This is a genomic window from Microvirga yunnanensis, from assembly GCF_025460875.1.
In genome coordinates this window covers 59,888-116,399 of sequence record NZ_JAMXFI010000007.1, presented here as the reverse complement: position 1 = coordinate 116,399, position 56,512 = coordinate 59,888, and the positions used below count along the sequence as shown (strand labels likewise).

52 protein-coding genes and 2 tRNA genes (2 of these 54 cut by a window edge) are annotated in these 56,512 nt (G+C 65.1%); 33 read left to right on the top strand and 21 right to left on the bottom strand.

What is annotated here, in order from left to right; translation table 11 throughout:
- The 4 genes from NF876_RS05835 to NF876_RS05820 form a co-directional block, all read left to right on the top strand.
- Positions 1–857: the 3' portion of an amino acid ABC transporter substrate-binding protein gene (locus NF876_RS05835; protein WP_262267902.1), read on the top strand. 163 nt of this gene lie to the left of the window's left edge; 857 of the gene's 1,020 nt are visible here — the last part of the coding sequence; its start codon lies beyond the left edge, outside the window; the stop codon is at positions 855–857.
- 135 nt (positions 858–992) lie between these two features.
- A complete protein-coding gene (locus tag NF876_RS05830) occupies positions 993–2,204 on the top strand; it encodes an amino acid ABC transporter permease (protein WP_373696621.1) in 1,212 nt (403 codons plus the stop codon).
- Positions 2,205–2,212: 8 nt separating this feature from the next.
- The gene (locus tag NF876_RS05825; protein ID WP_262267900.1) at positions 2,213–3,532 is read left to right on the top strand and encodes an amino acid ABC transporter permease; all 1,320 of its coding nucleotides are present in this window, start codon (positions 2,213–2,215) and stop codon (positions 3,530–3,532) included.
- A gap of 78 nt (positions 3,533–3,610) precedes the next feature.
- Positions 3,611–4,327 (top strand): amino acid ABC transporter ATP-binding protein, encoded by a 717-nt coding sequence (locus NF876_RS05820; protein WP_262267924.1) that lies wholly within the window; start codon positions 3,611–3,613, stop codon positions 4,325–4,327.
- A 62-nt stretch (positions 4,328–4,389) separates the two neighbouring features.
- Here the strand turns inward: NF876_RS05820 and sseA are convergent, their stop codons facing one another.
- The 4 genes from sseA to NF876_RS05800 all read right to left on the bottom strand — a co-directional run bounded on the left by sseA (position 4,390) and on the right by NF876_RS05800 (position 7,779).
- A complete protein-coding gene (gene sseA, locus NF876_RS05815) occupies positions 4,390–5,244 on the bottom strand; it encodes a 3-mercaptopyruvate sulfurtransferase (RefSeq protein ID WP_262267899.1) in 855 nt (284 codons plus the stop codon).
- 24 nt (positions 5,245–5,268) lie between these two features.
- Entirely contained in the window at positions 5,269–5,991 is a 723-nt protein-coding gene (locus NF876_RS05810; RefSeq protein WP_262267898.1) for an alanyl-tRNA editing protein, read from the bottom strand.
- A gap of 144 nt (positions 5,992–6,135) precedes the next feature.
- Positions 6,136–7,614: a cryptochrome/photolyase family protein gene (locus NF876_RS05805; protein ID WP_262267897.1), complete on the bottom strand. Its 1,479-nt coding sequence runs from the start codon at positions 7,612–7,614 to the stop codon at positions 6,136–6,138.
- A gap of 90 nt (positions 7,615–7,704) precedes the next feature.
- Positions 7,705–7,779 (bottom strand) — tRNA-Asn (locus NF876_RS05800).
- Between the two features lie 212 nt (positions 7,780–7,991).
- Between NF876_RS05800 and NF876_RS05795 the strand changes: the two genes are divergently transcribed.
- The 5 genes from NF876_RS05795 (at position 7,992) to NF876_RS05775 (ending at position 13,920) form a co-directional block, all read left to right on the top strand.
- Positions 7,992–8,065, top strand: a tRNA-Cys gene (locus NF876_RS05795).
- A gap of 22 nt (positions 8,066–8,087) precedes the next feature.
- Complete coding sequence (locus tag NF876_RS05790; RefSeq protein ID WP_262267896.1) at positions 8,088–8,750, top strand: protein-L-isoaspartate O-methyltransferase family protein; 663 nt, start codon at positions 8,088–8,090, stop codon at positions 8,748–8,750.
- A gap of 193 nt (positions 8,751–8,943) precedes the next feature.
- The gene (locus tag NF876_RS05785; protein WP_373696620.1) at positions 8,944–10,353 is read left to right on the top strand and encodes a TolC family outer membrane protein; all 1,410 of its coding nucleotides are present in this window, start codon (positions 8,944–8,946) and stop codon (positions 10,351–10,353) included.
- 156 nt (positions 10,354–10,509) lie between these two features.
- Positions 10,510–11,070: a PopZ family protein gene (locus tag NF876_RS05780; RefSeq protein WP_262267895.1), complete on the top strand. Its 561-nt coding sequence runs from the start codon at positions 10,510–10,512 to the stop codon at positions 11,068–11,070.
- A gap of 141 nt (positions 11,071–11,211) precedes the next feature.
- Positions 11,212–13,920 (top strand): valine--tRNA ligase, encoded by a 2,709-nt coding sequence (locus NF876_RS05775; RefSeq protein ID WP_262267894.1) that lies wholly within the window; start codon positions 11,212–11,214, stop codon positions 13,918–13,920.
- Positions 13,921–14,236: 316 nt separating this feature from the next.
- Here NF876_RS05775 and NF876_RS05770 read toward each other — a convergent pair whose 3' ends face one another.
- On the bottom strand, positions 14,237–15,583 hold the full coding sequence (locus NF876_RS05770; protein ID WP_262267893.1) for an Nramp family divalent metal transporter: 1,347 nt from the start codon (positions 15,581–15,583) through the stop codon (positions 14,237–14,239).
- A gap of 331 nt (positions 15,584–15,914) precedes the next feature.
- On the opposite strand from NF876_RS05770, the gene NF876_RS05765 reads away from it, so the two are divergent.
- From NF876_RS05765 to NF876_RS43110, 6 genes are all read left to right on the top strand, one after another.
- A complete protein-coding gene (locus tag NF876_RS05765) occupies positions 15,915–17,948 on the top strand; it encodes an acetyl-CoA carboxylase biotin carboxylase subunit (protein ID WP_262267892.1) in 2,034 nt (677 codons plus the stop codon).
- A gap of 360 nt (positions 17,949–18,308) precedes the next feature.
- A complete protein-coding gene (locus tag NF876_RS05760; RefSeq protein WP_262267891.1) occupies positions 18,309–18,746 on the top strand; it encodes a DUF1489 family protein in 438 nt (145 codons plus the stop codon).
- A 27-nt stretch (positions 18,747–18,773) separates the two neighbouring features.
- The gene (locus NF876_RS05755) at positions 18,774–19,034 is read left to right on the top strand and encodes a hypothetical protein (protein WP_262267890.1); all 261 of its coding nucleotides are present in this window, start codon (positions 18,774–18,776) and stop codon (positions 19,032–19,034) included.
- An 80-nt stretch (positions 19,035–19,114) separates the two neighbouring features.
- Positions 19,115–19,471, top strand: a complete 357-nt coding sequence (locus tag NF876_RS05750; RefSeq protein ID WP_262267889.1) for a hypothetical protein — start codon at positions 19,115–19,117, stop codon at positions 19,469–19,471.
- 200 nt (positions 19,472–19,671) lie between these two features.
- Positions 19,672–20,379, top strand: coding sequence for a glutathione S-transferase N-terminal domain-containing protein (locus NF876_RS05745; protein WP_262267888.1), 708 nt, complete (start codon positions 19,672–19,674; stop codon positions 20,377–20,379).
- 82 nt (positions 20,380–20,461) lie between these two features.
- Positions 20,462–21,172, top strand: coding sequence for a DnaJ domain-containing protein (locus NF876_RS43110; RefSeq protein WP_315975007.1), 711 nt, complete (start codon positions 20,462–20,464; stop codon positions 21,170–21,172).
- A 79-nt stretch (positions 21,173–21,251) separates the two neighbouring features.
- Here the strand turns inward: NF876_RS43110 and NF876_RS05735 are convergent, their stop codons facing one another.
- On the bottom strand, positions 21,252–22,850 hold the full coding sequence (locus NF876_RS05735; protein ID WP_262267887.1) for an SPOR domain-containing protein: 1,599 nt from the start codon (positions 22,848–22,850) through the stop codon (positions 21,252–21,254).
- A 254-nt stretch (positions 22,851–23,104) separates the two neighbouring features.
- On the opposite strand from NF876_RS05735, the gene NF876_RS05730 reads away from it, so the two are divergent.
- From NF876_RS05730 to NF876_RS05715, 4 genes are all read left to right on the top strand, one after another.
- Positions 23,105–23,440 (top strand): phasin family protein, encoded by a 336-nt coding sequence (locus NF876_RS05730; RefSeq protein WP_262267886.1) that lies wholly within the window; start codon positions 23,105–23,107, stop codon positions 23,438–23,440.
- A gap of 290 nt (positions 23,441–23,730) precedes the next feature.
- A complete protein-coding gene (gene clpS / locus NF876_RS05725; protein WP_262267922.1) occupies positions 23,731–24,123 on the top strand; it encodes an ATP-dependent Clp protease adapter ClpS in 393 nt (130 codons plus the stop codon).
- 29 nt (positions 24,124–24,152) lie between these two features.
- Complete coding sequence (gene clpA, locus NF876_RS05720; protein WP_262267885.1) at positions 24,153–26,618, top strand: ATP-dependent Clp protease ATP-binding subunit ClpA; 2,466 nt, start codon at positions 24,153–24,155, stop codon at positions 26,616–26,618.
- Positions 26,615–26,866 (top strand): hypothetical protein, encoded by a 252-nt coding sequence (locus NF876_RS05715; protein WP_262267884.1) that lies wholly within the window; start codon positions 26,615–26,617, stop codon positions 26,864–26,866. Before clpA ends, NF876_RS05715 begins: the two co-directional genes overlap by 4 nt.
- Before the next feature lie 72 nt (positions 26,867–26,938).
- On the opposite strand, the gene NF876_RS05710 is transcribed toward NF876_RS05715, so the two are convergent.
- Positions 26,939–28,888, bottom strand: a complete 1,950-nt coding sequence (locus NF876_RS05710; RefSeq protein ID WP_262267883.1) for an HWE histidine kinase domain-containing protein — start codon at positions 28,886–28,888, stop codon at positions 26,939–26,941.
- A gap of 580 nt (positions 28,889–29,468) precedes the next feature.
- Here NF876_RS05710 and NF876_RS05705 point away from each other — a divergent pair.
- Positions 29,469–30,056 (top strand): NADPH-dependent FMN reductase, encoded by a 588-nt coding sequence (locus NF876_RS05705; protein WP_262267882.1) that lies wholly within the window; start codon positions 29,469–29,471, stop codon positions 30,054–30,056.
- Positions 30,057–30,302: 246 nt separating this feature from the next.
- Here NF876_RS05705 and NF876_RS05700 read toward each other — a convergent pair whose 3' ends face one another.
- The 3 genes from NF876_RS05700 to NF876_RS05690 form a co-directional block, all read right to left on the bottom strand.
- Positions 30,303–31,478 (bottom strand): GNAT family N-acetyltransferase, encoded by a 1,176-nt coding sequence (locus NF876_RS05700; protein WP_262267881.1) that lies wholly within the window; start codon positions 31,476–31,478, stop codon positions 30,303–30,305.
- Between the two features lie 76 nt (positions 31,479–31,554).
- Positions 31,555–32,307 (bottom strand): glycerophosphodiester phosphodiesterase family protein, encoded by a 753-nt coding sequence (locus NF876_RS05695; protein WP_262267880.1) that lies wholly within the window; start codon positions 32,305–32,307, stop codon positions 31,555–31,557.
- Positions 32,304–32,774, bottom strand: coding sequence for a RidA family protein (locus NF876_RS05690; RefSeq protein WP_262267879.1), 471 nt, complete (start codon positions 32,772–32,774; stop codon positions 32,304–32,306). The genes NF876_RS05695 and NF876_RS05690 overlap by 4 nt, the downstream gene beginning before the upstream one ends.
- 125 nt (positions 32,775–32,899) lie before the next feature.
- On the opposite strand from NF876_RS05690, the gene NF876_RS05685 reads away from it, so the two are divergent.
- Positions 32,900–33,739: a cell envelope integrity EipB family protein gene (locus NF876_RS05685; RefSeq protein ID WP_262267878.1), complete on the top strand. Its 840-nt coding sequence runs from the start codon at positions 32,900–32,902 to the stop codon at positions 33,737–33,739.
- A 683-nt stretch (positions 33,740–34,422) separates the two neighbouring features.
- On the opposite strand, the gene NF876_RS05680 is transcribed toward NF876_RS05685, so the two are convergent.
- A complete protein-coding gene (locus tag NF876_RS05680; protein ID WP_262267877.1) occupies positions 34,423–35,691 on the bottom strand; it encodes a DNA polymerase IV in 1,269 nt (422 codons plus the stop codon).
- Positions 35,692–35,704: 13 nt separating this feature from the next.
- Complete coding sequence (locus NF876_RS05675; RefSeq protein ID WP_262267876.1) at positions 35,705–35,995, bottom strand: DUF3572 domain-containing protein; 291 nt, start codon at positions 35,993–35,995, stop codon at positions 35,705–35,707.
- A 100-nt stretch (positions 35,996–36,095) separates the two neighbouring features.
- On the opposite strand from NF876_RS05675, the gene NF876_RS05670 reads away from it, so the two are divergent.
- Together NF876_RS05670 and NF876_RS05665 are read left to right on the top strand one after the other, a co-directional pair.
- Positions 36,096–36,479 carry a response regulator gene (locus tag NF876_RS05670; protein WP_262267875.1) on the top strand — a complete coding sequence of 128 codons (384 nt, stop codon included), beginning with the start codon at positions 36,096–36,098 and terminating at the stop codon, positions 36,477–36,479.
- A gap of 602 nt (positions 36,480–37,081) precedes the next feature.
- Positions 37,082–38,923 (top strand): adenine deaminase, encoded by a 1,842-nt coding sequence (locus NF876_RS05665; protein ID WP_262267874.1) that lies wholly within the window; start codon positions 37,082–37,084, stop codon positions 38,921–38,923.
- 193 nt (positions 38,924–39,116) lie between these two features.
- Here NF876_RS05665 and NF876_RS05660 read toward each other — a convergent pair whose 3' ends face one another.
- From NF876_RS05660 to NF876_RS05650, 3 genes are all read right to left on the bottom strand, one after another.
- The gene (locus NF876_RS05660) at positions 39,117–40,238 is read right to left on the bottom strand and encodes an FUSC family protein (protein WP_262267873.1); all 1,122 of its coding nucleotides are present in this window, start codon (positions 40,236–40,238) and stop codon (positions 39,117–39,119) included.
- A gap of 67 nt (positions 40,239–40,305) precedes the next feature.
- Complete coding sequence (locus NF876_RS05655) at positions 40,306–40,488, bottom strand: hypothetical protein (RefSeq protein ID WP_262267872.1); 183 nt, start codon at positions 40,486–40,488, stop codon at positions 40,306–40,308.
- A 68-nt stretch (positions 40,489–40,556) separates the two neighbouring features.
- Positions 40,557–40,931, bottom strand: a complete 375-nt coding sequence (locus NF876_RS05650; protein ID WP_262267871.1) for an SPW repeat domain-containing protein — start codon at positions 40,929–40,931, stop codon at positions 40,557–40,559.
- A gap of 139 nt (positions 40,932–41,070) precedes the next feature.
- On the opposite strand from NF876_RS05650, the gene NF876_RS05645 reads away from it, so the two are divergent.
- The 9 genes from NF876_RS05645 (at position 41,071) to NF876_RS05605 (ending at position 48,283) form a co-directional block, all read left to right on the top strand.
- Entirely contained in the window at positions 41,071–41,334 is a 264-nt protein-coding gene (locus NF876_RS05645) for a hypothetical protein (RefSeq protein WP_262267870.1), read from the top strand.
- A gap of 126 nt (positions 41,335–41,460) precedes the next feature.
- Entirely contained in the window at positions 41,461–42,096 is a 636-nt protein-coding gene (locus NF876_RS05640; protein WP_262267869.1) for an SGNH/GDSL hydrolase family protein, read from the top strand.
- A gap of 117 nt (positions 42,097–42,213) precedes the next feature.
- On the top strand, positions 42,214–42,375 hold the full coding sequence (locus tag NF876_RS05635; RefSeq protein WP_262267868.1) for a hypothetical protein: 162 nt from the start codon (positions 42,214–42,216) through the stop codon (positions 42,373–42,375).
- A 175-nt stretch (positions 42,376–42,550) separates the two neighbouring features.
- A complete protein-coding gene (locus tag NF876_RS43105) occupies positions 42,551–43,165 on the top strand; it encodes a hypothetical protein (RefSeq protein ID WP_315975006.1) in 615 nt (204 codons plus the stop codon).
- A gap of 240 nt (positions 43,166–43,405) precedes the next feature.
- The gene (locus tag NF876_RS05625; RefSeq protein ID WP_262267867.1) at positions 43,406–44,497 is read left to right on the top strand and encodes an ABC transporter ATP-binding protein; all 1,092 of its coding nucleotides are present in this window, start codon (positions 43,406–43,408) and stop codon (positions 44,495–44,497) included.
- The gene (locus tag NF876_RS05620) at positions 44,490–45,623 is read left to right on the top strand and encodes an ABC transporter substrate-binding protein (protein WP_262267866.1); all 1,134 of its coding nucleotides are present in this window, start codon (positions 44,490–44,492) and stop codon (positions 45,621–45,623) included. The genes NF876_RS05625 and NF876_RS05620 overlap by 8 nt, the downstream gene beginning before the upstream one ends.
- 92 nt (positions 45,624–45,715) lie before the next feature.
- A complete protein-coding gene (locus NF876_RS05615) occupies positions 45,716–46,549 on the top strand; it encodes an ABC transporter permease (protein WP_262267865.1) in 834 nt (277 codons plus the stop codon).
- Positions 46,546–47,427 carry an ABC transporter permease gene (locus tag NF876_RS05610; RefSeq protein WP_262267864.1) on the top strand — a complete coding sequence of 294 codons (882 nt, stop codon included), beginning with the start codon at positions 46,546–46,548 and terminating at the stop codon, positions 47,425–47,427. The genes NF876_RS05615 and NF876_RS05610 overlap by 4 nt, the downstream gene beginning before the upstream one ends.
- 13 nt (positions 47,428–47,440) lie before the next feature.
- Positions 47,441–48,283 carry an endonuclease/exonuclease/phosphatase family protein gene (locus NF876_RS05605; protein WP_262267863.1) on the top strand — a complete coding sequence of 281 codons (843 nt, stop codon included), beginning with the start codon at positions 47,441–47,443 and terminating at the stop codon, positions 48,281–48,283.
- A gap of 476 nt (positions 48,284–48,759) precedes the next feature.
- On the opposite strand, the gene rpmG is transcribed toward NF876_RS05605, so the two are convergent.
- The 5 genes from rpmG to parE form a co-directional block, all read right to left on the bottom strand.
- The gene (gene rpmG, locus NF876_RS05600) at positions 48,760–48,927 is read right to left on the bottom strand and encodes a 50S ribosomal protein L33 (RefSeq protein ID WP_173950390.1); all 168 of its coding nucleotides are present in this window, start codon (positions 48,925–48,927) and stop codon (positions 48,760–48,762) included.
- A gap of 203 nt (positions 48,928–49,130) precedes the next feature.
- On the bottom strand, positions 49,131–49,856 hold the full coding sequence (locus NF876_RS05595) for an NUDIX hydrolase (protein WP_262267921.1): 726 nt from the start codon (positions 49,854–49,856) through the stop codon (positions 49,131–49,133).
- The gene (locus tag NF876_RS05590; RefSeq protein WP_262267862.1) at positions 49,834–50,316 is read right to left on the bottom strand and encodes a DUF983 domain-containing protein; all 483 of its coding nucleotides are present in this window, start codon (positions 50,314–50,316) and stop codon (positions 49,834–49,836) included. Before NF876_RS05590 ends, NF876_RS05595 begins: the two co-directional genes overlap by 23 nt.
- 15 nt (positions 50,317–50,331) lie before the next feature.
- Positions 50,332–52,611 carry a ribonuclease R gene (gene rnr, locus NF876_RS05585; RefSeq protein ID WP_373696622.1) on the bottom strand — a complete coding sequence of 760 codons (2,280 nt, stop codon included), beginning with the start codon at positions 52,609–52,611 and terminating at the stop codon, positions 50,332–50,334.
- Between the two features lie 866 nt (positions 52,612–53,477).
- The gene (gene parE, locus NF876_RS05580; protein ID WP_262267860.1) at positions 53,478–55,538 is read right to left on the bottom strand and encodes a DNA topoisomerase IV subunit B; all 2,061 of its coding nucleotides are present in this window, start codon (positions 55,536–55,538) and stop codon (positions 53,478–53,480) included.
- Positions 55,539–55,782: 244 nt separating this feature from the next.
- On the opposite strand from parE, the gene NF876_RS05575 reads away from it, so the two are divergent.
- Positions 55,783–55,971 (top strand): hypothetical protein, encoded by a 189-nt coding sequence (locus tag NF876_RS05575; RefSeq protein ID WP_262267859.1) that lies wholly within the window; start codon positions 55,783–55,785, stop codon positions 55,969–55,971.
- 110 nt (positions 55,972–56,081) lie between these two features.
- Here NF876_RS05575 and NF876_RS05570 read toward each other — a convergent pair whose 3' ends face one another.
- A protein-coding gene (locus tag NF876_RS05570) for an MgtC/SapB family protein (protein ID WP_262267858.1) crosses the window boundary here: on the bottom strand, positions 56,082–56,512 show its 3' portion. It continues 67 nt past the right edge of the window; 431 of the gene's 498 nt are visible here — the last part of the coding sequence; the start codon falls outside the window, past its right edge; its stop codon occupies positions 56,082–56,084.

The window sequence follows — 56,512 nt, the reverse complement described above, 5'->3', positions numbered from 1 at the left end:
ACTGGACCGGACTCGACGTCGATTTCTGCCGCGCCATTGCGGCCGCCATCTTCGACGATCCGACCAAGGTTCGCTTCATTCCGCTCGCCGCCAAGGACCGTTTCACGGCCCTCCAGTCCGGCGAAGTGGACGTGCTGTCCCGCAACTCCACCGTGACGATGTCGCGCGACACGCAGCTCGGCCTCGACTTCCCTGCCATCAACTACTTCGACGGCCAGGGCTTCATGGTCCGCAAGAAGCTCGGCGTTTCCTCCGCCAAGGAACTGAACGGCGCCTCGATCTGCACCCAGCAGGGCACCACCACCGAGCTCAACCTCGCCGACTACTTCCGTGCCAACAACATGAAGTACGAAGTGGTGGCGTTCGCGACCTCGGACGAGACGTTCAAGGCCTATGACGCCGGCCGCTGCGACGCCTTCACGACGGATGCCTCCGGCCTTTACGCCGAGCGCCTGCGCGCCTCGGCCCCGGACGATCATATCGTTCTGCCGGAAATCATCTCGAAGGAGCCGCTCGGTCCGGCCGTCCGCCATGGCGACAACCAGTGGGGCGACATCGTCCGCTGGACCCACAACGCCATGCTGAACGCCGAAGAGCTCGGCGTGACCAAGGCCAATGTGGACCAGATGAAGACCTCCGAGAACCCGGAGATCAAGCGTCTTCTCGGTACGGAAGGCAAGTTCGGCGAGGCCGTGGGCCTGACCAACGACTGGGCCGTGCGCATCATCAAGCACGTGGGCAATTACGGCGAGGTGTTCGAGAAGAACGTCGGCGAGGGCTCGCGCCTGAAGATCAAGCGCGGTCAGAACGCCCAATGGACGAAGGGCGGCCTGCAATACGGCATCCCGATCCGCTAAGCTGTTGACAAAGGGGCGTCCGGACAATCCGGGCGCCCTTCTCAGACACGAACAACAAAAAGCCGCCCGTTCGTGGTATCCTGGATGCCGTGAACAGGGGAGGACGGCAGGATACAAATAAGAAGCCGTCAGAGGATGAACTCAGTGCAGACCGCTGTCAGTCAGACATCGCCCCCCAAAAAATCGTTTCTATACGATCCCAAAGTCCGTGGGATTTTCTATCAGGTCGTTCTCGTCCTCGCGATCGTCTACCTTTTCTACGTCGCCGCGACGAATGCCGTCGAGAACCTGCAGCGCGCCAAGATCGCCTCCGGGTTCGGCTTCCTCAACAACACCGCGGGCTTCGACATCAGCCAGACGCTGATCCAGTTCAGCGCAGCCGGCGGGACCTACGGCGATGCGTTCATCGTCGGCCTCCTGAATACCCTGCTCGTTTCCGCCATCGGCATCTTCTTCACCACGATCCTCGGCTTCCTGATCGGCATTGCGCGCCTGTCCAAGAACTGGATGGTGGCCAAGGTCGCCATGGTCTATGTGGAGGTTCTGCGCAACATCCCGCTGCTGGTGCAGTTGCTGTTCTGGTACATCGCGGTCCTCGGGACCCTGCCGCAGCCGCGCAACTCCCTCGAGATGGGCGCCGGCTTCTACCTGAACTCCCGCGGCCTGTTCATGGCCAAGCCCATCTGGGGAAGCAATATCTCGGTTGTCGTTGCGGCTCTCGTGATCGGACTTGTCGGGACCTTCGTGTATCGCCGCTGGGCCCGCAGGCAACAGGAGCAGACCGGACGGCAATACCCTGTCGGCAAGGTCACCCTGGCCTTGCTCCTCGGCCTGCCCGTCCTGACCTGGATCGTGCTTGCCATTGCGGGGGCCAACCCGATTACCTTCGAATTGCCGCGCAAGGGGACGTTCAACCTGACCGGCGGCATGCAGATCCTGCCGGAATTCGTGGCGCTTCTCCTGGGCCTCGTCACCTACACGGCCGCCTTCATCGCCGAGGTGGTCCGCGCGGGCATCCTGGCCGTGTCGAAGGGCCAGTCGGAGGCGGCAGGCTCCCTCGGCCTCACGCCGGGACAGACCCTGCGCCTGGTGGTGATCCCCCAGGCCATGCGGGTCATCGTCCCGCCGCTGACCAGTCAATACCTCAACCTGACGAAGAACTCCTCCCTGGCGGTCGCCATCGGGTATCCCGACCTGGTTCAAGTCTTCATGGGAACCGTGCTGAACCAGACCGGCCAGGCCATCGAGGTGGTCGTCATCACCATGGGCGTCTACCTGACGATCAGCCTCGTGACGTCGTTCATCATGAATATCTACAATCGCCGCGTGGCGATCGTCGAGCGGTAGGAGATCGCATGAGCACCGCCGTCGACATTCCCCGTTTCGTCCGCGCCAAGCAGGTGGAGGCGCTGCCTCCGCCCAACCTGGCCCGCGGTCCCATTGCGTGGGTTCGGGAAAACCTCTTTTCCGGCCCCTTCAACACCATCCTGACGCTGGTGGTGTTCTACCTCCTGTACGTCGCCGTCCCGCCCCTGGTGAGGTTTCTCTTCATCGATGCGGTGTGGACCGGCACCGACCGGGCCGCCTGCCGGGCGGATACGGGCGGCAGCGAAACCGGCGCCTGCTGGGCCTTCATCTGGGACAAGATCAACTACTTCATCTACGGCTCCTATACGGTGTCCGAGCGCTGGCGGGTCGACATCTTCTTCGCCCTTCTGGCCATCGGGGTCGCCTGGCTGCTGTGGCTCCGGGCGCCGCGCCGGGATCTCGGAGCGGTCTATTTCTTCTGGATCTTCCCGGTCGTGTCCTACGTGCTCCTGACGGGCGGCAATGCCGATCTCGGCCTGCGCTTCTGGATAGGGTTCGCGATCTTCGGCGCGCTGGTGATCGCCCTGTTCGCCTTCTTCGCGGCACTGCTCAAGACCGCCATGCGTCCCGCCCTCATCATGGGCGGCGGCATCGTCGCGGTGATCGGCATCACCTTGGCCGTGGTCGATGTGGATTTCGGCCTCGCCCATGTGCCCACCTCCCTGTGGGGCGGCATCCTGGTGACGCTCCTCGTCGCGACGGTGGGCATCGTGGTCTCGCTGCCCTTCGGCATTCTCCTTGCCCTGGGGCGGCGTTCCAAGCTCCCCATCGTGCGCATGGCCTCGGTGATCTTCATCGAGTTCGTCCGCGGCGTGCCGCTGATCACGGTGCTGATCATGGCCAACACCATGCTGCCGCTGTTCCTTCCCGGGGACATGACGGTGGACCGCCTGCTCCGGCCCCTCATCGGCACTGCGCTCTTCGCCTCCGCCTACATGGCCGAGGTGGTCCGCGGCGGCCTTCAGGCCATGCCGAAAGGGCAGTACGAGGGCGCGATGTCGCTGGGCCTGAACTATCCGCAGATGATGACCCTCATCATCCTGCCTCAGGCCCTGCGGATCGTGATTCCGGGCATCGTGAACACCTTCATCGGCCTGTTCAAGGACACGTCCCTGGTGGCCATCGTGGGCATCTTCGATCTGGTGAAGACCATCGAGGCCTCCCGGATCGATCCGAACTGGGCGGCTCCGACCATCGGCATCACGGGCTATGCCTTCGCGGCTCTGTTCTACTTCATCTTCTGCTTCGGCATGTCCCGGTACTCGCTGGGAGTCGAGCGGCGCCTTGCGGCTGGTCAGAAACGGTAAACACACATGGCAACGACACTTTCATCCCAAACCATCCGCTCCGTCGACGTCGACCCGAAAGCCGAGGCCGCGGTGCAGATGATCGACGTGCACAAGTGGTACGGGGAGTTCCACGTCCTGCGCGACATCAATCTCAACGTGCGGCGCGGCGAGCGTATCGTGATCTGCGGTCCCTCGGGCTCCGGCAAGTCCACGATGATCCGCTGCATCAACCGCCTGGAGGAGCACCAGAAGGGCCGCATCATCGTCGACGGCACGGAGCTTACCAACGATCTCAAGCGCATCGACGAGGTGCGCCGCGACGTGGGCATGGTGTTCCAGCACTTCAACCTGTTCCCGCACCTGACGATTCTCGAAAACTGCACGCTCGCTCCGATCTGGGTGAAGAAGATGCCCAAGAAGGAGGCGGAAGAGATCGCCATGCATTACCTGAAGCGGGTCAAGATCCCCGAGCAGGCGAACAAGTATCCCGGCCAGCTCTCCGGCGGCCAGCAGCAGCGTGTGGCGATCGCCCGCTCCCTGTGCATGAGCCCGAAGATCATGCTGTTCGACGAGCCGACATCGGCGCTCGATCCCGAGATGGTCAAGGAGGTGCTCGACACCATGGTGGGACTGGCCGACGAGGGCATGACCATGCTCTGCGTCACCCACGAGATGGGCTTCGCCCGCCAGGTGGCCGACCGGGTGATCTTCATGGATTACGGACAGATCGTCGAGATGAACACGCCCGACGAGTTCTTCAGGAATCCGCAACACGAGCGGACCAAGCTCTTCCTCTCGCAGATCCTGCATTGAGCGGATGGTGAGCAACGAAAAGGCCCCGGCAATCTCCGGGGCCTTTTTTCATGGCTGCCTGTTCAGCCTTTCGTTCCCGGCCCTGTCGCAATCGGCAGGTCGTCCCGCGCACCCCACTCGGACCACGAGCCGTCGTAGATGGCATCAGCGGGCCGCCCCAGGGTTTCGAAGGCCACCGAGAGGATTGCGGCCGAAACGCCTGAGCCGCAGCTCGCGATGATCGGACGTTGAAGATCCAGGCCGGCGTCACGGGCGGCCTGCGCGATGCTCGCGCTGTCCTTCAACCGACCATTGTCCACGATGTCGCTCCAGGGCAGGTTCGCGCTGCCCGGAATGTGTCCCGCCTTCAGACCGGGCCGAGGCTCGGGCGCCTCTCCTCTGAAGCGATCCGCCGCGCGGGCATCGACGACCTGTGCCGAGCCGGACTGAATCGCGTCCTGCACGCGCGCGACATCCGCGACGGCCGAAGCTGAGAAGGAAGGCGTGAAGGTCCTGGGCGGGCGCGGCTCCTCCGGGCCTGTCTCGATCGCTCGTCCTTCCGCTTTCCAGGCAGGGAAACCACCATCCAGAATCGCGACGTCACGGGCGCCGAACACCTGGAACATCCAGCGGACCCGCGGGGCCGAGAAGAGGCCCAGGCCGTCATAAACCACGATGGTCGTATCCTGGCTGATCCCCATGGCGCCCGCAGCCTTGGCGAAATCCTCCGCCGAGGGGAGCATGTGGGGCAGGGCCGAGGACCGATCCTTGACCGTGTCGATGTCGAAGCGCACGGCCCCCGGAACATGGCCGGCGAGGTACTCGGCCTCGGGGTCGCGGTTCTGGTTCGGGAGATACCACGAGGCGTCCACGACCACGAGGTTCGGATCATTCAGGTGCTCCTGCAGCCAGGAGGTCGAAACGAAAGGCTGGGACATGGCAAAACTCCTTGTCATAGGGGCTCAATCGACCAGCGACATGCGAACGCGGCGGTTCTGCTTGCCCTTCTTCTCGATGTCGGTGACCGCGACCGTGCCGATCTCGCCGGTGCGGCGCACATGGGTGCCGCCGCAGGGCTGGAGGTCGATCCCCTCGATCTCGACCAGCCGAACACGGCCCGACCCGCGGGGCGGCTTGACCGACATGGTCTTCACGAGCCCCGGATTCGCATCGAGCTCCTCGTCCGTGATCCACCGCTCCGTGACCGGCGCGTCCCGGGCCACGAGTGCGTTCAGCTTCTCCGTGATCTCCGCCTTGTCGAGGCCGGCATCCGGGATGTCGAAGTCGAGCCGCCCGTCGCCGTCGCCGATGGCGCCGCCCGTCACCGGGTAGGGAAGGACGACGCTCAGCAGGTGCAGGGCCGTATGGACGCGCATGCGTTTGAGGCGCCGCGGCCAGTCGAGCTGCAGCCGGACGGCGTCACCCTCGGAGAACCGGGAGGCTGCCTCTTGTCCGACCAGATGCACGACCTGCGAACGGTCCGGGCCATAGACCGTGTTCGTGATCGGGAAAGTATCGCCGTCGGCATTCACGATGGAGCCGGCGTCCCCCGGCTGTCCGCCGCCTTGAGCGTAGAACACCGTGCGATCGAGGATGACGCCGCCCTCGGGCGTCGTCCCGAGGACCCGGGCCTCGCAGGAGGTGGCATAAGCGTCGTCGCGATAGAGCAGCTTGGTCGCAGTCATGATGGTCTCGGGGTTGGGCGGGGCGGATCGTTCGGGTTGGAAAGCGACCGGGATGCTGACGTCAAGGAGCAGGGCGGGTCAAGCTCCCTTGGCGCCAGCTCCCTTGGCGCCAGCTTCTTGGGCGCAAGCCTCCCTTGGCCAAGGTCACGAATCGAGCTCGCTCCCACCGCGAAGGCTGCGGAAGGCCTGCAAGGCTCGTTCGCGCGCCGGGCCGTGCGGGATGACCGGGTTCGGGTAGGTCTCGCCTGGCCTGATCCCGGCCGCATGGAGAATGTCGGGGGGCGCGTCCCAGGGCCGGTGGATGAACCCCGCGGGCAGCTCGGCGAGCTCGGGCACGAAGGAGCGGACGTAGTCGCCGCCCGGGTCGAATTTCTCGCCCTGGGCGACCGGATTGAAAATGCGGTGGAAGGGCGCCGAATCGGGCCCCGATCCCGCAATCCACTGCCAGCTGAAGGCATTGTTGGCGGGATCGGCATCGACCAGGGTGTCCCAGAACCAGGCCTCGCCCCGGCGCCAGTCGGTCAGGAGGTGTTTCACCAGAAACGAGGCAGCGATCATGCGCACCCTGTTGTGCATCCAACCCGTCTGCCAGAGCTGGCGCATTCCGGCGTCGACGATCGGATATCCCGTCCGACCCTTCTGCCAAGCTCTCACCGCCTGCGCATCGTCGTTCCAGGGAAAGCGGTCGAACCGGCCGCTATGCGGTCGATCGGGCATGTGAGGGTGGTAGTGGAGCATCTGGTGGCTGAAGTCGCGCCAGACGATTTCGCTCAGATATTTCTCCGCGTCCCGTGCCAGGCCGGGCTCGCGCGCGGCTTCCGCCGTCACGCCATGCCAGATCTGGCGGGGGCTGATCTCACCGAAGCGCAGATGCGGGGAGAGGCGCGACGTGCCCTGAACCGACGGGCGGTCCCGGCTATCCGCATAACCTTTCAGGCTCTCACGGCAGAAGCGCTCGAAGCTTTCCCGCCCCGCCCGTTCGCCCTGGCGCCACCCGGCGCGCAGCCCCCCGGCCCAGTCGGGGGATGAAGGTTCGAGGCTCAGCGTGGCGAGAGGGACGGCGGCATCCAGGAGGGCCGAGGGCCACGTCCCCCCGGCGATCCGCTTCGGAGCCGGCAAGGGAGCGGGGACGGACCGGGCCATGACGGCCCTGAGATAGGGGGTGAAAACCTGAAACGGCTTCCCGGCCTGGTTGGCGATCGTCCAAGGTTCGTGCAGGAGCCGTCCGTTGAAGCTGTGGGCTCGCACGCCGAGATCCGTCAGGCGCTCCTTGATCGTGCGGTCGACGGCGATCTCGGCCGCGCCATAGCGCCGGTTCCAAAAGATCGCCGAGGCCCCCGTTTCGACCGCGAGCCTGCCGACGATCGACAGGGCCGACCCCTTGAACAGGAGAAGCCGGGATCCGGCCCGATGGAGAGCCTCGCCGAGGGCTGCGAGAGAGCCGTGCAGCCACCACCGCGCGGCGGCGCCGAGGGGACGCAGCCCGTCGGAGTCGTCGTCCACGACCGCGAAGCATAGAACCTGCGATCCCGTCGCGACGGCCGCCGCGAGGGCAGGGTGATCGGCCAGGCGATGGTCGTCGCGAAACCAGACCAGGACGGGAGCTTGTGAATCGGTGCTCATGGCAGCGGATCATAGCCAAGGCTCGAGCCTGGAAAAGACCGAGCCGGACGCCGTGCACGCTGAGGTCGAATGCGGGAGAGACGGGAAGGTTGGCTCCGGCGGTAGGATTCGAACCTACGACCAACGGATTAACAGTCCGCTGCGCTACCGCTGCGCCACGCCGGAATAAGCCATACCTTTCCAAGAAGCCTTATCGCTCAGCTTCTTGAGCGCCGCGGAGGTCCGTGGGACATGTCCGCCGGCGAGGTGGGAGGCATATAGCACGGGTTTCCGCGGTTGCAAGCGCATTGTTGTCCGGCGGGCATGAAAAGGGGCTGTTGCTCTTTGGGGGGATGGTTGCTATGGAGCACCCGTCGCGTTCGCGGCACGCCCCGGATGGCCTCGTGGCGGAGTGGTTACGCAGAGGACTGCAAATCCTTGCACCCCGGTTCGATTCCGGGCGAGGCCTCCAACGAATTCTGAAGGCACGATCCATGGTCGATTTCACACAAGCGCGCCGCATGATGGTTGATGGCCAGCTGCGCACTTTCGATGTGAACGACATGCCTCTCCTGGATGCCATGGACAGCGTTCCGAGAGAGCTCTTCGTGCTCCCGGGCCGCGAGAGTCTTGCCTATATCGACCAGGACATCCTCGTGAGCGACGGCGGCGAGAGCCGCTACATGCTGTCTCCGATGATCCTGGGTCGCATGATCCAAGCGCTCGAGATCGATCCGGGCGACAATGTTCTCGATGTCGCCGGGGGGCGCGGCTATGCTTCCGCGGTCTTCCGCGCGCTGGGTGCTCGGGTGACCCTCCTTGAGTCGGACGAGAGCCTTGCCGCGGCTGCCCGGCAGTGTCTCGGTGCCGCCGGATGCGACGACGTTGCCGTCGCGACCGGGGCGCTGGAGCAGGGCTATGCCGCCCACGCGCCCTTCGATGCCATTCTCGTGAACGGCTCGGTCGAGGTCCGCCCGGACGGGCTCCTCCGGCAGCTCGGCGAGGGTGGTCGTCTGGTCTGCGTGAAGGGGCGCGGACGCGCTGCCCGGGCGACCCTCTACGTCCGCAGCGGAGACGCGATCGGAGAGCGTAGCCTTTTCGAGGCCGCAGCGCCCCTGCTGGCGCCCTTCGTTCAGCCGGCCGGCTTCACGTTCTAATTCCTTCCAGATCCTTAATTTCAGCGGTTCGGCAGTGTCGCTTTTTTGCGCCACTCCCAAGCTAAAATCGAGACGGCCCCAACGCGTTGTTGCCGACTCTGTTCCCTTGGGTATTGTTGCGCTTTGAGTCGCAGTGGTTTCTGAAATCGGCGTCTCTTGCGGATATTCCGTTTGGGTCGCTAGGCAGGTGCGCGTGAAGAATAAGCATTCCAAGAAGACGTATCGCTGGCTCTGTGGGGTGATGACCTCGGTGTTCGTGCTGATGGGCCCGGCCGGGGCTTCGGCTGAGACCTTGGAAGGCGCCCTGGCCCGCGCTTACGGCAACAATCCGGACCTGAATGCTCAGCGTGCCAACGTCCGCGCGACGGATGAAACGGTCGCCCAGGCGAAGTCCGGATATCGGCCGATCGTCAACGGAACGGCCGATGTCGGCCGAACCTGGGCCTCGGTCGAGCAGCCCTCGTCCCGCTTCTCGCCGAATACGACGACCCAGAGCGCCCTCAACCCGCGCGGGTTCGGCGTCGAGGTCAACCAGACGATCTTCGATGGCTACCGGACGCAGAACCGGGTCCGCGCCGCGGAATCCTCGGTCCTCGGCTCGCGCGAAACCCTGAACAGCAGCGAGCAGAGCACCCTGCTCGATGCGGCGACGGCCTATATGGACGTGCTGCGGGATACGGCCATTCTCGACCTCCAGCGCAACAACGTCGAAGTCATCGACGAGCAGTTGCGCCAGACCCAGGACCGATTCAACGTCGGCGAAGTGACCCGGACCGACGTCGCCCAGGCGGAAGCCCGCCTGGCGGCCGCGCGGTCCGAGGCCAGTCTCGCCGAGGCCACCCTGCGCAACAGTATTGCGACGTATCGCCAGGTCGTGGGGGTCGAGCCCGCGCAACTGGCGCCCGGGCGTCCCTTGGACCGCCTGACCCCTCGGTCGGTCGACGCGGCCCTCAAGATCGGCCTGAACGAGCATCCGGCCATCAAGGCGCGCCAGCATGCGGTCGACGTGGCCGAGCTCCAGGTGAAGATCGAGGAGGGCGCCCTTGCCCCGCAGCTGGGCGTCGTGGGTGCCGTCGACCAGCGGTATGACCGGAATACGGGAGGCGATGCGTCCCTGTCGGCCTCGGTGGTCGCGCGGCTCACGGTGCCGATTTATGAAGGCGGTCAGGTTTATGCCGCGACGCGTCAGGCCAAGGAAGTGGCCGGACAGCGCCGGCTCGAGGCGGATTCGGTCCGCGATCAGGTACGCGCCGCGGTCAGCTCCTCCTGGGGGCGGCTGGAGGCAGCCCGCGCGCAGATCGTCGCCGCGCAGGCTCAGATCGACGCCGCCGAGACAGCCCTGAGCGGCGTGCGCGAGGAGGCCCGCGTAGGCCAGCGGACGACCCTGGACGTCTTGAACGCGCAGCAGGAATTGTTGAACGCCCGCGTCAATCTCATCACGGCTCAGCGCGACCGGGTGGTGGCTTCATACAGCCTGGTCAACGCCATGGGACGCCTCAACTCACGGGCGCTCGGGCTCAAGGTCAATCATTACAGCCCGAAGATCCATTACGATCAGGTCAAGGATCTTTGGGTCGGCACAAGTACGCCCGACGGTCGTTGATAAGTTTCGGGGCCAGAACCAAAAAGTTCTGGCCCCGCTTGTTTTCTTTAAGGTTGCGTAAAATACTTCATTTGCATTCTTTTGAATGTGATTCTTGCGTATTTTGATTTGGATGCGGTAATGGGTTCTGCGAGCCTGAAAGTTAACGAGCCATCGATGGAAGACATTCTGGCTTCCATCCGGCGCATCATCTCCGACGATGAGGCGCTGCAATCCCCCGAGCCGGAGGAACCGGCATCCTCGCCTTTGAAGAACGTTCTCGACATTGCCGAGATGCACATGTCGCCGCTGATCGCGCCCGGCCCCAACGAGTCGGTGCTCGGGCCCTGGAGCCGCGGCGAGGCTCTGCTGGACGAGGGGCCTATGGACGTCCGGGAGGCGGAGCATCTGCACGGCGATCATGACCCCGGGCAGCCCGCAGCGGCGCCGGTCCAGGGTGCGGTTCCGGAGGCGTCTCCCCGGCCGGCCGCTCCCATCATGCTTCCCCAGTCGGCGACCGCCGACCGTCTCCTGTCCAAGGAGGCCAGCGCGGCGGTTTCCGGCGCTTTCGACCGGCTCGGCGCTTCCGTGAGGCCAAGTCAGCCTCAGACCGTGGAGGATCTCATGAAGGAGATGCTGCGGCCCATGCTGAAAGCATGGCTCGATGACAATCTTCCTTCCGTGGTCGAGCGCCTGGTGCGAGGCGAGATCGAGCGCGTGACCCGCTCGCGAGGCTAGAACCGTGTCCCGGCCTGAAAACCGGGGCCCTTTTCCGTGCGGCGGGTCCAGATTGCCGCGCCTCTGTTGACTTCGTCCCATCCGTCCGGTTTGTAGCCGTCTTGCTCGCGCGGTATTCGCGCCCAGAGGCCGGTACTCATCATGATGGACAAGACGTTCGATCCCACCTCCGTCGAAGCACGCATTTCCTCCCTTTGGGAGGAGGCTGACGCCTTCAAGGCCGGCCGCGCGGATCGCCGGGACGCGGAACCCTACACGATCGTCATCCCGCCGCCCAACGTGACCGGCTCGCTCCACATGGGGCATGCCCTCAACAATACGATCCAGGACATTCTCTGCCGTTTCGAACGCATGCGGGGCAAGGACGTGCTCTGGCAGCCCGGCATGGATCATGCGGGTATCGCCACGCAGATGGTGGTCGAGCGCAGGCTGGCCGAGCGCCAGATCCAGCGCCGCGACCTTGGCCGTGAGGAGTTCGTCAAGCGCGTCTGGGAGTGGAAGGAGGAATCCGGTGGCACCATCGTGCGCCAGCTCAAGCGCCTCGGCGCCTCCTGCGACTGGTCGCGCGAGCGCTTCACCATGGACGAGGGCCTGTCCCGCGCCGTCCTGAAGGTCTTCGTCGACCTCTACAGGCAGGGCCTGATCTACAAGGACAAGCGCCTCGTCAACTGGGATCCCAAGTTCCAGACCGCGATCTCGGACCTGGAGGTTCAGCAGGTCGAGGTGAAGGGCCATCTCTGGCACATCCGCTACGCCATCGAGGGAATGCCGGATCGCTCCATCACGGTCGCGACCACGCGCCCGGAGACCATGCTCGGCGACGTGGCCGTTGCCGTTCATCCCGATGATGAACGCTACAAGGATCTCGTGGGCAAGTTCGCCATCCTGCCGCTGGTCGGCCGACGCATCCCGATCGTGGCTGACGACTATTCCGACCCCGAGAAGGGCACCGGCGCGGTGAAGATTACGCCCGCCCACGACTTCAACGATTTCGAAGTGGGCAGGCGCCACAAGCTGCCGCTCATCAACATCTTCGGGACCGAGGCGCAGCTCGAGCTCGCCGGCAACGACGCTTTCCTGGAGGGCCTCGAGCAAACCGGTGACCTGAACGCCGTGCTGGCTCTCGACGGTCTCGACCGCTTCGAGGCGCGCAAGCGGATCGTCATCATGCTGGAGGAGCGCGAGCTTCTGGTCCTGATCGAGCCGCACGCTCATACCGTGCCGCATGGCGACCGCTCCAACGTGGTGATCGAGCCCTACCTCACCGATCAATGGTACGTGAACGTGAAGCCTCTGGCCGACAGGGCGCTCGATGCGGTGCGCAAGGGCCAGACCAAGTTCGTGCCTGAAAGCTGGGAGAAGACCTATTTCCAGTGGCTCGAGAACATCGAGCCCTGGTGCGTCTCGCGCCAGCTCTGGTGGGGTCACCAGATCCCGGCCTGGTATGACGATCAGGGCCATGTCTACGTCACCATGAGCGAGGAGGAGGCGAGGGCCGAGGCACGCGCGAAGAATGGGCGGGATGTGCCGCTCAGGCGCGACGAGGACGTGCTCGACACCTGGTTCTCGTCCGCATTGTGGCCGTTCTCGACCCTGGGATGGCCGGACGATACGCCGGAGCTGACGCGCTATTACCCGACGAACACGCTCGTCACCGGCTTCGACATCATTTTCTTCTGGGTCGCCCGGATGATGATGATGGGCCTGCACTTCATGGAAGAGGTGCCCTTCGACACGGTCTATATCCATGCCCTCGTCCGCGACGAGAAGGGGGCGAAGATGTCGAAGTCGAAAGGCAACGTCATCGATCCGCTCGACGTGGTGGAGCAGTACGGGGCCGATGCGCTGCGCATGACGCTCACGTCGATGGCCGCGCAGGGGCGCGACATCAAGCTGTCGGTTCAGCGGGTCGAGAACTACCGCAACTTCGCGACCAAGATCTGGAACGCCGCTCGATTCGCCGAGATGAACGAGTGCAGACGCGTTGCCGGCTTCGATCCGAAATCCGTCAAGGAGACGCTCAACCAATGGGCGCTCAGCGAGTGCGCCAAGGCCATCAACGAGGTTGCGGCGGGGATCCAGAGCTACAAGTTCAACGAAGCGGCCGGTGCCGCCTACCGCTTCGTCTGGAACGTGTTCTGCGACTGGACGCTCGAACTGTCCAAGCCCGTCCTGCAGGGCGCGGATTCGCCGGCCAAGGACGAGACGCGCGCCACGATCGCGTTCATCCTGGACGAGATCTGCAAGCTTCTCCACCCCATCATGCCGTTCCTCACGGAAGAGCTGTGGGAGGTGAAGGGGCAGGAAGGGCCGAAGCGCGAGACGATTCTGGCTCTCGCTCCCTGGTCGAACCTCGATGATCTGATCGATCCCCGGGCCGAGGCCGAGATCGGCTGGGTGGTGGACCTCGTGACCGAGATCCGCTCCGCCCGTTCGGAAACGAACGTGCCGGCCGGCGCGCAGATTCCCCTGGTCCTCGTGGCGTCGTCGGGCGACGTGAGGGCGCGCGCGGGACGCTGGGGCGACATCGTCAAGCGCCTGGCCCGGATCTCCGAGATCTCGTTCGCCGATGCGGCCCCGAAGAGCTCGATCCAGCTCCTCATCCGGGGCGAGGCCGCGGCCCTGCCGCTCGAGGGCGTGATCGATCTCGATGCGGAGCGGGCGCGCCTCGCCAAGGAAATCCAGAAGCTCGACGTGGAGGTCGGCAAGATCGACGCAAAGCTCGGGAATGCGGATTTCATCAAACGCGCCCCCGAGGAGGTCGTGGAGGAACAGCGCGAGCGCCGCGACGAGGCGCTGACGCGCAAGGCGAAGATGGAAGAAGCTCTGGGACGCCTCAAGGACGCTTGAGGAAGCCTGCTCCACGGACCCAGCATCACCGGCCCGCGCCGGTGATGCCAATCCCACAAGCGCGAGAGCATTTTTCGGCGAAGTGGATCCGGTTCGCCGTTGAAAATGCGGCAAGCCAAAGAAGAGAGATGATTCCACGCCAGTGGAAACAGCTCTGGAGCATCGATCGGGATGGACGGGACCAACCCGGCCATGACGCTGTGGCGGATCATGCCCGAACCGAAAGCAAGGGGAAGGTGACAAGCCGGGTCGGAACCATGGATCTCCTTCACCCGATGCCCCGGTCATGTTCGCAAACAGCCGCCGCCTGGGGGACTCACCCGGTCACGAAATCCACCAAGAGCTTCACGTTGAGCGCCACGATGACCGCCGCGATCAAGCCGGCGATCGCGGTGAGCCATCGCGGCGTGACGAGGGCGCCCATCTTGGCCCGGGAGGCCGTCATCGTCACGAGCGGGATGACCGCGAACGGGAGCTGAAGGCTCAGGATCACCTGGCTCAGGATCAGCAGTTTCGCCGTCCCGCCCTCTCCGTATGCGATGGTGACGCCGGCGGCCGGGATGATGGCGATGCCACGGGTGATCAGGCGGCGCAGCCAGGGCGCCATCTTGAAGCTGATGAAGCCTTCCATGACGATCTGGCCGGCCATGGTGGCCGTCACCGTGGAGTTCAGTCCGCAGCAGAGCAGCGACAGGCCGAAGAGCATGGGCGCGATCGCACTGCCGAGGATCGGTTTGAGCAGCGTGTGGGCCTCGCCGAGCTCCGCGATCTCGGATCGGCCGGTGTGATGGAAAGCCGCCGCCGCCAGGATGAGCAGAGATGCGTTGATGGTGAGGGCGAACATCAGCGCGATGGTCGAGTCGAGGGTTGCGAAGCGCAGAGCCTCGCGCCGCTCGGACAGGGTGTCGCCATAGGCGCGGGTCTGCACGATGCCCGAGTGCAGGTAGAGGTTGTGCGGCATCACCGTCGCGCCCAGAATGCCGAGGGCGAGGTAGAGCATGTCGGGATTGGTGACGATCTCGGTCGTGGGAGCGAAGCCGGCGATGACGCCCGCCCAGTCCGGATCGGCCATGGCGATCTGGACACCGAAGCAGATGGCGATCACGCCGAGCAGCGTGATGATGAAGGCCTCCACCCACCGGAAACCGAGATTCTGCAGATACAGGATCAGGAACACGTCGAGCGCCGTGATGATGACGCCGATTTCGAGCGGGACCCCGAACAGAAGATTGAGGCCGATCGCCGTGCCGATCACCTCCGCGAGGTCCGTCGCGCAGATGGCAAGCTCCGCCAGTGCCCACAGGAGCCAGGCGACCGGCTTCGGATAGGCGTCCCGGCATGCCTGAGCCAGGTCGCGGCCCGTCGCGACCGCCAGCCTGGCGCAGAGGGATTGCAGGATGATCGCCATGATGTTGGAGATCAGCGCCACCGACAGCAGGGCGTAGCCGTATTTGGAGCCGCCCGCGATGGAGGTCGCCCAGTTGCCGGGATCCATATAGCCCACGGCGACCAGATAGCCCGGCCCCAGGAACGCCGCTGCGCGACGCCATACCGATCCCGGCCTCACGGCGATCGAGCGGTTGACCTCCGGCAGGGAGGCAAGGTCCGACGATCGCCGCCACGCGGCCTTTTGCACGAGGGACACGGGAGCGGGCTGGTCCATGGCGACTTTCTGCAGTTGCAAACGATTTGCAATAAGAAGCTAGCGTGTGTGCCTGGCCGCGGCAAGAGGAGAATCGCACGAAGTTGAACCGAGGGCCGTTCTCCCGCGAAAAAGAGCCTGTCCGGATGCCTCCGGTCTCGGTCCTGCGTTTCGGGCGTGACAACGCCCGCGAGGTTTGCTCTAGAGCCTCGGACGTGAAAAATGGACCCACTTTCGGGATCGATCCCGATGGTCCACTCTTGGCTGGAGCATCGTTCGGGGCGGCCCTCTGGGTCCGCACGATGCGCCAGGTCTTGCAAAACCAGACGGGTCAGCCGGAACAGGGATGGAAATGCTCGAGAGTGTCCTGATCGCCAACCGCGGCGAGATTGCGTGCCGCATCATCCGCACCGCCAAGCGCCTGGGCATGCGGACCATCGCGGTCTATTCGGAAGCCGATGCGGAGTCGCTCTTCGTTCAGATGGCGGACGAGGCCTATCTCATCGGACCAGCTCCCGCCCGCGAGAGCTATCTGCGGATCGACGGGATCATCGACGTCGCCAAACGCACCCGGGCCGCCTCCATCCATCCCGGGTACGGCTTCCTGTCCGAGCGGGCAGAGTTCGCCGAGGCCTGCGCGGCGAACGGCATCGTGTTCGTCGGACCGCCGGCCTCCGCGATCAAGGCGATGGGGCTCAAGGACGCCGCGAAGGCTCTGGTCCAGCAGGCGGGCGTCCCGGTCGTGCCGGGCTATCACGGCTCCAGGCAGGATCCGGATTTCCTGCGGCAGAAAGCCTATGAAATCGGGTATCCGGTCCTGATCAAGGCGGTTGCGGGCGGCGGCGGCAAGGGCATGAGGCGCGTCGAGAAGGCGGCCGACTTCGACGCCGCGCTGGAGAGCGCCCAGCGCGAGGCGCAGAATGCCTTCGGGGACCCGCGCGTGCTGGTGGAGAAGTACGTCCTCTCGCCGCGCCATATCGAGATCCAGGTCTTTGCCGACGCACACGGCAACGTGGTGCACCTCTTCGAGCGCGACTGCTCGCTCCAGCGCCGCCACCAGAAGGTGATCGAGGAGGCCCCGGCTCCCGGGATGACGCCGGAGATGCGCCAGGCCATGGGGCACGCGGCCGTCGAGGCGGCCCGGGCCGTGGGCTATGTCGGGGCCGGAACCGTCGAGTTCATCGCCGACGGTCGTGAGGGGCTGCGCCCCGATCGCTTTTATTTCATGGAGATGAACACCCGCCTCCAGGTGGAGCACCCGGTCACGGAGCTGATCACGGGGCTCGATCTCGTCGAACTCCAGTTTCGCGCCGCGTCGGGCGAGGTCCTGCCGTTTTCGCAGGAAGACCTCGCCATCGACGGCCATGCGGTCGAGGCGCGTCTCTATGCGGAGGACCCTGAGAAGGAATTCCTGCCCTCCACAGGAAAACTTTGGGCGCTGGAATTTCCGGAGCATGACGGAATCCGCATCGATACGGGTGTCGAGGCCGGCGCCGAGGTCACGCCTTACTACGATCCCATGATCGCGAAGGTCATCGCGCACGGTGCGAGCCGACTCGAAGCCCTGGACAGGCTCGCCGCCGCGCTCGGCAAGACGGTCGTTGCCGGGCCCAGGACCAACGCGGCTTTCCTGAAGAAGCTCTGCGAGGCCGAGGGGTTCAGGGCAGGCCGGTTCGACACGGGGTTCATAGACCGCAATCTCGCGAGTCTCGGGGTCGGACCGCAGCCCGTCGACGAGATCGCCGTGTCGTTCGGGGCGTCGGCGCTGATCTCACGGGAGATCGAGCGGTTGCGCATGGCCGAGCTCCAGAAGAGCGACGAGCCCTCGTCGCCATGGTCCATGCCGGACGGATTTCAGCTCCTCGGCATTCGCAGCGTCGGCGTGCCTCTGCGCGTGGACGGGGAGCGCGTCGAGGCGCGCGAGGTCTTCAGCCGCGAGCATCGCGGTGCGAGCACCGTCGCGTTCGGCGCGAGCGATCCCTGGGCGGTCGAGGAGATCGACCAGGAAGTGGACGCACCGCACGGCGTCTACATCATCCGCAACGGACGCCAGACGCTCGTCCAGCCGTATGATCCCTTCGATGTCGACCTCGAACACATGGACGAGGGCGGCACCGTCAAGGCGCCGATGCACGGCAAGCTCGTCGCGGTCTTCGTGCAGCCTGGTGACCGGGTCGAGAAGGGGCAGCGCCTCGCCATCGTGGAAGCGATGAAGATGGAGCATGTGCTGGTCGCGTCATCGGACGCGGAGGTGGCGGAGATTGCCGCCGAGCCGGGGACGCAGGTGGCGGAAGGGGCGCGACTGATCGTGCTCAAGACGGTGCGCCAGCCAGGAGTGGAGCATCGGACAATCGGGATCACCGGGACGAGCCCGGTGATGACGTGAGAGGGTGACTATTGCAGTGGCGCGACCCTTCCCACGACCCTCCCCACGTCATGGCCGGGCTTGTGCCGGCCATCCCGATGCGGAAAAGCGCCGCGCCTCGAACAATCGGGATCACCGGGACAAGCCCGGTGATGACGGGGTGGTGGATCGGCCGAGCGATCAAGACAGGGGCCCGAACGGTGCGCCGCTCAAGGGCTCGAGCATCGTGCGGCCCTCCGGGTCCGCTCTCAACGATGCTCTCATCCAAGGAGAATGCATCGGATCCGATTTCGAAAGGGGAGGCCACCTTTCACGTCCGATTCTCTAGCCTGCGTCGCACCGCCGGATGACAAACCCGCGGGCGCATGGTTGAAAAGCGACATGGCACTGCACCTGATCAAACTCTGCGTCGGTTGTGACTCGATTACGGATCTCGAGGAGTGGATCGAGGAGAATCGTGCGCTCCATCGGCGGCTCGGGCGCGAGTACGAGCAGACGCACACGACCCGGATGGTGCCCAAACGGGTCGACGAACTGCTGGATGGCGGATCCCTGTTCTGGGTGATCAAAGGGCAGGTCGCGGCCCGTCAGAGGCTTCTGGACGTCCGGCCGTTCACGGATGCGGACGGAATCGGCCGCTGTCGCCTGGTGCTGGACTCGGCCGTCATCGCGGTCGAGCCCCGTCCGTTCCGGCCGTTTCAGGGCTGGCGATACCTGGTCGCGAAGGACGCCCCCCGTGACATCGACCTGAAAGCGGGCGATCTTGCCAGGATGCCCGAAGACATGCGGCGCGAGCTGGCCGAGCTGGGCCTGCTCTAACCTATGTGAATCCGTGGGGATGTCCTGATGAGGATCCAATCCGTCGCTGCCGTCATCCTGATCGCCGCGAGCAGTCCTGCCCTTGCGAAAGAGTGCCGCATGCCCGACCCGGCGCCGGGCGCCCGCCCGGAGCTGCCTCCCGAGTGCAGGGCGCGTCTCGAGGGCCGGCCCGTGAAGGCCGAAAAGCCCGATTCCGTCAGCGCGAACCAGGGCTTCATCGATCTGGGCAACGGAACCCAGGTGCGGCTCGGCGGTCGTGTCCGGACGGAAGTCATGGGACGCTATTGAACTTTTTTGCCGGGGATCTTCTTGGAACCCCGCCGGCTCGAACAGCATTGGCTCAGCAGTACAGTTGAGTGGAGGTTCCGATGCTGATGTGTGCATCCGAAGGCCGGCACTGGCGCTACGAAGTCTGCGAGCATGATGACGGCTATCTGGTCCAGATGCGCGACCTTGCCACCGGCGAGCTCGATGAGGAATTTTCCACCATCTTTCGCACCTTGCCCGTGGCCTTCGCGTATGCCGAGATGTCGGCCGCCTACGAGCGCTATGCCGCTTCGGAACTCGAACAGGCGGAAGACGAGCAGATCGAGATCGACGTGGAGACGACGGAGCGTCATTTCATCGACCTGAGCGATCGTCTGCACGATTCCGGCATCAATGGCATCGTGGTTCAGGCCTGGGAGCGGGAGAGCCAGCGCAGCCGAGCCGGCCTGCTGCACTGAATCCTGATCGGCTTCCGGTCCGGGTGCGTGTGCAAGCCGGGCCGCCCGCTCGAACGCATCGTGCGAACCCAGAGGGTCCGCCCCGAACGATTCGCCGCTTACGGGTTTGAGCATCGGATCCGCTCCCGAAAGTGGGTCCACTTTTGGGTCCGATGCTCTAGCATCCCTCCATCACGACTCACGCCGATGATGGAGTTCCCATGGCTGATCTTTCCTCCTTTCCGATCGCGACCCGCTGGCCTGCCCGGCAACCCGACCGGATCCAGCTCTATTCCACGCCGACGCCGAACGGGGTCAAGGTCTCGATCATGCTCGAGGAGACCGGCCTGGCGTACGAGCCTCATTTCATCAATATCGGCCAGAACGAGACCTGGACCCCCGAGTTCCTGTCCCTGAACCCCAACGGCAAGATCCCGTCCATCATCGATCCCGACGGACCCGGCGGTCGGCCGCTTGCCCTGTTCGAATCCGGCGCGATCCTGCTTTATCTCGCCGAGAAGACCGGCAAGTTCCTGCCATCGGATCCCGCGGGGCGGTATGAGACCGTCCAATGGGTGTTCTTCCAGATGGCGGCCGTCGGGCCGATGTTCGGTCAGCTGGGCTTCTTCCACAAGTTCGCCGGCCGGGAGATCGAGGACAAGCGTCCGCTTGAACGCTACCGCAACGAGTCGAAGCGCCTGCTCGGGGTCCTCGAAACGAGGCTCGAGGGGCGCGACTGGATCATGGGGGAGGATTACACCATTGCCGATATCGCGCTGCTCGGCTGGATCCGCAACCTGATCGGGTTCTACGGGGCCGGGGAACTCGTGGAGTTCGACACCCTGAAGCGTGTGCCGGCCTGGCTCGAACGTGGCTTGGCCCGGCCGGCGGTCCAGCGCGGCCTGGACATCCCCAAGCGGCCCGAATAGCCCTTCGCCGCAGGCACCATTCCCCGAACGGCAATTTACATCGGCCTCGTCCCGGCCCACATGTTGGGACGGGGAAAAAACGATGATGCTGCTTCTTGGAATCCTGGCGGTCGCGCTTCTGTGGTGGCTCGCCAAGTCTTATACGCTGACAGACCCTAAGTCCCTGGCCAGGGGTGCGAAAGCGGCGGCCGGCATTGCGGCGCTCGGTGCGGCCGTGCTCCTGGGCGTCAAGGGACGCTTCGACATGGCGCTCCTCCTCGGCGGCTTCGCCGCCTGGGCCTTGGGGTGGGGCGCCCTGAATCTCCCGGGGCCCTGGAGCAAGCTCCAGCAGGCGCGAGGCCGTTTTTCACGCATCCGGTCGGCCATGATCGAGATGGAGATCGACCACGCCACCGGGGCCGTGGAGGGCAGCATCCTGGTCGGGGCGTTCGCGGGGCGCCGCCTCTCCAGCCTCGACCCCGAGAGCCTGCGCCGTCTCTACGATGAATGCGGCGCCCACGACCCCCAGGGCGTGCCGCTCCTAGAGGCGTATTTTGATCGCCGGTTTGCCGGCTGGCGTGAAAACGCTCAGGGAGATCGCGACACGCGGACGCGCACCCAGGCGCATTCGGGCATAATGACGAAAGAGGAAGCCTATCAGATCCTGGGCCTTCAGCCGGGTGCGAGCCTCGACGAGATCCGAAAAGCGCACCGGACGCTGATGAAGAAACTCCATCCCGACCAGGGGGGGACGGCGTATCTCGCGGCTCGCGTGAACGAGGCGAGAGAAGTCCTGCTGGGCCGACATCGCTGATACTCCACGCGCGATCCGGTGTGTCTGGAAGCTGCGACGGCGCAGGAACGCACGCCGTCGCGAAGTTCGCTATGTTCGGTCAGCCACGTGCGGCGAAGCAGTTGATGCCGCCCTTCTTGAGCTGCTTGCAGGCATTGGCAGCATCGTTCGACTCGGAGAATCCGGAGAATCGGGCCCGGTACAGGGTGCTCCCGTCGACCGTCACCTTCTCGGTGAACGGGGAGGCCTTGCCCAGAACCTTGCCGAACCGGCTGCGAGCGGAGTCGAGCATGGCCTTGGCCTTGTCTTCATCGTCCGTCGCACCCAGCTGAACGACCCAGCCGGCAACGGCCTTCCGGGACTCGGGAGCCTCCGCCTTGGGAGCCTCAGGCTTGAGGGAGGCCGTCTTGGTCGCCGCGGAAGCGGCGGACGGTGCGGGTTCGGAAGCCTTCGCCTCGATCTTGGCCTGCAGAGCCGCCTTCTGGGATGCCGGGATCGGCGCGGATGTCGGAAGGGCCGCATAGGCCTGGGCGTTCAGCGGCAGGGGTTCCTGGCCCTTCTGCCACCGGACCGAGGAGGGCGTGGTGGTCGAGCTGGCCCCGGCAGCCGAGGCCACGACCGGCCGCAGCGTGTTCAGGTCGAGCGGCTTGCGGTCGGGGGCGGCCTGAAGCGTCGCGGCCTGAGGAGTCGAGGCTTGGGCGACCGGTGCCTGGGCAATGGCCGAGGCCACCTTGACGGGTGCTGCAACGGGGGCGGGCTCGACGGGACGCGGCGCCGGAGCCTCGGCCACCATGGCCGGCTGGTTCTCGACCACTGAAGGTGCGGTCCGGGCACCCGCATAGGCCCGCGGCAGATGATTCTCGATGAGCCCCGCCATCTTCTGGTCACGGGATGCGCCGGAGCGGCCGCCGAGCACCACGGCCACGATGCTGCGGGTGTCGGTGTTCACCGAGGTCAGAAGGTTGAAGCCGGACAGGCGGGTATAGCCGGTCTTGATCCCGTCGACGCCGTCGATCTTGCCGAGCAGCCGGTTGTGGCCGCGGATCGTGCGCTTGCCATACTGGAACGATTGAGTTTGGAAGTAGGCGAAGTACCGTGGGAACCGGTCCTGGATCGCGCGGCCGAGGATCGACAGGTCGCGGGCCGTCGTGATGTTCGGCGGCTCGTGCGGCAGACCGTGCGGATTGTAGAAGGACGACGAGCTCATGCCGAGCTCCCGCGCCTTGCGGGTCATCATCTGAGCGAAGGCGTCCTCCGAACCTGCGATATTCTCGGCGACCACGACGGAGACGTCGTTCGCCGAGAGGGTCACCATCGCCTTGATCGCGTCGTCGACCTCGATGGTCGAGCCGGGGCGGAGGCCGAGCTTGGTCGGCGGCTGGCTGGCGGCATAGGCGGAGACGGTCAGGGGGGTGTCGGCGCGCATGCGGCCGCGCTCGAGCTGCTCGAACAGGAGATAAAGGCTCATCACCTTCGTGAGGGATGCCGGGATGCGCGGTTCATCGACGTTCTCACCTTGGAGAATTTTGCCCGTCTTGGCATCGACGACGATGGAGGCGGAAAGGGGGCTGTAACCACCACCGGCCGGGCTGGCCTTGCGGCGTGCCGCGTCCGCCGGAGAAGCGACCGCGACGGCAAATGACGCAACGATACCAACAAGAGCCCATGTCTTTCGGCGTCCCATCCAAACCGAATTCATGCTGCAACAATCCCTGTTTCGTTTGGTTCTAGGCCCTTGCGCCCGGTTCTCTCGGAGGAACCGTTGCCGGCGCAACACATACCCTGACGGTAAGAGATTGCGGTTACGGGCCCGTTAACGGAGGAAAGGAGAAGAATCAGATTTTTGTGCATTGCACAATAAAACTTGACAGAATTTTGTGCGCTGCACATATTGACTTCGTTGGCTGACCAGCGCGCCAACCGTCATTTAACGCCTTATTGCCGAGGTTCACAATGCTTCAGCCGTTTACCCAGATTCAGAAGTTCGGCCAGGACAACCTGGATGCCACCGTGAAGGCGCTCGGTGCCTTCTCCAGCAACAGCCAGGCCATCGCAGCCGAGACGGCGGATTTCGCCCGCAAGTCCTTCGAGCAGACCTCGTCCACGGTCGAAAAGCTGCTCGGCGTGCAGACCCTCGACAAGGCTGTTGAAATCCAGACCGCCTTCGTCAAAGGCGCCTATGACAGCCTCGTGAGCCAGGCGGCCAGGATGAGCGCCCTCTATTCGGCCCTCGCGACGGAGACGATGAAGCCTTACGAAGGGCTCCTGTCCAAGGCGGCAGCCGCGTAACGAGCGGATCGAAAGGTCTTCTCCCATGAGGCGCCCGGGCTTGTCCCGGGCGTTTTGCGTTGGGCCAGGCATGCCTTCAGGGCTTGGCTTGCAGGGCTTGGCTTGCCAATGCGGCCGGTGGCGCGGGCATGGCCAAGATGTCGCTCTTTTCATCACGGCTGCGACCACCCATCTGGTTGATCTGGCAAACCGAATGGAGCGACTATACATTTGGCTTGATGCCGATCGCCCGGAACAGGACGGGCGGGAGGCCGAGGGCCGAAAACAGAAGAAGGGGCGGTCGTTCGAATATGCTGCGGTTAGCACAAGGTAGTTTGACCCTGTCGGAGACGCATCCGGTATCCGCTGCCGGCGGGGCACAGCCGCCTGGCGGCGACGACGGCGGTCGCTCGAACACGGCCATCATCACGAAAACCAAACCGCGCACGAAACGGCCGAACCTTTACCGCGTTCTTCTCTTGAACGACGATTACACCCCGATGGAGTTCGTGGTGCACGTGCTGGAACGGTTCTTCAACAAGAACCGCGAGGATGCGACCCGGATCATGTTGCACGTACACCAGAACGGCGTCGGGGAGTGTGGAGTTTTTACGTACGAAGTTGCCGAGACGAAGGTGACCCAGGTGATGGATTTCGCCCGGAAACATCAGCACCCTCTGCAATGTGTCATGGAAAAGAATTAGCCGAGCCCCGTCTCATAAAGGACAAGCCGTTGCCGAGCTTTTCTCGCAGTCTTGAACAAGCCCTTCACCGCGCTCTCGCTCTCGCAGGAGAGCGCCGCCATGAATACGCAACCCTCGAACACCTCCTCCTGGCCCTGATCGACGACCAGGATGCTGCGGCCGTCATGCGAGCCTGCAACGTCGATCTCGATGTTCTCCGGCGTAACCTAGTCGATTATGTCGACAGCGAACTGGCCAATCTGGTGGCCGACGGGCGTCAGGATTCGAAGCCTACCGCCGGGTTCCAGCGCGTGATCCAGCGGGCCGTGATCCATGTCCAGTCCTCCGGCCGCGACGAGGTGACCGGCGCCAACGTGCTCGTGGCGATTTTCGCCGAGCGCGAGAGCCACGCCGCCTATTTCCTGCAGGAGCAGGACATGACCCGCTACGACGCGGTCAACTACATCAGCCATGGCATCGCCAAGCGCCCCGGCCTCACGGAGAGCCGGTCTCCGCGCGGCTCCGAGGAGGAATCCTCGAGCGAGCGGCCGACGCAGGAGGAGGGTGACGCGCGCCAGAAGAAAAAGGGCGATGCTCTCGATGCTTACTGCGTCAATCTCAACAAGAAGGCGAAGGAGGGTCGGATCGACCCGCTGATCGGCCGCGAATCCGAGGTCCAGCGGACCATCCAGGTCCTGTGCCGCCGCCAGAAGAACAATCCGCTCCTAGTCGGCGACCCGGGCGTGGGCAAGACCGCCATCGCGGAGGGCCTTGCCCGCAAGATCGTCCAGGGGGAGGTCCCGGAGGTGCTCAAGGGAGCCACCGTGTTCGCCCTCGACATGGGGACCCTTCTGGCCGGAACCCGCTACCGGGGCGACTTCGAAGAGCGCCTGAAGCAGGTCATGAAGGAGATCGAGGCCCATCCGAACGCCATCATGTTCATCGATGAGATCCATACGGTGATCGGCGCTGGCGCCACCTCCGGCGGCGCCATGGACGCGTCGAACCTCCTGAAGCCCGCCCTGGCTCAGGGCAGCCTCCGCTGCATCGGCTCGACCACCTACAAGGAATACCGCCAGTATTTCGAGAAGGACCGGGCCCTCGTCCGCCGCTTCCAGAAGATCGACGTCAACGAGCCGTCCGTGCCCGATGCGATCGAGATCGTGAAAGGCCTGAAGCCCTATTTCGAGGACTTCCACAAGCTCAAATACACCAACGACGCCGTGAAGGCGGCGGTCGAGCTGTCGGCCCGCTACATCAACGACCGCAAGCTGCCGGACAAGGCGATCGACGTGATCGACGAGACCGGCGCGTCCCAGATGCTCCTGCCCGAAGGCCGCCGCAAGAAGACCATCGGCATCAAGGAGATCGAGGCCACCATCGCCACCATGGCCCGGATCCCGCCCAAGACCGTGTCGAAGGACGACGCCGAGGTGCTCGCGCACCTGCAGGATACCCTGAAGCGGGTCGTCTACGGCCAGGACAAGGCCATCGAGGCCCTGTCCTCGGCGATCAAGCTGGCCCGGGCCGGCCTGCGCGACGCGGAGAAGCCCATCGGCTCCTACCTGTTCGCCGGCCCGACCGGTGTCGGCAAGACCGAAGTGGCCAAGCAGCTGGCGGCCTCGCTGGGGGTGGAGCTCCTGCGCTTCGACATGTCGGAGTACATGGAGCGCCACACGGTCAGCCGCCTCATCGGTGCGCCTCCCGGCTATGTGGGCTTCGACCAGGGCGGTCTGCTGACCGATGGCGTCGACCAGCACCCGCATTGCGTGCTCCTGCTCGACGAGATCGAGAAGGCGCACCCGGATCTGTTCAACATCCTGCTCCAGGTCATGGATCACGGGAAGCTGACGGATCACAATGGCAAGCAGGTCGACTTCCGCAACGTGATCATCATCATGACCACGAATGCGGGCGCCGCCGACATGGCCCGTCCGGCCTATGGCTTCACTCGCTCCAAGCGTGAAGGTGACGATACGGAAGCGATCAACAAGCTGTTCACGCCCGAGTTCCGCAACCGTCTCGATGCCGTCATTTCCTTCGCCCACCTGCCTAAGGAAGTGGTCCAGAAGGTGGTCGAGAAGTTCGTCATGCAGCTCGACGCGCAGCTGGCCGACCGCAACGTGTCGATCGAACTCACGGACGATGCCCGGGACTGGCTGGTCGAGCATGGCTACGACGAGGCCATGGGGGCTCGCCCGATGGGCCGCCTGATCCAGTCGACGATCAAGACGCCCCTGGCGGACGAGGTTCTGTTCGGACGCCTCAAGAACGGCGGAGCCGTCCGCGTGGTGGTCAAGACGGACGAGATCGGCCTCCAGAGCCTCGGCTTCGAGTATGTCGAGGGTCCGGTCAAGCCGAAGCCCGAGAAGGACGTCACCAACGCGGCCAAGAAGAAGCCCAAGGCCAAGTCGGCTGCTTCGAAGACGAAAAAGGCCGTGAAACCGAAGGGATCCGATGGTAATGGAGGCGGAGGTGTCCGCACCGTTCCGAAAGTTCCGTTGGTTCGAGCATGACGAGTGAGATTCACGAGGGACCCCTCGAGGCGTCCCGGACCTATGACGCTCCGGCGAAGCTGTCCTGGCGCGAGAAGCGCTACCAGCGTCGGCGCCGGCGCGTCTGGTTCGAGGAAGTTCTGGGTTGGATTCTCGTGCCGGTGATCCTGCTCGGCTGCTATTGGCTGCTGAACCTCGGCCTGAACGCGGTCGGCACATCGCCGGCTGCGATCATGGAAGGGATCGAGGCGATCATCTCCAGCCTGTGAGATCCATCGCCTGAGACTTCTTACGTAGAAAGCCGCACCGGCCCACAGCCGGTGCGGCTTTTCCGTTGGCGCTCACGCAAAGGCGGCTTCGACCGTGCAGATGATCCCGGCCGGAGCGAACGTGATCTGGGCCTCGCCGTTGAGATCCTGCGCCAGGCTCCGCTCGATCAGGCGGGTGCCGAAGCCGCGCCGCCGCGGAGCTTTCACCGGCGGGCCGCCGGTTTCGGTCCAGCTGAAGCGCAGGCGCTTCTCACCATTCTGCTCGACCAGCCATACCACGCGCACCTCGCCCGAGGCGTTGGAGAGAGCGCCGTATTTCACCGCGTTGGTCGCCAGTTCCTGCAGGGCCATCGCGATGGCGAGCGCCATCCGGGGCGAGAGGCGGACATCCGGGCCCTCCACGTGCAGCCGGTTCTCGCGCTCGTGGCGGTAGGGAGCCAGCGCTTCCCGCACGATCTCGACCAGTCCGGCTCCCTCCCAGTTCTCACGCGTGAGCACGTCGTGGGCGCGGGAGAGCGCCAGCAGGCGCGCTTCCATGGCCGAGCGGGCCGCTTCCGCGGTTTCCGCATTGCGCAGGCTCTGGGAGGCGATGGATTGCACGGTCGCCAGGGTGTTCTTCACCCTGTGATTCAGCTCGTTGATGAGAAGCTCCCGATGCTCCTCGGCCTTCTTCCGCTCCGTAATGTCAACGCAGACGCCCGGGAACCGAATGGGCTGACCGGCCGCCCTGTAGCAACGTCCCTGGGCGAAGACCCAATGCACCTGCCGGTTCTTGTCGATGGTGCGGTACTCGGCGGCCAGGGTCCGACCCGTCTCGACCGCGTCCCGGATCAGGTCTCCGATCCGCCCGATGTCGCTCGGATGAATGCCTTTGAGGAAGCTGGCGAGCGGGGCGCCCCTGGCGGCGGCTTCCGGGTCGACGCCGTAGAGCGTGGCGAAGCGCTCGTCCGCATAGACGAGATCGGACTGGATGTCCCAGTCCCAGGTTCCCACGACACTCGACGCCTCGAGGGCGAGCTGAAGGCGCTCTTCGCTCTTGCGCAGGGCGGCTTCCGACCGGATGCGCTCGATGGCGTCCCAGGTTCGCTCGGCGACGTCCTCGATGAGCTTGACTTCGCTCTCGCTCCAGAGGCGCGGCTCCCGGTTGTGAACGTAGAGGGCCGCGACCATGCGCCCGCGTTTGATCAGGCTGACGGTGACCACGGAGGCGAACTCGAGATAGGCGAAAGCGGCCAGGTGCTCGGGCGAATTGGTCCGCGGGTCGGCGGCGGCGTCATGGACGATCAGGGTTTCACCGCGCTTGAGGGCGCTATGAATCTCCGGGCCGAATGACGCCAGATCGTGCGTCCCGGTCCGGTGCTCGACCGTTCCGTCCGTCCAGTTCCGCTCCGTGGTGAAGTAGCGGGCCGTCTCCTCCACCTCTCCATAGCCGACGCGGCTGGTTTGCAGGTGCTCGCCAAGCATCACCTGGGCGGCCGTGATGACATCGAGCGGCTCGTTCAGCCCGCGCAGGCGGTCGCTCAGGCGGACCAGAAATCCCAAGCGCCGTTCGCCCTGGACCTTCGCGGTCGTGTCGTGGACGATACACAGGATGCCGCCGACGCCGCCGGTCTCGTCGTGGATCGGGCTGTAGGAGAACGTCCACCACGTCTGCTCGGGATATCCATTACGCTCGATGGTGATCGGCAGATCTTCGAAATAGCTCGCCTGGCCCAGGAGGGCTCGTTGGGCCATCGGGCCGACCGTGCCCCATGCCTCGGCCCAGACATCCCGAAAGGAGCGCCCGAGGGCCTCGGGCTTCGATCCCAGCATCGGAGCATAGGCATCGTTGTAGAAGCTCGTCAGATCGCGCCCCCACGCCATGTAGGTCGGAAACTTGGAGTGCAGGATCATGCTGACGGCCGTGCGCAGGGAATGCGGCCAGGTTTCGATCGATCCGACCGGTGTGGCCGACCACGCGTGGCCGCGGATGCGCTCGCCCATGACCCCGTCGCTGGAGAGGAAGACATGCGGAGGTTTCACATGTTCCTGCATCAAGGATGCTCACGGGTGACGCAGGCGGAACAAGGGCTCATGAAAATCTGGAATGTCAGCGGGACGTCGTGTGGTCCATAGTGGACATATGAACCGATGTCCTGCTTTTTCTAGACGGGCGGTCGAGACCGGGTGACGCAACTTCGGGCGGGATCGGCAGCCTTTCCTCGGTTCGACGCGCCGGGTCCCGAACCCTGACGCATCGTGTGGGCCCTCTGGGTCCGCCCCGAACGATGCGCCGCTTCAGGACGGGGCATCGGACAATCGGGATGGCCGGCAAGAGGCGAATGATGACCGGCCGGCCATGACGTGGGAGGGTGTCGGCACCGGCCCTCACCACCTTCTCCACGTCATCACCGGGGCAAGCCCGGTGAACGCGATCGGAAGACCGCCGAGCGCATCGGGCGGACGAAAGCGGGCCGCACTCGACGGTGCGCCGGCCAAGAGTGGAGCATCGGACGGGAGAAGTGGGTCCACTTTTCCCGTCCGATGCTCTAGCGTCCCAAGGAAGAGCCCCACGGGAGCGGCCCGCTCCGGGGCGCGAAGTCAGACAGCGGAAGAGGTCAATGTGACGAAACTGATCGGCATTTCGGGAAGCCTGCGCCAAGCTTCGTACAATTCCGCTCTGCTGCGGAACGCCGCCGGCCTGATGCCCGAGGGCGCGGAGCTGGTCGTCGAGACCATCCGCGGGATCCCGCTCTACGACGGGGATGTGGAAATCCAGGACGGCATTCCGGCCAGGGTGACCGAGCTGAAGGACGCCATCGCGGCTGCGGACGGCCTTCTCCTCGTCACGCCCGAATACAACAACTCGATCCCCGGGGTGTTCAAGAACGCCATCGACTGGCTCTCCAGGCCGGACTCGGACATCAAGCGCGTCTTCGGCGGCAGGCCGGTGGCGGTCATCGGCGCGTCGCCGGGCGGGTTCGGCACGATTCTGTCCCAGGACGCGTGGCTCCCGGTCCTGCGGACGCTCAGAGCGGATTTCTGGGCCGGGGGACGGCTGATGGTGTCGCGGGCTCAGACGGTCTTCAACCAGGACGGCAGCTTCGCCGACCAGAAGGTCGAGGACCAGCTCCGCAAATTCCTCGAGGGGTTCACCGCGTACGCGACGGCGGCAGGGCGAAACGCGAAGGTGTCCCGAGCCGGCGGCTAAAGCATCGGACGTGAAAAGTGGACTTGCACTTTTGGGATCCATCCGATGCTTTCTTCTTGAATGAGAGCATCGGTCAGAACGGACCCAGCGGGCCGCGCCAGCGAAAACCGGATCTACTTTTCGCTGACGCGGCCCTCTGGGTCCGTCCGATGCTCTAGAGCTGCTTCCACTCACGTGGAATCACCTCTCTTCTTGGCTATGCCGCATTTTTGACGGCGAACCGGATCCACTTCGCCGAAATAGGCTCTAATCCTCTTCGCGGTGCCGGAACGGCGTGGCCGCCGCCAGTTCGCCGGCAGCTTCGGAGACGTAGAGACGCTCCTGATCGAGATAGGCCTGAACGGCCCGGCGCAGGGAGGGGTCCGCGATGTCGTGCGCGGAGGATGTGATGACGGGCTTGTAGCCCCGGGCGAGCTTGTGCTCGCCCTGGGCTCCGGCCTCGACGCGATCCAGCCCGCGCGCAATGGCGAAATCGATGGCCTGATAGTAGCAGACCTCGAAATGCAGGAAGGGATGGTCCTCGATGCACCCCCAGTTGCGTCCATAGAGCCGCCTGTCGCCGACGAAGTTGATCGCCCCGGCGATGTGCCGCCCGTTGCGCTTGGCCATGACGAGGAGAATGCGGTCGGCCATCCGTTCGCCGACCAGGGAGAAGAAGCGGCGGTTGAGATAGGGGCGGCCCCACTTGCGGGAGCCGGTGTCCATGTAGAAGGCGAAGAAGGCGTCCCAGTGCGCCTCCGTGATATCCTTTCCGGTCACCCACTCGACGGAAATGCCGTTCGCAAGGGCGTCGCGCCTCTCGCGCCGGATCGCCTTCCGCTTGCGGGAGGCCAACGCACCGAGAAAATCGTCGAAGCTGCCGTAGCCTTCATTGAACCAATGGAACTGCTGATCGTCCCGCCGAAGAAATTCTTCGGACGTGAGAGCCTCGAGATCGGTCTCCTGCAGGAAGGTCGCGTGGATGGAGGAGGCGCCTGTCTGGTCGCGCACGGCCCTCAGGCCGGCGATCAGGGCGGAGCGGATCTCCGACGAGCGCGGTCCGTTCCCGGCGAGCAGGCGGGGGCCGGTGACCGGCGTGAACGGAACGGCCACCTGGAGCTTCGGGTAATAGCGGCCCCCGGCCCGGGCATAGGCATCGGCCCAGGCATGATCGAAGACGTACTCGCCCATGGAATGGGACTTGAGATAGCACGGCGCGGCGCCCAGCAGCCTATCGGACTCGTCCTCGATGAGGACATGAACCGGCGCCCACCCGGACCGTCCGCCGACGCAGCCGGAATCCTCCAGGGCGGACAGGAAGGCGTGAGACAGGAAGGGGTTGAACGGGTCGTCGTCGCCGGAGCCCGTGTCGAGCGCGCAGGCGTCCCAGTCGGCAGCCGGGACAAGCTTCAGGCCTGGTGCGATTTTGGCTTGGAAGGTCACTGGGTCGAAGGATCCCGCCGTCAGGCATTAAGAGCTAGTGTCTCGGCGGGATCCTGGCAACCGTTGCGGCAATGCGTCAGGGCAGGAAGCCCTCGAAGACCATCTGGTCGGCGTGCTTCTCGGCCCGGGCACGGTCCTCCGGCGTCCGCACCGTCCAGGTCATCACGGGCAGGTTGCCCAGGATCCGGCTGAGATGGGTCGAAGCACACGGAATGTCCTTCACCCGCCAGGACAGGAAGTGCGGCTGCGTGTCCGAGAAGTGCAGAAGATTGACCATCCGGTGCTTCATCTCGGGGGTCAGGAAGCTGTCGGCCTTCGAGGCATATTCCAGCTCTCCGATGAATCCGCGCGTGATGTTCGGAGCATTCGCCCGCACATAGGCCACGATATCCGGATCGAACGACTTCACCACGAAGGGGCCGCCGTAATCCGCCAGGATCTCGATGACCCGTTTGGTCAGGCGCATGTCGCCGTTGAACTTGCTCTTGACCTCGATCACCAGCGGCGTGCGGCCGGCGATCGTGGCGAGATAGTCGGTGAACGCCGGGATCCTGTCCCCGCGCCTGGCGCCGGCGATGGCGATGGCGCTCAGGTCGGAGAGCCTGCGCTCCGCGACCAGCCCCGTCTGACCGGTCAGGCGGTCGAGCTCGAAATCGTGGAACACGATGGCTTCGTTGTCGGCGGTCAGCTGAACGTCGAGCTCGATGGGGAAACCACGCTCAATCGCGGCTTCCGCCGCCGAGACCGTGTTCTCGATGACGCCTTCCGCCTTGTTGTGGAGGCCGCGATGGGCGATGGGCTTCGCGACGAGCCAGCTCGGGGTGCTCATTGGACTTCAAACATCCCTTCGACTTCGACACAGGCGTCGAGCGGCAGCTCGGCGACCCCGATGGTGGAACGGGCATGGCGACCGGCATCGCCCAGAACCTCGACCATCAGGTCGGAGGCGCCGTTCATCACGGGAGCAAGGGCCGCAAAGGTCGGCACGGCATTGATGAAGCCGCCGAGGCGGACGCAGCGCGTGACCTTGTCGAGGTCGCCCACGGCGGCCTTGAGCTGCGCGAGCAGATTGATTGCGCAGAGCCGCGCCGCCTCCTGGCCGATTTCGGGAGAGATCTCGGCGCCGAGCTTGCCCTTGTGCGCATCGGACAGCTTGCCGTCCAGCCCGAGGCAGAGCTGCCCGGAGATGACAATCAGGTTTCCGGTCCTGACGAATGGGACGTAATTCGCGACGGGCGCGGCGGGAGTCGGGAGCGTGATCCCCAGATCCTGAAGCTTCTTGTCGACTGCACTCATGGGAGCCTCGATTTGTGACATCATCCGGACGGAGTAGTGGCGGATGAGCCGTAAGGACGCAAGCGGGAACATTGCCCTGTCCGCAGGAGGACCCTATCCTGCCTGGCATCGGATCGGGAGAAGACATGCGTTTCGTCGTTGCGGCCTGTGGCCTGTCCATCGCTTTGATTGCCTCGGCGTCTGCCCAGACGGCCAGGCCTTCGGTCCAATTGGTTCCTCACAGGGCGGTTTACGACCTCTCCCTGTTGCGGGCCGGCGGGTCCAATGGCGTCGATCATGCGACGGGGAGGATCGCCATGGAGTTCGGGGGCGATGCCTGCGAGGGCTACACCCTCAAGTACCGCCAGGTGACGATCCTCAACAGCAGTGACTCCGGCTCCAACACGCTCGACATCCAAACCGCCACGTACGAGACGGGCGACGGCCGATCCATGCACTTCAAGTCCAGCTCGTTCCGGCAGGGCATGATCAAGGACGGCGAGGTGGACGGCGACGCCAAGCTCACGCCGCAGGGCAGCCTCAACGTCGACCTGAAGCAGCCGAAGAGAAAGGCGTTCGAAGCTCCGGGCGAGACCGTGTTCCCGACCGAGCACCTGAAGCGCTTGATCGAGGCGGGACGTCGGGGGGACACCACCCTGTCCGTGAAGGTGTATGACGGCTCCAACAAGGGCGATAAGGTGTACGAGACCCTCGGGCTGATCGGCCGGAAGATCGAGGCAGGCGCCGCTTCTGCCTCGCTCGAGGACGTGGCACGGGGCGAAAAGCTCGCCTCCGTCGCGCGCTGGCCCATCACCATCAGCTACTTCGAGGAGGGCAAGGCCGACCGGACGCCGGTCTACACGATCTCGTTCCAGCTCTACGAGAACGGCGTGAGCCGGGACCTGAAACTCGATTATGGGGACTTTGCTCTCAAAGGTGAGCTGAAGAGCCTGGACATGCAGGCACCGAGCTCGTGCAACCACTAGCACATCGTGCGGACGAAAGCGGGCCAGGCGCGTGAAAAGTGGACCCGGTACTCGCTGGCGCGGCCCTTCGGGTCACTGGCGTGGCCTGTGGGTCCGCCCGGAACGATGCGCCGCTTCAAGATGCGAGCATCGGATCATCGGAATGGCCGGCAAGATGCGGGTGATGACCGGCCGGCCATGACCTGGGAGGGTGTTGTCACCGGGCCACACACACCACGTCATCACCGGGCTCGTCCCGGTGATCCCGGTCGGAAGAGCGCAGCGCCCCACCGCATCGGGATGGCCGGCACAAGGCCGGCCATGACGTGGGAAAGGTCAAGCCACAGCAAGGATCATCCTCCCCGTCATCACCGGGCTTGTCCCGGTGATCCCGCTTCAGTAGGGCGCGGCGCTTTTCCGCATCGGGAGGGCCGGCCATGACGTTGGGTGGGTGTCATCTTCAACGAATGAGCCTCGGACGTGAAAAGTGGATGCGCTTTTCACGTCCGAGGCTCAATTCCTTAAGCGGCCCATCGGATGACGCGGTCCTCCGGGTCCGTCCGAGGCGCTAGAGCATCGGACGGAAAAGTGGATCCGGTTTTCGCTGGCGCGGCCCGCTGGGTCCGTTCCGACCGATGCTCTCATTCAAGAAGAAAGCATCGGATGGATCCCAAAAGTGCAAGTCCACTTTTGGGTCCGATGCTTTAGCGTTTGCGCAGCACGATGCCCTTCTGCACGGCATTGGCCCCGAACTTGTCGCGGAGTTTGTCGATGGCGGCTTCCATATGGGCCTGGCGGACGACGCTCTGATCCGCGAGGTCGCCCTTGTCCGCGTCCGCCGGGTCGCAGAGATCGGCCGCCCCGATCCCGATGAGGCGGAAGGCGGTTCCGTCGCAGGCGGCTTTCAGGAGCTGCCGGGCCGGATCGAACAGCCGGGCGGCCAGCTGCGTCGGCGCCAGGCCCGACCGGGTCCGGGTCAGAAGCCGGAAATCCTTGTCCTTCAGCTTCAAGGTCACGCTCTGGCCGGCAAGGCCGGCCACCTTCAGGCGGCGCGAGACCTTCTCCGAGAGCCGCCACAGGATCGGTTCGAGATCCTCGAAGGATCGCAGATCGGTCTCGAAGGTCGTTTCCGCCGAGACGCTTTTGGTCTCCCGCTCCGGGGTGACGGGCCGGCTGTCCTCGCCCCAGGCGAGACGCGAGAGGCGCTGCGAATCCCGGCCGAGGGCCTCGAACAGGGTTTTCAGCGGCACGTCCCGCAGGTGGGAGATCCGGGAGACTCCGACCTTTGCAAGCCTGCCCTGGGCCGAGGCGCCGATCCCGGGAATGATCCCGACCGGTTTGTCCGCGAGGAACCCTGCGGCCTCCTCGCGTCCGATGATGGAGAATCCCCGCGGCTTCTCCAGGTCCGAGGCGATCTTGGCGAGAAACTTGTTGTAGGAAAGGCCGACCGAGATGCTGATCCCGATCTCCCGCTCGACCTTGCGGGCAAAGCGGGCGAGGGTCAGGGCAGGGCTGCCGTGGTGCAGCCTTTCCGTCCCGGTCAGGTCGAGGAAGGCCTCGTCGATGGAGACAGGCTCGACCAGGGGGGTCAGCTCCCGCATGAGCTGGCGCACCTCCCGGCCCGCCTTGCTGTATTTTTCTCCGTTCGGCTTGATCACAGTCGCGTCGGGGCAGAGTTTGAGCGCCTGGAACATCGGCATGGCCGAGCGGACCCCGTAGGTCCTGGCCACATAGCAGGCGGTGGACACGACCCCTCTCTTGCCGCCGCCGATGATGACCGGTTTGTCCGCGAGGCTCGGGTCATCCCGCTTCTCGACAGCGGCGAAGAAGGCATCGCAATCCACATGGGCGATCGAGAGGGCGTCGCGCTCCTTGTGCCGCAGGAGGCGGGGAGACCCGCAAGCCTGGCACCGTCCGGCCGAGGGATCGGCGGAAAGCGTCAGGCAGTCGCGGCAGAAGGGGGCTTCGCTCATCGGCGGACGGGGATTATTCGAACTCGGACGGCGACAGGGTCCAATGAGCCTGCATGATGTGCTCCGGCTTGGTATTCAGGTCCTTGGCCAGGGCGATCAGCAGGGGCTCGTCGGAGACGACGTAATCCAGGATACCAGCGAAGAAACCAGGCGACGAGGCCGCCGACCGGATGGTGTCCGGTTGCAGGCCGGACACGGCCATGAAGCGGCCGAGGCGCTCCTCGTCGGCGGTCAGGAAGGAAAACGCCTCAAGTGCGACATTTTCGGCCTCCTGGCGCGTAACTCTTTTTAAGGGAGTGTTCATGCTGTCAATTTGCATTTCATCAATAGGTTGGGTCCTAACTATATCATCAAATGAACCATTGGGCCGGTGAAGTACATCAGGAGCCCCGGGGAAAGCGGCCATGAAGAAGACTGTGCTCATCGTTGAGGACAACGAACTCAACATGAAGCTCTTCAACGACCTCCTCGAGGCTCACGGCTATGCGACCTTGAAAACCAGCCACGGGATCGAGGCCATGGAGCTGGCCCGGGCCCACAAGCCGGACCTGATCCTCATGGACATCCAGCTGCCCGAGGTGTCGGGCCTGGAGGTGACCCGCTGGCTCAAGGCCGATGAGGAGCTGAAGTCGATCCCGGTCATCGCCATCACGGCTTTCGCCATGAAGGGGGACGAGGAACGCATCCGGGAGGGGGGCTGCGAAGCCTATATGTCGAAGCCGATCTCGGTGTCCAAGTTCATCGCAACCGTGAAGACCTACCTCGAGGCCGACAGCCGGGCGCCATAAGTGGGCCGAAACCATGGCGGGGTCCCATCCGAAGCTTGAAGACGGGGATTCATCTCCTTGAGATGACTTGGCTTTAAGTTTTTTGGGAAAATGCCGCTTTTTGGCCACACGGGCGCTTGCATCGTTCCATGGTTCCTATAGGTTCAGCGCAAGTCTCCGCCTCAGCGCATCGTGCGGACCTCGAGGGCCGCGCCGGCGAACAGTGGTTCCGGTTCCCGATTGCACGGTGCTCTCCGCGGAAGTCATGCCCTACGGATGCTCAGGTCCGCCGCATCTCCTGGGACTTCGGGGGCTCGGCCAGCCTGGGGGCAGATCGTTGCCTCCTCAACGCTGCTCCCGGCTGGCCACCATCTTCATTGAGCTGAATTCAGGCGCCGCAAGGCGCCTTTTTCGTTTTGGCCTGCGCCCGAATCGACCCTTGGGACGACGGATTCCCTTGTCCGTTCGGCGGGAGCCTGCCCTCGCGAGGCGCGAGGCGCGAGGCGCGAGGCATTGGCGCGTGCGCCATTCGCGAAAGTTCCGGAAGCCCGTCGGATCCGAGATGCGGTTCCCGCCGTGTCCTGCTACGTTGCGGCAACAACGTTCAACCGGGACCAGGGATCATGGATCATCGCACACCTCCGTTGCCGCCCAGGACGGCCCTAACCCGCTTCTCCGTGGCCCCGCTGGCGACCATGACCCGCCGGCTCGCCGATGTCGCCTCGGGCCGGGCTCCCGCCGACCTCGTGATCACGGGAGCCCGGGTGCTGTCGACCTACAGCGAGCGGATCGCGCCCGAGCGGGAGGTCTGGATCGCGGGAGGGCGCATTGCGGCCGTCAAGCCTGCCGGTGCCTATCGCCAGGTCCGCGGAGCGCCGGGCCGTGTCTACGACGCCAGGGGCGGGATCGTCGCGCCGGGCCTCGTGGATCCGCATATCCATATCGAGAGCAGCATGATCACGGCCTGCGCCTACGCGGAAGCGGCGCTGCTCAACGGCACCACGACGATTTTCTGCGACAGCCATGAGATCGGCAATGTCATGGACGCTGCCGGGATCGAGATGATGCTGGAAGATGCGCGCCATGCGCCGCTCTCCATCTTCCTCACCGTGCCGAGCACCGTGCCGGCCACCTCGCCCGACCTGGAAACGGCGGGCGGCGACCTGACGCCCGACAAGATCGCGGCCCTGTTCGACCGCTGGCCGGAGGCGGCGGCGCTGGGCGAGAAGATGGATTTCGTCCCCGTCACCATGGGGGACGAAAGAAGCCACGCGATTCTCGCGGCGGCCCTCGAGCGAGGCAAGCCGGTCTCGGGCCACATCTACGGCCGTGACTTCGTGGCGGCATACGCGGCGAGCGGCGTGACGGACACCCATGAGGCCATCGACCGGGACATCGCCGACGACCTGCTCGATGCCGGCGTGTGGATCTTCCTGCGGGGTGGGCCGCCGACCACGCCGTGGCACTCGCTTCCCGAGGCCATCAAGACCATCACGGAGCTCGGCTCCTCCCACAAGCGCATCTGCGTGTGCACCGACGACCGCGACGCGGACGACCTGATGGCGTTCGGCATGGACTGGGTCACGCGCGAGGCGCGCCGGGCCGGCATGGGTCGCGAGCAGGCCTGGAGCATGGGGTCCCTGCACCCGGCCACACGCTTCGGCATGGAGGGCGAGATCGGCGGTCTCGGCGGCGGACGCCGCGCCGACGTGGTGCTGCTCAACGACGCGCTCGAGGTGCAGAACACCTGGTACGGGGGTGAGCTCGTGGTCGAGGGCAGACGGATCACGCCCGTGCTCGATGAGGCGCTCTCCAACCGCTATCGCTATCCCGCCGAGGCTTACCGGACGGTCCACGTCGCGAAGCGCCCGAAGCTGATTCCGGAACTGCCCGATGCGGACTGCGCGGCCAACGTGATCCGCGTCGCCCTGCCGGGCATCGTCCTCTTCCACGACAAGATCCGGCTCCAACCGGAACGGGACTGGGACACGCTTCTTGCGAAGAACGATCTTACCTTCGTGTCCGTCATCGAGCGCCACGGCCGCACCGGCGGTGCCGGGATCGCCCATGGCCTGCTCAAGGATTTCGGCCTGAAGAGCGGGGCCGTCGCGAGCAGCGTCGGGCACGATTCCCACAACCTGATCGTTGCGGGAACCAACGAAGGCGACATGCAGGTGGCGCTCGACGCGATCATCGAGGCGCAGGGGGGCGTCTGTGTCGTCGACCAGGGCAAGGTCATCGCCATGGTGCCGCTTCCGATCGCGGGTCTGCTCTCCGACAAGCGCGTGACGGAAGTGGCCGAGGAGACCCGGGCCTTGAAGGCCGCCTGGGAGAAGGCGGGCTGCAGGATCCCCTATATGGGCTTCAACCTCATCCCGCTCTCGGTCATTCCGGAGATCCGCATCACCGACAAGGGTCTGGTGCTCGTGCCGGAGATGGAACTCGTGCCGCTCTACGAGCGGTGAACGTTCATCGCGTAGCGCCGGCCCGGAATGGCTGACGAGCCCGGCATTAGCGCATCGTGCAGAAAAGTGGACCCGGTTTTCTGCCCCGAACGATGCGCCGCTTAAGGAAGTGAGCATCGGATCCGATCCCAAAAGTGGGTCCACTTTTCACGTCCGATGCTCTAGCCGAACTTGAACATCTGCGTCGCGCGCTTCACCTTTCCTCAGGCTGGTGCGCGCGGTCCAGGGCCAGATCCCCGGTTCGGAGAAGAAGATCCCCCAGGTCCTGCCTGAACTGCTCGAGCGCAAAGCCAAGGGCGACGACCTGCCCGAAGGCCTTCCCGGGCAATTCCCGCATGAGGGAAGGGGACCGGAGCGCTTCCGCTTCGACCGTGAAGGCGTTCAGAGCATCCTCGAAGGCAACCGCTCCGTGGGGCGTCGTGCGGTTGTGGAGGGCTTGCGCAAGATCCAGAAGGAGCCTGCGGGTGGTCTCGTGCAAGGCTTGGAGCGAGGGGTTGAGTCTCTCCCGAATGAGGGGCGGGAGCGGTCCGGAGGCCGCGCGGCCGATCATGACGAGGTCGTGGCGCACCCGATACAGGGTACGGATCAGGGGCTCCGGGTCGGGTGCTTCCGTGAGACGGCTCTTTCTCTCCCGCGTCGCCTCCTCGGCGGCCGCCTCCGCCTTCTTGAGGGCGGAGCGGATCTGCGGGTGAAGCGTCTGCAGGGAGGAGCGGCCCGTCGGACCATCGGTGAGTTCTTCCATGAAGATGGAGAACAGGTCCGCGTTCAGGGACACGACCCTGGCCGCTGCCTCCGTCATCAGTGTATGGGCCCGCGCCGGCAGGACGAACAGGGAGACCACGACACCGACGATATTGCCGAGGGTGATCTCCAGCACCCGGTCGAAGGCCGATGCAATGGGGCCGATCGCCTGTCCGGTGGGAGGCAGGAGCATGATGAGCGAGGTGATCGGCGCGACCCGGAACGCTGGCTTGACGGCCGCCAGAAGGGCCAGCGGAAACAACGCCACCAGGATGGCCAGACCCAAGGTCACCGGCGAGGCATGAGGAACGAGACCGGCGACCAGGCCGCCATAGACAGCCCCGGCCAGCGTGCCGCTGAACCGCTCGACGGCGGCCTTGAGCGAGCCGCCGACGCTCGCCTGCATCACGACAACGGCCGTGATCACCGCCCAATATCCCTGCGGCAGGTCGAAAAGCTTCGTTACGGCATAGGCGAGGGCGCCCGCGATGGTGACGCGAAACGCCAGCTTCAACTCCGCAGGACGCACTCCGACGAGGCCGCCTATCCGTTCGATCCACCCAGACGATGCCATGCGATTCTCCGCATGCAGAGCATAGAGGGTGCCTCGCAACGCAAGCTACGGCGATTATGATCCGATCTCATTCGGCCGGCAGCACGACCAGGCTCGATCCGCAATCCTCGCAGGTGCCGAGAACCGGGGAGGCGATCATCTGCGTCGTCCGGCACTCGGGACAGCCTTTCAACGCCATGTGAAGCGATCCCTGCATCTGATGCGCGCTTTGGCGGAACGCCTCACTCATTTGGACGGCCTGCTCGAACATGGGCGCCTCCATCGAGGGCCCTGATGCTGCGCCTCCGGGCGGCCTCCGTCAATCATGCTTTGGAGCGGTCAGGCAGGCTCCCGGCGGCCTGTCGGCAGGACCGGCTCCAGATCCGTGGTCAGGCTCGCCGCGACGGAGAAGAGGCCGAAGAGAACGTGCGGCCAGTAAACCCGATCGGCGAAACCGAACAGGAAAGGCGATGCCGCAAGGGCCAGCCCGGCCAATCCGTCGAGGATGAGATGCAGGGGCATCGGCAGAAGCTTGAGAAGGCCGAGCTCATACGCGGTGACGGCCGAGTACAGGATGGCTCCCAGGCCGAAGGCGACGGCGGTCCATTTGGCCGCCGCGACATCCGCGAAGCCGAAGAGCCACGGCGTGGACAGAAGCGCCAATCCCCAGAGATAGTCGATGATCCCATGCACTCTGGTGGGAAGAAAACGCATGGATGGATCTCCCGTGCCGCATCGCGCCTCCTCCAACGTTTCCTCGATGAAACGCGTTCCTTGCCGAGCCGGCTGCGGCTTGTGGGAGGGTGGAAGCGCTCTAATTGGCAGCATGCTTCAGGGAACGGCAGACGGGTCGATGAGCAGGATTCGGTGGCAGCAGGACCAGGTCGCGGGCGTTCCGCTCAACCGCCATGTGGGCTTCGTGGGCCTGGTCGAGGTCGGGAATGTGGCCTATGACGGCAGCAATCGGTTCTGGATCTGGTCGACGCCCCTGCAGGAGGATGCCTGGGGCTATGGGCCGACGGAGCACGCCGCCAAGGCGGCTCTGGAGGTCTGGCTCGCCTCCTGGCTCGGCCATTTCGCGCCGTTCTTCCGACCCGACAGCGGCCCTCAGGCCTGATCGGCGGAAGACGCGGAGTCAGGAACGCCGCTGTGCTCCCCGAACGCTCGTGGCGTACCGGCCGGATCATATCGGACAGGAACAAGGGTATGTCGCGGGAGGTTGTCGCGCGACGGGAGGAGCCCGATGAGCCATGTCATCCTGCTCGGCGACAGCATTTTCGATAACGGCGCCTATGTTCAGCGCGGCGAACCCGACGTCACGGCGCAGGTCCGGGCGAGGCTGCCGCAGGGCTGGAAAGCGACTCTCTGCGCGGTCGACGGCGCCGTCACCACGGGGGTCCGGCAGCAGCTGGCCCGCGTTCCCACGGATGCGAGCCATCTCATCGTCAGCGCCGGCGGCAACGATGCCTTGCGCAACAGCGGAATTCTGCGGGAAGGTGCGTCCTCCGTGGCCGAAGTGGTGACCAGGCTTGCGGATGTCAGGGACGAGTTCGCCCGCAATTACCGGACCATGCTGGACGCCGTCCTGGATCGGCGCCTGCCGGTCGCTCTTTGCACCATCTACGACGCCCGGTTTCCTGATCCGCAGGAGCAGCGTCTGGTCGTCACCGCGCTGTCGATCTTCAACGATGTCATCATGCGCGAAGCCTTTTCGCGACGGCTTCACCTGATCGACCTGCGCCTGATCTGCGACGAGCCCGCGGACTATGCCAATCCCATCGAACCGTCGGCCAGGGGCGGGGACAAGATCGCCTCGGTCATCGCCCAGGTGGTCGCAGGGAATACGATCTTCCCGAGGTCGCAGATCTACGCGCAGTAGCGGGTTTCACGCCTGCGGCGTCGCAGGGCCCGCAGGACGGATCCAGGAACTTCCGGCCGCCTGCCTCATTAAGTCGGTCCTTTCGGAATCCGTCATCGACGAGGGTACGATTCTGCCATGAAAGAAGCCTCCTGCATCTCGCAACATATCGAAGACCTCGCCGTGTTTCTGGACCCCGTCGCGTTCGACCGCCGGCACGACATCTCCCTGGCCAAGCGACGCGACGCAGCCCGGCGTGAGGCGGCCAATCGGGTCGGACTGGCGAGGCCTCAAGACTAGGGGGCGTCCATCGGGCCGGATGGCTGTAATTGCAAGCAATTATGAACGAATTGTCAGAAGCGACTGGTCGGACTGAATAAATCCCATGCATTCGCTGGCCAAGCTTCGAACCAAACTCCACCGGTTGAATTGTTGTTGCGAGGATTGCTCTTCGTCACTTCTTGAGAGGTCGACCATGAGGAAGTTCGCTTTATTAGCTGGTGTTGCCATCATCACGGCAGCCGGTATCGGCACGGCGGAGGCTCAGCACTGGCGCGGAGGCGGCTGGCGCGGGGCGGGCTGGCATGGTGGCGGCGGCTGGAATGGCGGCTATTATCCCCGCTACTATCGCGGCGGCGGATGGGGCAACGGGGGCGCGGTCGCGGCCGGGCTCATCGGCGGCGCGGTGCTCGGCGGTCTTCTGACCGCAGCCACGACCCCGGCCTACGCCTATCCGGGCTATGGCTATTCTTATGGATACCCGGCCACTGGATACGGCTACAGCTATGGCTATCCTGCCGCCTACAATGACCCCGCCGACAGCTATCCCGCCTATGGGTACTACGCGGCCCCTGTGACGCGGGTCGTCTACCAGCCGGCCCCCGTCTATCGGACCCGCGTGGTCTACCGCCAGCCGGTCTACGGCAGCCGTGTGGTCTATCGGCAGCCCCGGACGGTGACGCGCGTCGTCTACCGCGACCCCCAGCGCGCCGGCTTCGTCCGCTCCGTCAGGCGCGATGTGGTGACGACCGGCTCGGTCAACCGACGCGACGTTCAGCGGGTCCGCCGGATCGACGGCTTCTACCGCTGATTGACGGGGCCTGCCGGGACGGGATCGTCCATTCTCGACGCCAATTGGGAAACCGCCCCGATCGGGGCGGTTTCATGCGGAAGGCTCCCGACACGGAAGGGAGGCCCCATCTCACCCCCGGCCGGATAGCCCTTTCGAGGCGTCGGCGCTGCCGTTCGGTTAGTCTTTCCACTGACATTCAAATGTGATCTTCTCCTCCAATAAGAGACGCGAAAAGCGCACTCGGGAGGATACTTGCACGTGGACAGCCCTGTCTCCGCCGCGATCGATGTCGATCATCTCCAGGTCAATTATGGCAGCCAGCGCGTGCTTCATGGGGTCAGCCTCTCGGTCTCACCCGGAGAGTTCATCGCCATCCTCGGTTCGTCCGGCTGCGGGAAGACGACCCTCTTGCGCACGATCGCGGGATTCCAGAAGGCCGCCGGCGGCGCGATCCGCCTGTTCGGCCGGGATGTGGTGAACACGCCGCCGGAGAAGCGCGGCATGGCCATGATGTTCCAGTCCTATGCGCTCTGGCCGCACATGACCGTTCTCGGCAATGTCGGCTACGGCCTTCGCCTCCGCGGCCTGTCCAAGGATGAGATCCGCTCCCGGGTCGCGGCCGTTCTGAAGATGCTGAACCTGTCCGGTCTCGAGGACCGGAAGGTGACGAATCTGTCCGGTGGTCAGCGCCAGCGCGTCGCCCTGGGGCGGGCTCTGGCGATCGAACCGCCGATCCTGCTTCTCGACGAGCCCCTGTCGAACCTGGACGCCAAGGTGCGCATCCAGCTTCGGTCCGAAATCAAGGCTCTTCAGAGCCGGCTCGGCTTCACGGCGATCCACGTCACGCACGACCGCGAGGAAGCCATGACCATGGCCGACCGGATCGTCGTGATGGATGCGGGTCGGATCGCGCAGGTCGGCGCCCCGAAGGAGGTCTACGACCATCCGAATTCGCCCTTCGTGGCCAGCTTCATGGGAGCCGAGAACACCCTCGACCTCGATGTCCGCCCTGCCGGCGCCGGGGTGGAGGTGAGGGCCGGCGACGGCAGCGCCGCGAGCTATGGCGGCCAGGTGCCCGTGGGTCCCGTCACGGCCTATTTTCGCGACGACATCGCTTCGCTCGACGATCCGCAGGCGCGGGTCGACGGGGCGATCGTCCTGCCCGGAACAATTACGCAGAGAACGTATCCGGGAGGACACTACAGGTACGTGATCGCGGTCGGCGACCGTCACTTCACTGTGACGGACGATCGCTATCACGAGCTCGACCGACCGGTAGGCCTGCGCCTCCCGCTGGCGTCGTTGCACCTGTTTCCCCAAACCCAGACTTCGGGAGGATTCCATGCGTAGAAGCTTGTTGGCTGCGGGTCTCGCGGCCTTTTTCTTGAGCAGCGCCGCCAGTGCGCAGACGCTCAATGTCGCGACGGCCGGCGACCAGAACATGGTCGATTACATCAAGGACTATCTCGGACCTCTCTTCGAGAAGAGCCATCCGGGCGTGAAGGTCGTGGCGGTCGGCACCGGGCCGGGCGACGGCGGGTCGCAGAAGATCTTCGAGAAGCTCGATGCGCAGAAACAGGCTGCGAGCGCATCCGACTTCGACGTGGTGGTCATCCACCAGAAGGCCGCCGGCACGATGGTGCAGGGGGATCTGCTCAAGAAGTACCGGGACGCGCTCCCCACCGGCAAGCTCGTGACGCGCGACACCGCCACGAACTCGCTCGGTACCGACGTCTCGGGCTACGTCATGCCCATGTTCCATTCGCAGACGGCGATCGCCTACAACCCGGACCTGATCAAGAACCCGCCCAACAACTATGCCGAGTTGCGCGAGTGGGTGAAGAAGAACCCGAAGCAGTTCGGCTACAACGGCATCAAGGGCGGCATGTCCGGTGTCGCCTTCGTGACCGGCTGGATCTCGGCCTTCGGCGGCGATCCGGCGAAGCTCGAGAAGGGTCCCTACGATGCGGCCACGAAGGCCACCTGGGACAAGGCGATGGCCGATCTGAAGGAGTTCAACCAGAACGTCGTCATCACGCCCGGCAACGCCGGCACGCTCGACATGCTCAACCGCGGCGAGATCGCCATGGGGCCGGTCTGGGTCGACATGTTCTATACCTGGAAGGCCGACGGCAAGCTTCCGCCGAACATGCGCCTGAAGCTGGTCTCGCCCGGCATGCCCGGCCAGCCCATGTATTACGCCATTCCTGCGAAGACCGCTCAGGAGAAGCTCGCCGCCGAGTTCATCGCCCTGGCGACGAGCCCGGACGTCCAGGCCGAGGGTATCGTGAAGCGCTTCAACTGGTACCCGGGCATCGACGCCAAGAACCTGGAAGGCAAGCTCGATCAGGCGGCCTGGAACCAGCTCTTCGCCGACATCCCGCCGGACACGCTCGCGGCGAACGGCAAGCCGTTCCCGATCGGTCCGTACTTCAACGACATCCTCGAGACCTACGAGAAGAAGGTCGCCAACTGAGGCGAACGGCCCCACGGCAGGCGGTCCGTCCGACGGGCCGCCTGCACGACACCATGTCCGATGCCCCATCGTGACCGGAACAGTTCCAGATCATGGCGAAACCGTCACTCCTCGGCCTCCTGCTCGTCGCGCCGGCGCTCGCGATGATCGGCGCGCTGTTTCTCTATCCGCTCGGCTTCTCGCTCGCGGCAGCCTTCACGGAGCCGGGAGGCGGCCTGTCTCTGATGCACTTTCAGAAGGCCTCTGAGCTCTATTCGACGGACATTCTCTTCACGCTCTTCATCGTGGTCGTTTCGACCCTTCTGACGGCTCTGTTCTCCATCGTGATCGCGGGAATTCTCACGCTCGGCGAGACGCCCTGGCTCGTCGCGGCCCTGCGGGCTCTCTATCGCTGGCCGCTCTTCATCCCGTTCATCGTGGCGGCCCAGTGCATGCGGACCTTTCTCGCCAAGAACGGCCTCATGAACAATTCCTTCGTGGCGCTCGGGCTGATGGAGCCGCTCCAGGCCACGAGCCTCCTCGATTGGCGCGGCATCATCATCACCTTCGTGTGGAAGCAGGTTCCGTTCGTGACGCTGATGCTGGCCGGAGCCATGGCGTCCATCGACCGGGCCACCATCGAGGCGGGACGAAATCTCGGGGCCTCGCGGATCCGGGTTCTCGTGGAGCTCGTGCTGCCGCAGGTGGGGCAGACGCTCCTCGTCGGCCTCGTCCTGTCCTTCGTCACCATGCTCTCGGTGCTGTCGGTCCCGATGATGGTCGCGGGCTCGCAGCCGACCATGCTCACCGTGGACATGGCCTTTCGCATCAATTCCTACGGGGACTATGCCACCGCCAATGCGCTCGGCGTCATCTCCTATGCCATCGCGGGCACGGTCGCGTGGATCTATCTCCGCCACAGCGTGAAGCGCGAGGTGCAGGCATGAGCGGCAAGATCCAGGCGTCGTCCGCTCTCGCGCTCGCCGGGTCAGGGGCACGCCCCGACACCGAAGGCAGGATCTGGGCGTTCGGATCCACCATCCTGAAGGTCGCGGGGCTCGCAGCGTTCGCCTTCCTGCTGTTCGGCCCGCTCGCCAACCTCGTCCTGTGGTCGGTGGCGGAGCGCTGGTACACGCCGTTCAAGCTGCCCGTTTCCTACGGCCTTCGATACTGGGAGGTGGTCTTCCGCCCGACCGGAGACGCCATGACGTCGCTGATGACGAGCGTGGGCATCGCCTGCCTGACGGTCCTCGTCGCGCTCGCCGTCTCGATCCCGGCCGGCTATGCCCTGGCCCGCCTCAAGCTGCCCTGGCGCACGGCCCTGATGATCCTGTTCCTGCTGCCCCAGGCCTTCCCGTCGGTGGCGATCTACATCAACGTGGCCCGGGTCTTCTACAGCATCGGGCTCACCGGAACGATCACCGGCGTCGTGCTGGTGCACGCGGCCCATGGCCTCGTCTACTCCGTGTGGATCGCGGCCGCGGCGTTTGCGGCCGTCGACCGGGACCTCGAGCTCGCTGCCCGCAATATCGGCGCCTCGCCGCTGCGGACCTTCTTCACCGTGACCCTGCCTCTCGCGGCACCCGGCATCATGGCGAGCGCGATCTTCGTGTTCCTGGAATCGCTCGACGAGTTCACCGGCACCTTCTTCGTCGGCGTCCCTCAGGTGACGACGCTGCCGCTCCTGCTCTACAACGCGAGCATGGGCGGCAACTACCAGATTGCCTCCATCACGGCTCTCATCCTGCTCGTTCCCTCGGTGGTCTTCATGCTCGTCATCGAGCGCTTCCTGAAGGCCGACGTGCTGAGTAAGGTCGGCCAATAGGAATCGGCGCGGCATGCTCAGAATCATCACCTGGAACATTCAATGGGGCTTGGGGATCGACGGGAATGTCGACCTGCGAAGGCTGGTGGACGAGGCACGCGCCATCGCGGATTTCGACGTGCTCTGCCTCCAGGAGGTCTCGGACAACTTTTCCGACCTCAAGGGGAACGATGGAGGAAACCAGTTTGCCGAACTGGCGGGTCTCCTCCCGAACTACACGGCCGTCGAGGGCGTGGCCCTCGACGTTCCCGACGGGGCAGGGCGCCGGCGGCGCTTCGGCAACATGATCCTGTCCCGCCTGCCGGTGGCCCAGGTGCTGCGCCATACCCTGCCGTGGGAGGCCGCCCCGACCCGCAACATGCCGCGTCTCCTCCTCGAAGCGACGGTCGAGACGCGGTCCGGGCCGCTCCGGGTGATGACGACGCATCTGGAATACTCGTCCGACAAGCTGCGCCGGGCCCAGGTCGAGGGTATCCGGGAGGCCCATCGCTGTGCCTGCGAGCGCGTCGCGATCCCGCGGGAGGATGGGCCGGGCACCTATGCGCGGTTCCCCACCTCCGCATCCGCCGTCCTGACCGGGGACTTCAACATGCGGCCGCCGGATCCGGCGAAGCAGCGGATCTCCGAGCCCTTCGGCCATGGGGTGCCGGCCCTTCGCGACGCATGGCAGGTAGCCTACGGGGCGCAGCCCCATCCGACCTCGTTCTGCCTTTTCGAACAGTCGAACGGACCGCCCCATTGCTGCGATTTCGTGTTCGTGACCGACGACATCGCTTCGAGGGTCAGGCGGATCGCCTACGACCAGGAGACACAGGCCTCGGATCACCAACCCGTCTTGCTGGAGCTTGACCTGTAGCAGACCGGCCGCACCGATGGCGACCTCCGCCAGGTCCATCCCATCGCGGCGGTCGGCCACGACGAGGCCCGCTGACACCCATGTGCCGCCGGGCACATCCCTGGCCGGCGCTCGGCCCTATCCTGCCCCGCATTCGAACAGGGGCTGACGCGCTTCAGCGGCCCCGAGGCGTCAAGGGGGCCTGCCATGGACCAGACCAAAACAGCGGCACATTCGACCAGGCTGACAGCCGCAGAGTGGATGATCATCGCCACGTCTCTCGCATTCATCACGCTCTGGCTTGGGATATCCTTCTCCTGAGCGGGAGTATCGCGATCCGGACGAATCTCTTCCGTGGACATCTGGCCAGCGCATCGTGCGGACGCCGCGGGTCCGTTCCGAACGATGCGCCGCTCAAGGAAGTGGGCATCCAGGAACGAAAAAACCGCCCGGCGGGGGCGGTTCTTCGAATGGTTCAGAAGCTTGGCGTCAGCCGATCACTTGATCTTGGCTTCCTTGAACTCGACATGCTTCTTCGCGACCGGGTCGTACTTCTTGAAGCTCATCTTCTCGGTCATCGTGCGCGAGTTCTTCTTCGTCACGTAGAAATAGCCCGTGTCGGCGGTGGAGACGAGCTTCACTTTGATCGTTGCGGCTTTGGCCATGGTCGGGACCTCTTGTTCGGTTCGGCGCTCGGTTGGCCCCAGGGCCTGGCCGAAACGCAAAGGCCGGGCGAGCCCGGCCGGAAAATCGTGCCGTTCCCATGCCCGATTACAGGCGGGCAGTCAAGGGAGAAGGGGACCTCCCGGTGCTTTCCGGGCTCTGGCAGGCGACGTTCCGGTCGAAAACCCCCTGTGCGAGCGCCCTGTCACAGAAGCTCCCGCACGAAACGGCCGCGCTGTTGGTGGAAGAAGGGGACCGGCAGCTCATGGGCGAACCCGGCGGCGATTCTGGCTTCCAGCTCATCCAGGACGACCGTCGTGATCGGCGGCAGATCGAGGGCCTTGGCCTGGGCGATGGTCACCCAGGCGAGTTCCACCAGTTCGGCCTCCGGCCCGACCACGCCCTCGACCTCCGCGGCGATGGACGCGCGGTCGGCCGCGAAGAAGCGGGTATCGAAGCGCCTGACGCGTTTGGGAGGCGTGATCGCCCGGCCGATGAAATGCAGCGCCTCGAGGTCCGGGAAGACGCCATGCTCCCGGAACGACTCCCAGACGGTCCCCGCGGGGACATTCTCCGGTGCACCATAGTCCTGGGTCCCGAGCAGCAGCCCCGTCTCCTCGAAGGTTTCGCGGATCGCCGCCAGAGCCAGCGCCCGGCTTCGCTGGGCCGAGGGACGGGCGACCCGCCCCATGAGCGCGCGTTCGGCGCGAGGGTGGAGCGCGCCGGCGACGGTCATCGACCGGTCGCCGGCCTCGATCCGCCCGCCCGGGAAGACGAATTTACCCGGCATGAACTTCAGGCCCGCATGGCGCTTGCCCATGAGGACCTTCGGGTGCTTGCCCTTTCGGTCGATGACGATGAGGGTCGCAGCGTCGACGGGACGGAGTGTCGGGAGGGTGGGATTGGTCTCAGCGGAAACGAGGCGATCCATCCTCGCCAGGGTCTCGGTGTCCGTCACGGGCATGGTCCTCGTCGGCGTTCGTCTTGGCTCGGGCAGCGCCGAAGCCGTGCATCCCTAACGCGTATTGCAGCCCGACGACAGCGCCTTTCACCGGCTGGAGCAGGGCCAGGCACAGGATCAGCGTCAGGGCCGGCCAGGTCGCCAGGTGCACCCACATGGGCATCTCGAGCTTGGTCTCGGTCATGAGGATGCCGTACCCGATCAGGTGTCCCACGAGGAAGATCACGATATAGGGCGGGAGGTCGTCGGCCCGGTGATGGTGAAACTCCGTCCCGCAGACCTCGCAATGATCCACGACCTTGAGGAAGCGGCCGAAGAGCCGCCCCTGGTCGCAGGCCGGGCAACGGCCCATGAAGCCGCGCCTCATGGCCGGAATGGCCTTCACCTCATGCCGGCTGGCCGGGGAGGCGGTCTCGATCGTCAACGTCATCCATCGATCCTTCCGTCAGCCGCGTCCGCGCCGCTTGACCTTCACGCGGGTCGGCGGGCGCCCCGGAGAGCGGCCCCTGGGGGACGGCCCGGCGCCTGGTGTTGCTCCGCGCGGGGGACGCTTCGCGCCTTGCCTGGACGCTCCGCTCCGGCCGGTGAAGCGTCCCTTCGTGAGGATCTCGAAGCGCAGCGCGCCGGCGACGGGGGCCGCCTCGACCAGCTTCACCTCCACCCTGTCTCCGAGACGATAGGTTTCCCCCGTGTCGTCCCCGCGCATGGAATGGGTCTTCTCGTCGTAGCGATAATAGTCGTCGCCGATCGTGGCCGCCGGAACGAAGCCGTCCGCGCCGGTGTCGCTCAGCTTGATGAAGAGGCCCGCCTTCGACACCCCCGAGATCTGTCCGGAGAATGTGGCCCCGATCCGGTCGGCAAGGAAGTGCGCGATCAGGCGGTCGATTGTCTCACGCTCCGCCGCCATCGCGCGGCGCTCCGCGGCCGAAATCTTGGCGCTGATCTCGATCAGCTCGGCCCGGGTCGTGTCCGGCGGCAGGCCGTCCCGGCCCAGCTTGTTCGCGGCGATCAGCGCCCGGTGGACGATCAGGTCGGCATACCGGCGGATGGGAGAGGTGAAATGGGCGTAGCGCCGGAGATTCAGGCCGAAATGGCCGTAGTTCTCCGCCGCGTACTCGGCCTGGGACTGGGAGCGGAGCACCACCTCGTTGATGAAGAGCTGGTGCTCCGTGTTCTCGACGCTGCGCAGGATGCGGTTGAACAGTTCCGGCTTGAGTGCCCCCTGGCTCGGGACCTTGAGGCCGATGGAGGCAAGCACCTCGCTCAAGGACCGCATCTTCTCGAGCGAGGGCTCGTCATGGACCCGGTAGATCAGGTCCGAACCGGCCCTCTCGAGGCTCTCGGCCGCGGCCACGTTGGCGAGGATCATGAACTCCTCGATCAGCCTGTGCGCCTCGAGGCGTTCCGGCACGAACACGCGGTCCACGGTGCCGTCGGGGTTGAGCACGATCTTGCGCTCGGGCAGGTCGAGGAACAGCGGCTCGCGGATGTCCCGGGCTCTCTTGACCAACGCGTAGCCGGCCCAGAGAGGCTTGAGGATCGACTCGAGGATGGGCTCCGTCACGGGGTCGGGCCGGCCGTCGATGGCCGCCTGGGCCTGCTGGTAGGACAGCTTCTCGGCCGAGCGCATCATGACCCTGTGGAAGCTGTGCCGGATCTTGCGGCCGTCGGGGCCGATCACCATCCGGACCGCGAGGGCAGGGCGGTCTTCGCGCGGCCTCAAGGAGCAAAGGTCGTTGGAAATCCGCTCCGGCAGCATCGGGACGACCCGGTCGGGGAAATAGACCGAGTTGCCACGCTCCTGCGCCTCCCGATCCATGGCCGAGCCGGGGCGGACATAGGCGGCGACGTCCGCGATGGCCACCGTGAGGACGATGCCACCCCGATTGTCCGGGTCATCGTCGGGTGCCGCATGGACGGCATCGTCGTGATCCTTCGCATCGGGCGGGTCGATCGTGACGAGGGGCAGGTCGCGCCAATCCTCGCGACCGTCCAGGGCCGCGGGCTTCGCGCCTGCGGCCTCGTCCAGCACCGCTTTCGGAAATTCGTTGGGGATGTTGTGGGCGTAGATCGCGATCAGGCTGATGGCCTTCTCCGATTGGATCGTGCCGAGGCGCTCCTTCACCTTGGCCGTGGGAAGGCCGAACCGGCCGTGCCTCACGACCGCCACGGAGACCAGGTCGCCGTCCTTCGCCTCGCCCTCGTCGCCGGGCCTGATCTGGAGTTCCTGATCGCGCGCCTTCTTGTCGACGGGCACGAGCCGGCCGCCGCCTTCGGGCAGGGCTCGAAACAGGCCGAGCACCTGGGCCTGCTTCTTGGCGATAATCTTGGTCACGCGGCCGGAATAGCGGTGGATGTCGCCGGGCTTGAGCGGGTCGACCCGCAGCAGTGCCCGGTCGCCGACGCCCGCGACGGGCATGCCGGGGCGCGGCTTGCGCGGCGACAGGATGATGATCGTCGGGATGGAGCCGTGCTCCTCCTCGTCCCACTCGGTCGGGACGGCAGTCAGTTCACCGTCCTTGTCCCGCCGGGTGATGTCCGCCAGAACGACCGGAGGGAGCTGACCGGCCTTGTGCACCGTCTTGCCCCTGCGATCGAGGACTCCCTGATCCTCCAGGTCTCGGAGGACCTGCTTGAGCCAGACCCGGTCGTCGCCCTTGATGCCGAAGCGCTGCGCGATCTCCCGTTTCCCGACCTTGCCCTGGGCATGGGCGATGAAGGACATCACCTCCTCGCGGGAGGGACGGGACGGCTGGTCGGCTTTCGGGCGTTTGGGCAAGGGGCGTTCTCGTCGGGTTCACGGGGTCTTGTCGCATGCAAGCCTGGCCGCGGCTAGAGCATCGGACCCGAAAGTGGAATCCACTTTTGGGATCGGATCCGATGCTCAATCCCTTGAGCGGCGCACCTTTGACTGCGAAAAACCGGGTCCACTTTTTCCCACGGTGCGCTAGTCCAGCCGGCCCGCCATCCTGAAGACGCCCCGGCACGGCAAGAGATCCACGGGAGGCAAGATCCACGGGAGGCAGGAGCCGCACGGCCAAAAAAATAAGGCCCCGAAACCGGAGCCTTTGAGGGACCGGCCCGTGGGGGCAGAATGAGCCGGTGAGCTTGTAGAACGCCATGGAACGGGGTTGGTTCCAGCGGTTCCGAAAATTTTTCGAAATATTTTCGTGGAGCCGGTCCGACACCCTCCCACGTCATGGCCGGCCGGTCATCACCCTGCTCTCGCCGGCCATCCCGATCCGGTGAAGCGCGGCGCCTCTCAGAAGCGGGATCACCGGGACAAGCCCGGTGATGACGTGAGAATGGGATATCGGGATGCACGACCTTTCCACGTCATGGCCGGCCTTGTGCCGGCCATCCCTATAAGGTGAGGCGCGGCGCTCTTCCGATCGGGATCACCGGGACAAGCCCGGTGATGACGTGGGAGGGTGGTGTGAGTGGGTGGTGATAGCCTCCCCACGTCATGGCCGGCCGGTCATCCTCCGCCCCTTGCCGGCCATCCCGAGTTCTTGGAGCGTCGCGCCTCACGTCATCGGAAGCACCGGGCCGGCGACGCCATCGGACCGCGGACTCTCAAGAGGAACCCGATCAGATATCCAGATCCGCCTCGTCCGCGAAGGCTGCGCGCTCCTGGATGAAGGCGAAGCGGGCCTCGGGCTTGTTGCCCATCAGGCGCTCCACGGCGTCGCTGGCCTCCGGCTTGTCGTCCGCCTCCACGACGACCTTCAGCAGCAGGCGCTTCTTCGGGTCCATGGTGGTTTCCTTGAGCTGGCCGGGCAGCATCTCGCCGAGGCCCTTGAACCGGCCGATCTCGACCTTGCCGTTGCCCTTGAAGACCGTCTTCATCAGCTTTTCCCGGTCCGCGTCGTCCCGGGCATAGGCCGATTTCGAGCCCTGGGTCAGCCGGTACAGGGGCGGGACCGCCAGGTACAGATGCCCGTCGTCGATGAGCTTCGGCATCTGCCGGTAGAAGAAGGTGATCAGCAGGGACGCGATATGGGCGCCGTCCACGTCCGCGTCGGTCATGATGACGACCTTCTCGTAGCGGAGGTCCGTGGACTTGTAGTGTGAGCCCGTCCCGCATCCCAGCGCCTGCACGAGATCGGAGAGCTGCTGGTTCTGGTGCAGCTTCTCACGCCCGGCCGAGGCCACGTTCAGGATCTTGCCGCGCAGGGGAAGCACCGCCTGGGTGGCGCGGTCCCGCGCCTGTTTGGCGGAGCCGCCCGCCGAATCGCCCTCGACGATGAAGAGCTCGGAGCCCTTGGCGCCGGCATTCGAGCAGTCCGCGAGCTTGCCCGGCAGGCGCAGCTTGCGGGTGGCGGTCTTGCGGGCGACCTCCTTCTCCTGGCGGCGGCGCAGGCGCTCCTCCGCCCGGTCGATCACCCAGTCCAGCAGCTTGTTCGCCTGCTGCGGGGCCGCCGCGAGCCAATGGTCGAAGGTGTCGCGGATCGCGTTCTCGACGATGCGACCGGCCTCGACGGTTGCCAGCTTGTCCTTGGTCTGGCCCTGGAACTCGGGCTCGCGGATGAAGACCGACAGCATCGACGCGCAGGTGGCCATCACGTCGTCGGTGGTCACCGCCGCCATGCGCTTGGACTGGCCGACGCGCTCCGCGTGCTCGCGCAGGGCGCGCAGGAGGGCGATGCGAAGCCCATTCTCGTGGGTGCCGCCCTCGGGGGTCGGCACTGTGTTGCAGTAGGAGGTGGAGAACCCGTCCTCGTTCGCCATCCAGGCGACCGCCCATTCCAGCGAGCCATGGCTGCCGGGCTTGGTGATCTTGCCGGCGAAGATCTGGTCGGTGACCAGCTCCTTGCCCTCGATGTCGTGGAGCAGGTAGTCCTTCAGGCCGTTCGGGAACTTGAAGGTGGCTTCCGCCGGTACGTTCTCCAGGCCCTCGATCAGGGACGGGGCGCATTTCCAGCGAATCTCCACGCCGCCGAAGAGATAAGCCTTGGACCGGGCCATCTTGAACAGGCGGCGGGGCTGGAAGTGGGCCTCCTTGCCGAAGATCTGCCAGTCGGGCTTGAAGCGCACCTTCGTGCCGCGCCGGTTGAGCACGCGGCCCACGGTCTCGAGCTTGCCCTGGGGAAGGCCGCGGGCGAAGATCTGGCGGTACAGGGTCTGGCCGCGCGCCACCTCGACCTCGAGAATCTCGGACAGGGCGTTGACCACGGACACGCCGACGCCATGCAGACCGCCCGAGGTCTCGTAGACCTTCGAGTCGAACTTGCCGCCCGCGTGAAGGGTGGTCATGATGACTTCGAGGGCCGACTTCTTCGGAAATTTCGGGTGCGGGTCCACCGGGATGCCGCGCCCGTTGTCCGTCACGGACAGCCAGCCGCCTTCCTCCAGCTCCACCTCGATGAAGCTCGCATGTCCTGCGACCGCTTCGTCCATGGAGTTGTCGATCACCTCGGCGAAGAGGTGATGCAGGGCCTTCTCGTCCGTCCCGCCGATATACATGCCGGGACGGCGGCGGACGGGCTCGAGCCCCTCCAGCACCTCGATGGCCGAGGCGTCATAGCCGGCTTCCCCCGGCGTGCCCTGCTGGGGAGCGGGCCGGGACACCTTCACGGCGGCGTTGCGGGCCGAGGCAGGCGCCGCGCGCTTGGCGCTCGCGCCCCCGAAGAGATCGTCGTTGTCTGTCATTGGGACCTTGGTCCGGGCTGATGATTCGCGTTTCTTTACACTATTTCTCATTCCGTTTTTATACGAGAACAAAACGGAAACGGGAAGGGCGGTTGTCACGAAAAGGGGACAAATGTTCAATCAGGTTAGGCCGTAAAGGTTACCAACGTTTGCCTCTAAAGAATGTCTTCCGGCTGTCATGCGGAACTGTTTAAATTCCATTCACGTTGAATGGTTAAGCATGAGCTTAGCAGGAGAAACGGACGTGACGACGCGGACGAGCTTGGGACCGGCGCAGAAGCTTCATTTGGACCGCGCGGCACGCAATGCCGGCGAGGCCTTCGCGTTCGACGAGCCGGATGTCACGCGCACGGCCCACCGCTCCTACGGGTCGAGCCTGATCTGGCTCTCCATGGCGGCCGTGGCTGTTCTGGGCCTCGGGCTCGTCTTCTAGCGCATCGGACGGAAAAGTGGACCCGGTTTTCCGGCTCTTCCGATGCGCTGGCCAAGAGAGGGAGCCTCGGATCAATCCCAAAAGTGGTGTCCACTTTTGGGTCCGAGGCTCTAATCGTCCTCATCGGCGTCTTCGCTCCGGCCGAAGACGCGGATCAGGATTTCCTCCATCCGCTTGCCGAACGTCAGAAGAAACAGGGTCACCAGGGTGCCCGTCACCGTGATGAACCAGGCGCCCAGGCCTGCCGTCACGCCGAGGCCCGCCGCAATCCAGACAGTCGCTGCCGTCGTCAAACCCTGCACCTGCATCTGGTCACGACCGCGGAGAATCGCGCCGGCGCCCAGAAAGCCTAGGCCGGTCATGATGCCTTGGACGACGCGGCTGACCGCGTCCTGACCGAAGTGCAGGCCCTCATAGACCGAGCCGGACAGAATCACGAGGGCGGCCCCCAGGGCCACGAGGCCGAGCGTGCGCATCCCGATCGGCTTGTTGTGGATGTCCCGGTTGATACCCACCACCATGCCGGCGATGGCTGCGCCGC

Bases quoted from the DNA above. Each gene is read 5' to 3' on its own strand.
- NF876_RS05765 (WP_262267892.1), top strand. From the start codon at position 15,915: ATGCTCGAGAGTGTCCTGATCGCCAACCGCGGCGAGATTGCGTGCCGC.
- NF876_RS05670 (WP_262267875.1), top strand. From the start codon at position 36,096: ATGAAGAAGACTGTGCTCATCGTTGAGGACAACGAACTCAACATGAAG.
- NF876_RS43105 (WP_315975006.1), top strand. From the start codon at position 42,551: ATGAGGAAGTTCGCTTTATTAGCTGGTGTTGCCATCATCACGGCAGCC.
- NF876_RS05685 (WP_262267878.1), top strand. From the start codon at position 32,900: ATGCGTTTCGTCGTTGCGGCCTGTGGCCTGTCCATCGCTTTGATTGCC.
- NF876_RS05830 (WP_373696621.1), top strand. From the start codon at position 993: ATGAACTCAGTGCAGACCGCTGTCAGTCAGACATCGCCCCCCAAAAAA.
- NF876_RS43110 (WP_315975007.1), top strand. From the start codon at position 20,462: ATGATGCTGCTTCTTGGAATCCTGGCGGTCGCGCTTCTGTGGTGGCTC.
- rnr (WP_373696622.1), bottom strand. From the start codon at position 52,611: ATGTCCTTCATCGCCCATGCCCAGGGCAAGGTCGGGAAACGGGAGATC.
- NF876_RS05650 (WP_262267871.1), bottom strand. From the start codon at position 40,931: ATGCGTTTTCTTCCCACCAGAGTGCATGGGATCATCGACTATCTCTGG.
- NF876_RS05790 (WP_262267896.1), top strand. From the start codon at position 8,088: ATGGTCGATTTCACACAAGCGCGCCGCATGATGGTTGATGGCCAGCTG.
- NF876_RS05780 (WP_262267895.1), top strand. From the start codon at position 10,510: ATGGAAGACATTCTGGCTTCCATCCGGCGCATCATCTCCGACGATGAG.
- NF876_RS05755 (WP_262267890.1), top strand. From the start codon at position 18,774: ATGAGGATCCAATCCGTCGCTGCCGTCATCCTGATCGCCGCGAGCAGT.
- NF876_RS05610 (WP_262267864.1), top strand. From the start codon at position 46,546: ATGAGCGGCAAGATCCAGGCGTCGTCCGCTCTCGCGCTCGCCGGGTCA.
- NF876_RS05675 (WP_262267876.1), bottom strand. From the start codon at position 35,995: ATGAACACTCCCTTAAAAAGAGTTACGCGCCAGGAGGCCGAAAATGTC.
- NF876_RS05660 (WP_262267873.1), bottom strand. From the start codon at position 40,238: ATGGCATCGTCTGGGTGGATCGAACGGATAGGCGGCCTCGTCGGAGTG.
- parE (WP_262267860.1), bottom strand. From the start codon at position 55,538: ATGACAGACAACGACGATCTCTTCGGGGGCGCGAGCGCCAAGCGCGCG.
- NF876_RS05605 (WP_262267863.1), top strand. From the start codon at position 47,441: ATGCTCAGAATCATCACCTGGAACATTCAATGGGGCTTGGGGATCGAC.
- NF876_RS05805 (WP_262267897.1), bottom strand. From the start codon at position 7,614: ATGAGCACCGATTCACAAGCTCCCGTCCTGGTCTGGTTTCGCGACGAC.
- NF876_RS05775 (WP_262267894.1), top strand. From the start codon at position 11,212: ATGATGGACAAGACGTTCGATCCCACCTCCGTCGAAGCACGCATTTCC.
- rpmG (WP_173950390.1), bottom strand. From the start codon at position 48,927: ATGGCCAAAGCCGCAACGATCAAAGTGAAGCTCGTCTCCACCGCCGAC.
- NF876_RS05770 (WP_262267893.1), bottom strand. From the start codon at position 15,583: ATGGACCAGCCCGCTCCCGTGTCCCTCGTGCAAAAGGCCGCGTGGCGG.
- NF876_RS05665 (WP_262267874.1), top strand. From the start codon at position 37,082: ATGGATCATCGCACACCTCCGTTGCCGCCCAGGACGGCCCTAACCCGC.
- NF876_RS05820 (WP_262267924.1), top strand. From the start codon at position 3,611: ATGATCGACGTGCACAAGTGGTACGGGGAGTTCCACGTCCTGCGCGAC.
- NF876_RS05620 (WP_262267866.1), top strand. From the start codon at position 44,490: ATGCGTAGAAGCTTGTTGGCTGCGGGTCTCGCGGCCTTTTTCTTGAGC.
- NF876_RS05695 (WP_262267880.1), bottom strand. From the start codon at position 32,307: ATGAGCACCCCGAGCTGGCTCGTCGCGAAGCCCATCGCCCATCGCGGC.
- NF876_RS05750 (WP_262267889.1), top strand. From the start codon at position 19,115: ATGCTGATGTGTGCATCCGAAGGCCGGCACTGGCGCTACGAAGTCTGC.
- NF876_RS05615 (WP_262267865.1), top strand. From the start codon at position 45,716: ATGGCGAAACCGTCACTCCTCGGCCTCCTGCTCGTCGCGCCGGCGCTC.
- NF876_RS05655 (WP_262267872.1), bottom strand. From the start codon at position 40,488: ATGTTCGAGCAGGCCGTCCAAATGAGTGAGGCGTTCCGCCAAAGCGCG.
- NF876_RS05640 (WP_262267869.1), top strand. From the start codon at position 41,461: ATGAGCCATGTCATCCTGCTCGGCGACAGCATTTTCGATAACGGCGCC.
- NF876_RS05715 (WP_262267884.1), top strand. From the start codon at position 26,615: ATGACGAGTGAGATTCACGAGGGACCCCTCGAGGCGTCCCGGACCTAT.
- NF876_RS05690 (WP_262267879.1), bottom strand. From the start codon at position 32,774: ATGAGTGCAGTCGACAAGAAGCTTCAGGATCTGGGGATCACGCTCCCG.
- sseA (WP_262267899.1), bottom strand. From the start codon at position 5,244: ATGTCCCAGCCTTTCGTTTCGACCTCCTGGCTGCAGGAGCACCTGAAT.
- NF876_RS05680 (WP_262267877.1), bottom strand. From the start codon at position 35,691: ATGAGCGAAGCCCCCTTCTGCCGCGACTGCCTGACGCTTTCCGCCGAT.
- NF876_RS05760 (WP_262267891.1), top strand. From the start codon at position 18,309: ATGGCACTGCACCTGATCAAACTCTGCGTCGGTTGTGACTCGATTACG.
- NF876_RS05810 (WP_262267898.1), bottom strand. From the start codon at position 5,991: ATGACTGCGACCAAGCTGCTCTATCGCGACGACGCTTATGCCACCTCC.
- NF876_RS05825 (WP_262267900.1), top strand. From the start codon at position 2,213: ATGAGCACCGCCGTCGACATTCCCCGTTTCGTCCGCGCCAAGCAGGTG.
- NF876_RS05635 (WP_262267868.1), top strand. From the start codon at position 42,214: ATGAAAGAAGCCTCCTGCATCTCGCAACATATCGAAGACCTCGCCGTG.
- NF876_RS05595 (WP_262267921.1), bottom strand. From the start codon at position 49,856: ATGGATCGCCTCGTTTCCGCTGAGACCAATCCCACCCTCCCGACACTC.
- NF876_RS05745 (WP_262267888.1), top strand. From the start codon at position 19,672: ATGGCTGATCTTTCCTCCTTTCCGATCGCGACCCGCTGGCCTGCCCGG.
- NF876_RS05645 (WP_262267870.1), top strand. From the start codon at position 41,071: ATGAGCAGGATTCGGTGGCAGCAGGACCAGGTCGCGGGCGTTCCGCTC.
- NF876_RS05730 (WP_262267886.1), top strand. From the start codon at position 23,105: ATGCTTCAGCCGTTTACCCAGATTCAGAAGTTCGGCCAGGACAACCTG.
- NF876_RS05735 (WP_262267887.1), bottom strand. From the start codon at position 22,850: ATGAATTCGGTTTGGATGGGACGCCGAAAGACATGGGCTCTTGTTGGT.
- NF876_RS05590 (WP_262267862.1), bottom strand. From the start codon at position 50,316: ATGACGTTGACGATCGAGACCGCCTCCCCGGCCAGCCGGCATGAGGTG.
- clpS (WP_262267922.1), top strand. From the start codon at position 23,731: ATGCTGCGGTTAGCACAAGGTAGTTTGACCCTGTCGGAGACGCATCCG.